The organism is Sphaerotilus uruguayifluvii, from assembly GCF_013294065.1.
Taxonomy (GTDB): Bacteria; Pseudomonadota; Gammaproteobacteria; order Burkholderiales; family Burkholderiaceae_C; genus Sphaerotilus; species Sphaerotilus uruguayifluvii.
Genome location: NZ_JABSNM010000006.1, coordinates 100978 through 157346, shown reverse-complemented (window position 1 = coordinate 157346; position 56369 = coordinate 100978). Strand labels below are relative to the sequence as shown.

The following is a 56369-nucleotide window of genomic DNA, read 5'->3' as shown; positions in this document are numbered from 1 at the left end:
CATGTCCAGCACCAGCACGCGCTTGTCCTTCAGGCTCTCGGGCACCTCGCCGTTGACGATGCGCTGCGCCAGGCCCTCGACGATGGCGGTCTTGCCCACGCCCGGCTCGCCGATCAGCACCGGGTTGTTCTTCGAGCGGCGCTGCAGCACCTGGATGGCGCGGCGGATCTCGTCGTCGCGGCCGATCACCGGGTCGAGCTTGCCGATGCGGGCGCGCTCGGTCAGGTCGAGCGTGTACTTCTTCAGGGCCTCGCGCTGGCCCTCGGCCTCGGCAGAGTCGACGTTCTGGCCGCCGCGCACCGCGTCGACGGCGCCTTCCAGCGCCCGGCGGGTCAGGCCGCAGGCGCGCACCGCCTGGCCGTAGTCGGTCTTGGCATCGCTCAGGGCCAGCAGCACGATCTCGCTGGCCAGGAACTGGTCGCCGCGCCGGGCGGCCTCCTTCTCGGCGGCCTGCAGCAGCGCGACCAGATCGCGTCCGGGCTGGAGCTGCGCGCCGTCGACCTTGGGCAGACGGGCGAGCGCCGCGTCGGTCGCCTCTTCGAGCGCACGCAGGCTGACGCCGGCGCGCTGCAGCAGCGAGCGCGGGCCGTCGTCCTGGTTCAGCAGCGCCTGGACGAGATGGGGGGGTTCGATGTAGGCATGGTCCGCCGTGTTGGCCAGGCTCTGGGCGTCGGCCAGGGCCTGCTGCAGCAGCGTGGTGAACTTGTCGATTCGCATGGGGATGGTTCCTCCGGTTGAGCCGCACTTGGGGAGGCCGCCACGGCATTTCAAGAGCGTGCGTCGCCGGGCCGGATTGATCCTGCGCAAGGACGGCCCGTGCTAGCGTTCCGCCATGAACAGCTCCCCGCCCCTGTCCGCGATGCACGACCTGATCGCCTTCATCCTCGAGATCGACCGCCTGAAGGGCGTCACCCGCAAGACCCGGCCCGCCGGCATGGAACGGCTGGAGAACTCCGCCGAGCACAGCTGGCAGATCGCGATGATGGCCCTGGCGCTGGCGCCGCATGCGGCCGGACCCGTCGACATCGACCGCGTCGTGCGCATGCTGCTGGTGCACGACATCGGCGAGATCGACACCGGCGACACGCTGGTCTACGTCGAGGACGGCTGGGAGGAGCGCAAGGCGGCCGAGCGCGCCGCGGTGCAGCGCATCTTCGCGCTGCTGCCGCCGGAGCAGGCGGCGCCCTTCGTCGCGCTCTGGGAGGAGTTCGAGGCCGAGAGCAGCGCGGAGGCGCGCTTCGCGCACGCGATCGACCGCGCGATGCCGGTGCTGCTGAACCTGTCGGCCGAAGGGCGCAGCTGGCGCGAGAACGGCGTGAGCCACGCGCGGGTCGTGCGCCGCATCGCCGCGCCGATCCGCGATGGCTGCCCTGCGCTGTGGACCTACCTCGAGGCCCGGCTCGAGGAGGGGCGGCAGCGCGGCTTCTTCGCGCCCTGACGCCGCCCCGCCCCGCTCATCGGCAGGTCTTGCCGGTCGGCTTGTTGTCGCGGCCGACGACCACGCCCTGGGCCAGCGAGAAGTACGGATCGCAGGGCGGCGGCGCCTTCGCGGTGGTCGCGGCGACCGTCGCGGAGGGCTCCTTCTCGTCGCCGTCGATGACCGCGCGCACGAAGTAGGCGTAGCTCGTCTGCGGCTCGAGCAGCGAGTCGGCGAAGAAGGGCTGCGTCGTCTCGCTGGCTGCCGCGCCGCCCTTGCCACCGGTGCGGTAGACCTTGTAGCGGCTGGCGCCCTGGACCGGCTCCCAGCGCAGCAGCACCTGCGAGGCGGTCTCGTCGAGCACCTGCACCTCGGGGCGGCCGGCGGTGGCCGGCACCCGCGCCAGCGTGCCGGTCAGCGAGGCGTCGGCCAGCTGCTCGGCCATGCGCCAGACCGCGGCGATCTGCACGCCCTGGCTGGAGGCGAAGCTGCCGACCGGCCACTGGCCCGACATCGCGCGCGCCGGCACGTCGTCGTTGTAGCCCCACCAGTCCCAGCAGCCCATCGGGTTGAACGGCCGGCTCATGTCGTAGCTCGTCATCGCCTTGCCCAGGCTGCCCAGCGCGTCGCGGGCCGCGCCCATCGGACTGACCGCGGCGCTGAGCGCGTTGCCGCTGACCGCGTTGGTCGGCATCGCCTGCGGGTACAGCACGACGATGCGGTTCTGGTCGGCCCACTCGTTGACGCCGGCGTGGCGCGCGAAGTAGTCGCGCTGGCCGGTCACCTTGCCCATGTCGGTGGCGCTCTGCATGCAGCCGTGGAAGGCGATGTGCAGGCGGCAGGTGGTGCTGCCGTCCTCGCAGGCCTTCGGCACGTAGAGGTAGCCCTCCTCGCCCATCGCGATCTCGTCGGTGGCCTTGACCGGCGTCTTGCCGTCGATCAGCTTCAGGTAGGGCATCTGGCCGAAGGCCATGAAGCGTCCGCCCGGCGTGGCGGTGCGCGTCAGCCGGCCGTAGAACATCTGCAGCGCCGAGCCGGCCGCGTCGTACGGATCACGCTCCGGCAGCGCGCAGCTGTTGATGAAGGCGCCGCCCTCGGTCTCGCACGGGTTGCAGTGGCTGCCGGTGCAGGCCGAGCTGATCTGCGCGTGCCCCGCGTTGAGGTCGTCCTTGTGGAAGACCTGGCTGGCGGGCAGACGCGGCGTCATGCCCGAGGCGCTGCGGCCGTTCGGATGGCGGCCGGTGTACCAGCCCACCAGCGCCTGCGACACCGGCAGCTTGACGATGCCGTCGTTGTAGCCGTGGAAGACCCAGATCGCCTGGTTGCGGATGCCCTCGACCCTGTCGATGCGGCGGTTCCTGGCCATGCGCTCGACATCGCGCTGCGCCTTGCCCTGGAAGGCATAGGTGAAGGTGCCGTCCGAAGGATCGACCAGCCGGTCAGTGGCGGCCGGCTGCATCGCCGGATCGCCCTGCATGCAGCGGCTGACCGCGGCCGTCGGCGAGCCGACGTCCCCGTCGGTGGCGCACATGTAGGGCCCGCCGGCGGTGGCGGCCACGCCGCGCACCAGGCTGGACTTCACGACGCCCATCTGCACCGCCATGTACGCGCCCGACGAGATGCCCGAGACCGTCGTCTCGGCCAGGTCGATGCGCAGCCGGGGCAGCTTGCCCAGTGCCCAGGCGCTGTGGCCCGGACAGAAGCTGCCCAGGATGCCCAGCGCAAGTGCCACCCGTCCGGCCTGTCGGATGCTCATGAATCCCTCCAGAATGTTGCGCTGCAGCATAAACGCAATCCACCGGCCGGTCCCGTCGAAAGACGAAAAAAGAAACACGATGCCCTTGGTGGCATGATGCACGCTCACCATGCCCTACTCGCTCACCGACAAGCTCGTCATCGGCATCTCCTCGCGGGCGCTCTTCGATCTGGAGCACGAGAACCGGCTCTTCGATGCCCAGGGCGTCGAGGCCTTCTCCTGCTACCAGCGCGAGCACGAGGACGAGCCGCTGCGCCCCGGCACCGCCTTCCCGCTGGTCCAGGCGCTGCTGGGGCTCAACGCGCTGCTGCCGGAGCGCCGCATCGAGGTGGTGGTGATCTCGCGCAACTCGCCCGACACCGGCCTGCGCGCCTTCAACGCGATCGAGGCGCACGGCCTGGCGATCGAGCGCGCGGCCTTCACCGGCGGCGCGCACTCGCTGGTGGGCTACCTGAAGGCCTTCGACGTCGACCTCTTCCTGTCGCGCAATCCCGGCGACGTGCAGGAGGCGATCGACCACGGCGTGGCCGCGGCGCTGCTCTACGACCCGCCGGCGGACTTCCGCGCGCCGGCCGGCCAGATCCGCATCGCCTTCGACGGCGACGCGGTGCTGTTCTCGCCCGAGTCCGAGCGCATCTACAAGACGCAGGGGCTGGAGGCCTTCATCGCGCACGAGCGGCTGCACCGCCACGACGCGATGGCCGAAGGGCCCTTCGCCAAGCTGCTGATGCGGCTGTCGGCGCTGCAGCGCGAGTTCGCCGCCGGCACCTGCCCGGTGCGCATCGCCATCGTGACCGCACGCAGCAGCCCGGCGCATGCACGGGTGATCCACACGCTGCGCGACTGGGGCGTGAACGTCGACGAGGCCTTCTTCCTGGGCGGCGCCCCGAAGGAGACGGTGCTGGCCGCCTTCGGCGCGCAGATGTTCTTCGACGACCAGGACAGCCATGTGCGCCCGGCCTCCGGGCATGTGCCGGCGGGCATCGTGCCCTATGCGGGCGGGCGGCTGCTGCCGCAAGGCGAAGCAGCGCCGCTCGCGGACGGCGCTCAGCCTCCGGCGCGCTGACGCAGCAGCCGATCCAGGGACAGGCCGATCTGGGCCGACAGCGCGCGGCGGCCCTTCTCGCTCAGGTGGATGGCATCCGGAAGATAGAGGTCGCGACTCCGATTGAAATCGGTGGCCACCGGATCGAAGTCGATGATGCGGTAGGAATCTGCCGGGAGACTCTCCTGGAGATTCTTCGCCAGAGCACTGCGGTACATGGGAATCACGTCGATCTGGTCATGGTGATAGACCATGCGCATCATCCTGCGCCGGACCCGGCCGAGAGGATCGGAGGACCGGGCCTGCTCGATCCCGTATTCCGGCAGCTCGACCACCAGGGGAAAGATGCCGCGGCGGCTCAATGCCTCGACGATCAGCCGCACATGGTGCGAATAATGGTCGGCACCGATATACCCCTGGGAATCGTTGACGCCCGCCAGCACCACGGCCGCATGGAACGGCGCACCGAACAGCACGTCCTGACTGGAATGAGGGTCCGACTGCGGGGCGAACATGTCGCGATAGATCAGCTGCGAGCGCGCGCCGGGATGTCCGTGACTGGTGATCCGGACATTCCAGCCGCGGTCATGCAGATCCTTCTCGACGAAGTCGTCGAGTTTCCTCCCTGAGGCCCAGCTGTCTCCGATGATGGCGATGCGCACATTCCTGTCGACCACGGCCGGGGCATTCCGTAAAGGCAACCGGTCCGGCGGTGCAGAGAAACTCCTTGAATAGGTCCACAAGGAACCGCACAGGCAGATCATGGCCATGATGGCGATCATGGCCAGACGTTGAAAAGATCTCACGAAACGACACCGCAGGATGATTGATTTCATCGATCCGGAGCCGGCCCGGATCCCCCCTTGTCGCACGCGGAACTTGTTCACACGCCGGCTTTCGCCCTGGCGTGCGCTGCTCCTGTCAGGCGACGTGCACGATTATTGCAGCCGCCACAGATGCTTCACGTATCACAATTCACGCCAAAGCGATACGCTGAAGAACCCCACCAAAGTCAGGGCAAATCATCGGAACAGGGATTGAAAACCATCCCGTTCCCATGTCACTTCACCGGAATCGGCTTGCCCACCGGCACCGCGGTGATGCTGTTCTTCGGCGAGCCCTCGATCAGCTTGTCGGAGTAGGTCATGTAGACCAGCGACTGGCGCCTGGCGTCGACGATGCGCACGATGCGCAGCTTCTTGAACAGGATCGACAGGCGCTCGCTGAAGACCTCGTCCTGCTGCGGCAGCGGGCCCTTGATGCGGATCTCGGACACCTGGCGGCAGGCGATCGAGGCGTCCGACTTGTCGGTGGCCAGACCGACCGCGCCGCTGATGCCGCCGGCCTTGGCGCGCGACACATAGCAGGTCACGCCCTCGACCAGCGGATCGTCATAGGCCTCGACGACGATCTTGTGGTCGGGGCCGATCAGCTTGAAGACGGTCGAGACCTCGCCGAGCACCTCGGCGCGGGCGGCCGTCGCCAGCGTGGTCGCGGCCAGCGCGCAGGCACGCAGCATCGGGGAAATCCGGCGGAATCGGGAAAGGGTCGGGTTCATCGTGTCGGCCGCACGCGGCGGCAGGGTGACGGAAGCGTCGATTGTGCCGCCCGCGCATGTCCGCGCCCTGATCAGGGCGCCGGAGCGCGCGCCTCGGCCGGGCGCAGCAGCCACGACTCGGCATCGAGCACCGCGTGCAGGCCGAGCGAGGCCGCCAGATGCCGAGCCGCCTCGGCGTCGACGCGGGATCGCGACGCCCGTGGCAGCTCCGGCGCCAGCTGCGCGGCATCCAGCGGCGCCAGCGGCTGCAGCTCCAGCCGCACCGCCGACGCATCGAAGCCGATCCTCAGCCGGCTGCCAGCGGCCAGATGGTCCTGCGCATGGCAGAGCATCGCCAGCGTGCCCAGCAGCAGCGGCCCCAGCGGCACGCTGGCCCCGGCATCGCGCTCGACCCCGGTCGAATCGATGACGATGCCCGCCAGCCGCAGCGGCTGTTCCATCAGCCCGATCGCCAGCGCGACGATCGAGCCGGCCGGCATCTGCTCGTCGGCCATGCCGTCCCAGCGGCGCAGCTCGCGCAGGCCGCGCGTCAGCTCGATCAGGTGCGACTCGAGCTGCTGCACCCGGCGCAGGCCGTCCTGCGGCGACAGGTCCTCGCGCTCCAGGCGCCGGCGCATCACCGCCAGCTCCATGCGCGCCACCGAGATCGGCCCGAGCAGGTCGTGGCGCAGCGTCGGCAGCACGCGCATCAGGATCTCGTGGCGCACGCCCGCGGCCAGCCAGTCGGCCGCGACCAGGGTGACGGCGGGATTCATGCGCCCCCCCCGTCCCGGACGACATCCTGCAGCAGCGCCAGCAGCAGCGCCAGATCGGCCGGCTTGGCCAGACAGGCGTCGAACGGCCCGGTGCGCGCCACCTGCTCCGGGTCGTCGCCCGACAGCGCGATCAGCCGCGCCCGCGCGCCGCCGGGCAGCGCACGCAGCCTCCGCGCCAGCTCGCCGCCGGCGAGATCGGGCAGCCGGGAATCGATCAATGCCGCATCGGCCGGCCGGCTCGCCCAGCACTGCAGCGCCTGCGCACCGTCGTGCGCGCACTGCACCTCGAAGCCCTCGAACTCGAGCCACTCGCCGAGCAGCTCGGCCGCATCGACGTGGTCATCGACCACCAGCACACGACGAAAGGAAATCCCTGAGGAAGGCAGGACAGGCAGCATGCGCACAAGCAGGTCAGCAGAAAAACGGGAACGACGTGAAATTCGTGAATTGCGTCATTCTCGACGCTGCGCGGGCGCCTGCCCATCAGGACACGGCGTTGTCCTACAGCCCTGCAGCCGGGCGGACACGGTGCCGCTCAGCCGCCCCGCACCGCCAGCGCCTTGGCGATGCGTTGCCGCGACACCGTCGGCTTCGGCACCCGGCCGCGCAGCTTCGGGTGCTCGAACCAGGCGCGCACGTCCTGGTCCAGGCCGATGCCGTGCATGTAGTTGTAGAGCGCCTTCTTCAGCCCGACGCCCAGCGCGTCGTGGTCGGTGCCGGTGGGATCATGGAAGCCCACATCGTTCTTCGCGAAGCCGCCGGCGGGCAGCGGCAGCAGCGTGATGCCGTACTCCTCGGGATTCAGACCGACCGGCGAATGCACCGTGCAGGCGAAGCGGTGGAAGAAGCCGCTCTGGATGCAGCCGTGCTCGAAGAGCTGGCGCACGTATTCCAGCGCGTCGACCGTGTCCTGCACCGTCTGCGTCGGGAAGCCGTACATCAGGTAGGCGTGCACCAGGATGCCGGCGTCGCTGAAGCCCTTGGTCACGCGCGCGACCTGCTCGACCGACACGCCCTTCTTCATCAGCGCCAGCAGCCGGTCGGAGGCCACCTCCAGCCCGCCCGACATCGCGATGCAGCCGCTCTCGGCCAGCAGCTCGGCCAGCTCCGGCGTGAAGGTCTTCTCGAAGCGGATGTTGCCCCACCACGAGATCTGCACGCCGCGCTTGATGAGCTCCAGCGCCAGCGCCTTGAGCGCCTTCGGCGGCGCGGCCTCGTCGACGAAGTGGAAGCCGGTCTGGCCGGTCTCATTGACGATGCGCTCGATGCGATCGACCAGCTCGGTGGCCGAAGCCCCCTCGTAGCGCGAGATGTAGTCCAGCGAGACGTCGCAGAACGAACACTTCTTCCAGTAGCAGCCGTGCGCCACGGTGAGCTTGTTCCAGCGCCCGTCGCTCCAGAGCCGGTTCATCGGGTTGAGCATGTCGAGCAGCGACAGATACTTCTGCAGCGGCAGCCCGTCCCAGGTCGGCGTGCCGACCTCGGCGAAGGCGATGTCGGGCTCGGGAAAGCTGATGAAGCGCACCCGCGCCGCCTCGCCCTCGCCTTCGCGCACGAAGGCGCGCACCAGCCGCTCGCGCGAGCGCTTGCCCTGCAGGTGGTCGATCAGCGCCAGCAGCGGGCGCTCGCCCGCATCCAGCGTGATGATGTCGACGTAGTCGAAGAGGCGCGGCTCGGCCAGCTCGCGCAGCTCGGTGTTGACGAAGCCGCCGCCCAGCGCGATGCACAGCGGCTCTTCCCCAGCAGCGACGCGCTCGGCCGCCCAGGCGCGCGCCGTCTCGGCGATGCGCAGCGCCGCGTAGACCGCGCCCGGAAACGGCACCGACAGCAGCAGCAGGCGCGGCTGGTGGCGCTCCAGCGCGGCGCGGGTCAGCTCGGCGAGCAGCTCGTCGATCAGGTTGGGCGGCGCGGCCAGCGCCTGGGCCAGCGGGTCGAAGCTGGGCTGGCTGGTGGCGAGCTTCTCGGCGTAGCGCACGAACTCGAAGCGCGGGTCGACCGCATCGCGCAGCACATCGGCCAGATCGTTCAGGTAGAGCGTGGCCAGGTGGCGCGCCTTGTCCTGCAGGCCCAGAGCGCCGAAGGCCCAGGCCAGCGGATCGCCGCCGTCGTCGTCGCCATAGGCATCGATCGGCGCGAAGCGCGCACCCTCGGGCAGGAACATGCGGCTGTTGATGCGGTGCGCCAGCGTGGGATCTCGCCCCTGCAGGAAGGCGATGACGCGCTCGATCGTCGCCTCGTAGGCGTCGAAGGCCTCCAGGAAGTGCGCGACCTGCGGCGTGGGGCCGCGCTTCGGCGCCGGTGCCGCCTCGATGCGGCGGCGGATCTCGCGCAGGCCCTCGCGGCTGAGCAGGCGCAGCACCAGCGCCAGCGCCAGATCCTCCTGCACCGCATCGAAGCCGCGCGAGCGCAGGAAGCCGGTCAGGTAGGCGGTGGACGGGTACGGGGTGTTGAGCTGCGTCATCGGCGGGATGACGGACAGCACGCGCAGCGGCGCGGGATCAGCGACAGAGGTCATGGCACCGGCGGGGTTCGGGCAGCGAGGCGCGACCGCCAGGGGCCGCGGAGGGCGCGATTGTGCCAGTGCAGGCAGCACCAAGCAGGGCAAGGCTTGCGCAAGCATGATGTCGACGACCCGCAACACCAATTCGATAGCCAAATCCTATCATCGTGAAGAATTTCACATCCAACTGTCCTGCCCGGCATCAATTGAGAAACGAATATCAGAATTTCCGCTTTTCGGTTATCATGATTACCGAATCAAAAAAAGGTGCGCCTGACATCAGATCGCGCAGCACCAGAGATTCATCAGGGAGAATTCACATGATGATCATCAAGGCCTGCGGCGCACTGCCCATCCATTGGCCAAACGCCACCATGGCAGACGCAATCACGGCACCATCTGCAGCCAGAGCCAGCCGTTTGTCGTCATTGGCGATATAAATCCAAGAAAACATCTTATTCGTGGCACACCATCGCCGCGAAGATTCCCGCCAAGCCTCGGCAATCCAGGATTCTTCCTAACAGGTCGCCCGGAAATATATTCTCATCCAACAGCGGACGAGAGACCCCTCATTTCCGGGGGGGCGGTCGGATATTCAATTATCTCGGAACTCAATCTAATCATGCAACATGGATTCATGATGCGGGGCTTGGCCCTGCTCGTCTTGAGCGCAAGCCTGCTGCTGCAGGGCTGCGCTCAGCCACCAGTCACTGCACCGACCCGACCGGGACTGGATAACACGCCGGACCTGGGCCGGTTCGACCGGTTCGATCTGGTCGCGCAGGCCGCCAGCACCGGGCAGACACCGACACGACTCCAGGGCACACTGGCCTTCAGTCGCAGCGGTGCAGCCTTCGAGACCCGAGATGAGCAGGGTCGTCCGGCGGGGCGGCTGTTCGTGCAGCCCGATGCCTGCCATGACGCTCCCGGCGAAGACTGTCAGCGCCGCTTCGTGGTCACCGGACGCCTCAGCAGCGGCGACACCGGAGTGAGCTGCTACGTGCCTGTCCGCAATGACACCGCGATCGGCTATGCAGGGCAAGCGCTGACCGGCATCTGCCAGGACCGGCACGGCCGCCTGTTCTCGCTGACGCTGTTCAGCCGATGAGCCCTCGCAGCAGAAAACGGATCATGATGACTTCACCCTCCATCACTCGACTGATGGGCGCCAGCCTGCTGGTGATGACACTCGGTGGCTGCCTGCCCGACTCGCTGCAGGACGCAGCGGCACTGCGCACGCTGGCGACCCAGTCGCTCGACCAGCGCAACTTCGCCGATGCGGTCTCGCGGGCTCGGCGCCTGGTCGAGAAGACTCCGCAGGATGTCGAGGCGCACTACCTGCTGGCCCAGGCCCTGGCGCAGTCCGGCGAGCGTACTGCGGCGCTGGTCGCACTCGAGCAGGCGATTCGCCAGGGACTGCGCGACGCCGGCCGCATCGAAGCCGAGCCACGCCTGGAGCCGCTGCGCGACATGAATGCCTACGAGGACATGATGTCGATGCAGTTCCCGGAACGCCAGTCGGTCTCGGTGCGGGCAGGCAGCGTGCGCGCCTCGGTCAGCTCAGGCGCCACGACGACAAGTCAGCGCGCGGGCGAAGCCGTCTCCATCGAGCAGCGCGGCGGCAAGCAGGTGGTGCGTGCCGGCGATCTGGTCGTCGAGCTGCCTCCGGACCGCTGATCGCGGGCGGCTGCCCCCTGTTTTTTCCCCGGTCGACCCGAGGCGCCACCACCCAGGCGGTGTGCGTCGATCCCCCGGCGTGCCCGCCACAGGCACGGCCCGGCCTCGATTCTTGTCACCTTTTTGAATCCATCACGATGCAAACCCGTCTCCTGCGCGCCGGCACCCTGTCGCTGGCCCTGACCGCCCTGTTCGCGCCCACCGGCAGCGCCCTGGCCCAGAACACCGTCTTCGGCGAAGGCCGCGCGCCGATCGTCGCCGGCGAGGCGGCCTCGATCCGTCAGGCGGCCCGTCAGGAAGCCATGCGCGATGCGGTCATCAAGGCCATCAAGGACGCCACCGCGCTGGACGCCAGCGACCCGCGCTTCGCGCCGATCGTCAGCGAGGTGGCCAAGCAGCTGCGCGACGTGCAGGTGCGCGAGGAGCGCCGCGAGGGTCAGGACTTCGTGACGCGGGTCGAGGCCCTGGTCGATCGCCGGCAGATCAAGAACGCGATCCGCGGCACCGATCTGGACAAGCTCAATGACCGAAGCTTCTCGATCCTGATGCTGGTCGACGAGTTCGTGACCTCCTCGCGCGATCTGAACCTGCCGCTGCGCGAGCTCGAGGAGTTCAGCTATGACGCCGGATCGTCCTACCGAGACAAGTCGCTGAAGGCCAGCTCGGCCTCGGACAGCAGCCGCGTCGCGGTCGCGGGCTCTTCGAGCGTGAATGCGGCCACCGCCAGCTCCAGCCGGATGGCGGGCAGCTCCAGCACCGCGGTGGCGGCTCAGGGCCGCGACGGCTATGGCGGCTCGGGCTCGATGGCCGGCGCCCAGCAGACCAGCGTGTCGGGCCAGCGCAGCGATGCGGCCGCCTACAGCGCGAAGCAGAACTACGCCGGCGCCGCCTCGAGCCAGTCCTCGCGCGCCAGCATCGACCGCAAGGACATCGACGAGCGCAACCACGAGAAGATGTCCTACCGCAAGCTGGTCGAGTATCAGGACAGCTCGAAGCCGACCGGCAAGTCGGCTTTCCTGGCGGCCTTCAGCGGCAACCTGCGCGACTACGACATGCGCCTGCAGGACTCGGCCAACACCCGCAGCCGCTTCTTCGGCGACCGGGCGATCAGCCTGTCGATGCTGGAGAACGGCGCGGAGATGACCAAGTTCTCCGAATTCGCGCGCACCAAGTCGAATGCGGACTTCCTGATGCTGGGCAACGCCACCGTCGTCGGCGGCGAGCGCAATGCCGCCACCGGCCAGATCGCCTGCGGCGTCAACGCCCAGATCCGGGCCTTCGCCACCGCGGGCAACGAGCTGATCGCCGCCGAGTCGCTGAGCACCCAGGCCAGCGGCAGCAACATCGAGGAATGTGCAGCGCTCGCCTCGAAGAAGGTCGCCGACCTGATGGCTCCGATCTTCGCCGGCCGAGCCCTGGGCTACTGGGCCGATCGCGCCGCCCGCGGCCGCCAGTTCACCGTCGAGCTGCGCGGCAGCGCACTGCCGCTGCCGATGCGGCTGTCGTTCGCCAAGGCGCTGCGCGACATCCAGGGCGCCACCGACGTCGAGAAGAAGGAAGACGGCGACACCGGCGTCAAGCTGACCCTGACGCTCAAGGGCAAGGTCGATGCGATGGAGCAGGTCTACGGCGCGGTCAGCGCGCAGCCGGCCTTCGCCAGCCGCACGCTCGACGGCAAGGTCGAGGGCGAGCAGATCATCCTGTGCCTGGACCGCTGCAGCGCGCCGGCCGCCACGGCCGCCGCACCGGCAGCGAAGGGTCGCAAGTGATGCCCGCCGCACGCAGCCTGCCTTCGATGCATCCGCTGGCCTGGGCCGGAGCCGCCGTCCTGTCGGGGCTGATGCTGCTGGCCTCGCCGGTCCAGGCGGCCGGTCAGGACGCCCGTGTCTTCCCGCTGAAGGCCTTCTTCCACGACGACAAGAGCGATTCGACGCTGGATCCGGCCTTTCGCGATCTGGTGCGCTCGCTCGGCACGCAGAACCTCGCGGCCGAAGCCCACCGCCAGATGACGGCGGCGTTCGGCGACCGCATCGGAGCCCTGGACCGCAACACGGCCGGGCGAACCTTTGTCGCCTCGCTGCAGGTCAGCCGTGCCACCAGCTACGCGGTCGACAAGGGCACCGGCAACCGCGACGTTCTCGCGACGGTCACCGCCAGCCTGTACTTCACCAACGTGCGCACCGGCGAAATCCTGAAGACGCTGTCGGAGACGACCGTCAGCCAGGAAGTCGTGGCAGGCGCGGGCGAGGTGGCCGGTGCGACACGGCGCCAGTTCGAGCGCTCGCTGCGCTCGGTGATCGAGCAGCTGGTCAAGCGCGCTGGCACCGAATTCCGTCCGAGCACGGTCGACGTGCGCATCACCGACCAGAGCGGCTCGCTGCTGGTGCTCGACACCGGCTACCGGCGCGGCATCCAGGTCGGCGACCAGCTCTCCGACGCCAGCGGCCAGCTGATCGAGGTGATGTACGCCAGCGCGGACCATGCGGTGGCGCAACGCGTGCTCGCCGATCAGGTCCAGCCGGGAGCCACCTTCCAGAAGTACCTTGCCCACGGCGCCGACGGCAAGGTGCGCCCGCGCACCGTGGTCTATGTCGAATCGGTGCCGCAGGGCTACCGCAAGGAGCATGTCGCCCAGCTGTTTTCCGAGCTGGTCGGCGACAAGGCACCGCTGAGCATCGTGCTGGTCAGCCCCGGCTTCTCGAACCTGCTGACCACCGTCACCCAGCAGGCCGCGCTGGCGCGCGAGGACAGCGCACGCCGCCGCCCTCCCGAGTACATCATCCGTCTGACACTGGCCGAGCCGATCGCCTACGAGGCCAGGACCAATCTGGAGTACCAAGTTCAGCGCCACTACGAGACGCTGGCCTTCGCCGAGCTGATCGACACGCAGGGACGGGTGGTGTTCTCGGTCGATGGCAAGGACACGATCGACGATGCCATCTCGCACGGCATCGGCCCCGGCATGAGCGAGCGGCGCGAGGTCAGCGCCAAGAACGCGCTGGTCAGACTGGCCGAGCGCTTCGCCACGCTGGCCGAGCCCAAGGCGGAGCGTCTGCCGGTCATGCAGGGCGACACCGGTCTGGCCGTCGACACCCGCGGCAAGGCCCAGGCGCCGCAGCAGAAGGGCGTGGTCCTGGCACCCGCCCGGGTACGCCTGAGCGTCGACGGCCGGCCCCAGGACACGTGGCTGCCGGTGTCGGAGGCGCAGATCGACAACAGCATCGAGACGGCCCGCCCGCCGCTGCTGGCTGGCCTGCCGCTGCGCTCGCCGGAGCAGCCGCTGGCCGCCGGCCAGCAGTTCGAGATCCAGCGCATAGGCACCGCGCCGAAGTCCTCGGCACGCTTCAGCCTGTGCCCGGGCGAGCCGGAAAACCGCGGCGACATGAAGACGCCCTCGCTGACCGCGCTGGCCACGCACGCGCTGGGCAGCCAGATGCCGGGGATGTTCTACATGCCCGCGATGACAGGCCGGATCGACCAGCTGATCTCTCCGGTCAACAACTTCACCGGAACACTGGCCTGGAAGCTGCCGAGGCAGATCGACACCTGCATCAAAACCCTCGAGAAGGTCACCCGTGCGGAGCCCCTGTGCAGCAAGAACGTCTGCGAAATCCCGATGAAGACCGCCTACATGCTCGACGCCCAGGCCTCGGGCAAGTCCGTGGGCAGCCAGGCCCTGCAGATCGGTTTCAGCAGCACAGGCTTCTATGCCTCCACTCCTGCGGCCCAGCAGACGCTGCTGATGGAAGCGGACGTGGTCGACGAGGCCGCCAAGCTGCTGCAGAAGATGGCCGGCGAGTTGAAGCTGACCCCATGAACACGGCGGGCCGGCGCCTCTTCCGGCCGACTCTTTTCCCTGTTTTTTTCTTCCACCCCACGCGAAACATCATGAACCGTCATTCTTCTTCTCGCATTTCTCTGGCTTCGGCGCTTCTGGCCCTGGCCGCGCTGGCCACGGCGCCCTCGGCGCAGGCCTTCGGCGTCGGGGACCTGCTCGGCGCGGCCAAGCCGGCCGCCACCACCGGTGCGCTCGATCCGGACGGCTTCCTGAAGGCCGCGGCCAACGCCGAAAAGCTGATGGGCAACTCGCTGACGCTGCTGGTGCGCTCGCTCGCGTCGAAGGAGGCCGCAGCCAGCTACGAGTCCGCGATGAAGGCCGCGCTGTCGCAGACCGACGCCAAGGAAGCCCAGAGTCAGGTCAACGCTGCACAGGCCAGCGCCGCAGCAGCCCTCAACGAACAGATCAAGGGCAGCCAGCTCAAGGCCGCAGCAAGCACGATGAGCAGCGAGCAGCGCACGCAGCTCGGCGCCGCCGCCTTCAACTTCTCGCTGGCGATGCTTCAGGACAAGGCGCTGATCGACCAGTCCAAGGGACTGGTCTCGGGAATGAGCACGAATCCGACGCTGCTGGGCAAGCTGGGCAGCATCAAGGATGCGGCATCGAGCCTGAGCACCCAGGTCGAGGTCGGCGCGAAGATCGCCGGTCTGATGCCCGACATCTTCGGGACGGTCGGCGTCAAGGCCCCCGCCTCGAAGGACGACAAGCCCAAGGCCATGGAGGATGCATTCGCCGCCTTCGCCTCCCCCAACAAGTAAGGCGAAGGCCTCACCCCCCGCGCACCGGCAGCCGGACCCGCACGCAGGTCCCCCGCCCCGGCGCGTCGAGCAGGTGGACCCGGCCACCGTGGGCCTCGACGATGTCGCGCACGATGGCCAGACCGAGGCCGGCGCCGTCCTCGCGGCACTGGCCCTCGCCGCCCTGCCAGCCGCGCTCGAACAGGCGCGCGCGGTGCGCCGGGTCGATGCCGGGGCCGTTGTCGCTGACGTCGATGTGCAGCGCAGCGGCGTCGCCCGGGGCACGGCCCGGCGAGCCGGCCACCTCGACCCGGATGCGGCTGCCTTCCGGGCAGTACTTGACCGCGTTGCCGATCAGGTTGGTCAGCACGCGCAGCATGCGGCCGTAGTCGACCTGCACCGCCATCACCTCCAGCGCCCCCACCGACAGGTCGTGCCGGCGCCGCTCGGCGATCGGCTGCATCATCAGCACCGCATCGCGCGCCAGCTGCGCCGCGCACAGGCGCTCCAGCCGCAGCGAGGCCGCCCCGCCGGTGCGCGCGGCGCTGACCAGCTCGTCGGCCAGGCGCTGCATCGCGTCGAGCGAATGGCGCATGCGCTCGAGCGTGCGCCGCGGCGGCTCCTCGCCGGCGCCGGCCCGGCCGATCATCTCGAGGCCCATCGACAGCACCTGCAGCGGCGCACGCAGGTCGTGCGCGACCGTCGCGACCAGCTCCTCGCGCTCCCGTGCCAGCACGCGCGTGCGCTCCAGCGCCTCGCGCAGGTCCAGCTCGCGCTGCAGCGAGGCGGCCAGCTGCACCAGCACCTCGACCTCGTTGGGTCCCCAGAAGCGCGGTTTCATGTCGATCGCGCACAGGCTCCCGATCACCCGCCCCTGGCGGCGCAGCGGCACGCCCGCATAGGCGCGCACGCCCAGCGTCCGCACCGTCGGCACCGCGGCGAACACCGGATCGAGCAGCGTGTCGTCGATCACCAGCGGCGCATCGCGCAGCAGCGTGTGGTGGCAGAAGGTGCGCCCGCTCAGCTCGCGGGTCTCGGCCAGCTCGCCGCAGAAGCCGTGCTGGCTCTTGTAGAAGTCGCGGTCGGCGGCCATGACCGACACGAAGGCGGCCGGCACGCCCAGCAGCGAGGCGGCCAGCGCGGTCAGCGAATCGAAGACGGCCTCGGGAGACGAGTCGAGCAGGCGGCTGTCGTGCACGGCCTGCAGCCGGCGCGCGTCGTTCAGCGCGGCATGGATCCGGGCGGTCAGCGCGGCGGGCTCGCCGGCCACGACAGGGACGGCGGCGCCGACGGCAGCGGAAAGGTCAGGCTCGGAGCGGCTCATCGGCACGGGCCCGGACGGGAGGCCGGGCAAAGGACTCGGGATGGTGCCGACTGTATACGAGACATGAATTATTTTGCGAACCGAGCCATGGCGTCGATCTTTTGTCTAATCAATGTCAACGCCAGAAGTCGACACGGACCTGACAAAGAGCCGACACCAAGGGCCGACGTTCAGGCGTCGACCAGCTGCCGCACGACCAGTGCCTTGACCGGCGGCAGGCGCTCGGCCAGATGCAGCGTGGCCTGGCGGGCCAGCCGTGCGGCCGGGCGGTCGTCGGTGAACAGGCGCACGATGGCGTTGGTGCCGTGGAAGATCCAGCGCGCGGTGTGGCGGTGCTCGCGGTCGTAGGCCTCGAGCGCACGCGCATCGGCCGGATCGACCCGGCCGCCGCGGGCCCGGCGCGCGATCTGGCGGGCCAGCGTCTCGGCGCTGTAGAGCCCGAGGTTGAAGCCGTGCGCGGTCACCGGATGCATGCCGACCGCGGCGTCGCCCACCAGCACGACACGCTGCGACACCAGCCGCGGCGCCCAGGTCGCCACCAGCGGGTACAGATGCCGGCGGGACTCCTCGCCGGGGCCGGGCTGGATGCGGCCGAGCTGGCCGTCCAGCCAGGGCTCGACGGTGGCGGCATAGTCGGCCGCCGGCAGCGCCATCCAGCGCTGCGCCAGCTCGCTCGGCGCGGTCACGACGAAGGACGAGCAGTGAGGCGGCAGCGCGCCGGCCTGCCCGCCCTCGCCAGGATCGGACGCATCGGCCAGCGGCAGCACCGCCAGCGTGTGGCCGTGGTGGAAGGCCTCGTGCGCGACCTGCCGGTGCGGCTGCTCGTGGCGCATGCGGCAGACGATGGCGCTGCGGCCGAAGTCGTGCAGGTCGGCGACCAGTCCGGCCATGCGCCGCACCGCCGACAGCCGCCCGTCGGCCGCCACCAGCAGCGAGGCGCGCAGCACCCGGGCCTGGCCCTGCGGACCGACCAGGCGCACCGTCACGCCGTCGTCGTCGCGCTGCATCGACTCCAGCCGATGGCCGGCCAGCACCCGGACGCCGGGCAGCGCCGCGCAGCCCTCCCACAGCACCCGGCGCAGCGCGTTCTGCGACACCAGCGTGCCCAGGTGCATGTCGGCGCCGATCGGCGCCGGGGCCGCCTCGCCCAGCGCACGCGCGGCCAGATCGGGCAGCCAGGGCAGCGCCTGCGGCAGCCAGCCCGGCCGCGGCAAGGCCGGCAGCGGCGGCAGGCCGACACGCGCATGCGAGGCGTCCAGCCGCAGCGCGGCCTGCGCGCCACCGGTGCTGACCGAGGCGGCCTGCAGCGGCGCGCGCGCCTGCGCGGGCAGCCGCTCCCACAGGCCCCACTGGCGCAGCAGCGCCTCGGTGCGGTGCGTCAGCGCCAGCTCGCGGCCGTCGGGCGGCGGATCGGCCAGCTGGGCGGCGTCCTGGGGATCGGCCAGCACGACGCGCAGGCCCAGCGGCGCCAGCGCCAGCGCGGTCGACAGCCCGGTCGGCCCGGCGCCCGCGATCAGCACGTCGACGCGCTCGGCGGTGTCATTCGGATTCATCTTGGTCTCGGCTCGGTGGGGGATCTGCCCTGCGGCAACCGCGCGATGGTGCCGAGCCGGCCCCGGAAAGGGCTTGTCCAGGGTCAAGGGCGTCTCGGACCGACTCGCCGCGAGCGCTTGCCGTGACCGCGAGGGTGAACAAGAATCCGAAAATGGAAATTATGAGCACACCACAGGACAACCCCCGTCAGGTCATCAGCACCGCCTGGGGCGGCATGCTGGCCCTGCTGATCGTGATGCTGCTGCTGGATCCGCTGCGCAAGGCAATGGGCGGCGACTACGCAGGCCTGAGCCTGCTGCTGCAACAGGATCCGGGAGAACAGGGCCTGCGCATCCTGATCGGGATGATCTGTCTGAATGCGCTGGTCCAGGTGCTTGTGCATGTGCGCTCGTGCCGCACGGCCCGGGTGACGGCCCTGGTCCTCAGCGCACTCTACGGCCTGTTCTTCGTGGCCCACCACATCATCCACCTACGAGCAGGAGAACAGCCCGGCCTGCAGACCGGGCTGGACATGACGCACCACCTGCTGGCGGGACTGGCCGTCTGGGGGGCATGGCGCTGGATGAAGCAGGCCTGAGCCGCGCTCAGGCGCCCGCGTCGACACCGAGCCGGTAGCCGATGCCGCGCACCGTGCGGATCAGGTCGCCGGCGTCCGCCTCGCCGAGCTCGCGGCGCAGGCGCCGGATGTTCTGGTCGACGGTGCGCAGGTCGACCGCGGCGCCCTCGCCCCAGACGCGCGTGCGCAGCACCTCGCGTGTCAGCACCCGCCCGGCCTGCTCGACCAGGCACTGCAGCAGGCGCAGCTCCACCGGCGAGAGCTCGAGCTCGACGCGCAGGCCCTGACGCTGCACGGTGATCAGGTGGCGGTCGAGGTCGATCTCGAGCGGGCCGCAGCGCTGCAGCCGCGAGGGCGCCGCCGCCCCCGTGCCGTCCCGGGAGACCGGGGCGGACGCATGGCGCACCGCGCCGGCCCCGGCCGGCAGCTCGGGCAGCCGGTTCAGGTGCGCGACCAGATCGCGCGGCGCGTAGGGCTTGTGCAGGCACAGCGACACGTTCGGGACATGGGTGCAGCACGCGGGCGCGCCCGAGGTCACGACGATGCGCACCTGCTCGGGAAGCTGCGCGCAGAAGGCCAGATCGGCGCTGTCGGCGCTGTCGGGATCGAGCAGCAGCACGTCGGGCAGCACCTCGCCGGCCAGCCGGCGCGCCTCGCCGGCACTGGCGGCGCCGACCGGAAAGAAGCCGGCCTCCTTCAGGTGCTGCGCCAGCAGCTCGCGGATCACCGGCTCGGCCACGAGGGTCAGCACGGTGCGGCGAACCGGAGCGGGTGCGGGTCGGGCGGCATCGGACATGGCAGACGGACTCCGGAAAAATCGATCGGAGCCGCGATGCTCACGCCCGCGCGTGACAACCGTTTGACAGTCGCGTGATCGGCGCGGACGGTTTCAGCCGATCGTCACGATCCAGTCGGCCCGGTCGCGGGTCGCGGCGATGCGTCGCGCGTTGGGCTCGTCGGTCGACTCGGCCCAGGCCTCGGCCTCGGCCGGCGTGCGGCCGAAGCGGACGTGGCGCTCGACCAGGCGGCGCCGGCGCAGCGCGTCGTCGACGCCGACATACCAGGCCTCGTCCAGCAGCGCGCGCACCGGCGCCCAGCCGTCCTCGTCCATCAGCAGGTAGTTGCCCTCGGCGATGACCAGCCGCACCGAGTCGGGCACGCCGATCGCGCCGGCCACCGGCTCCTCGATCTCGCGACGGAAGACCGGCGCGTAGACCGTCTCGCCCGCGACCGGCGCACGCAGCCGGCGCAGCAGCGCCACGAAGCCGGCGCTGTCGAAGGTGTCGGGCGCGCCCTTGCGCCCGGCGCGGCCCAGGCGCTCGAGCTCGGCCTGCGCCAGATGGAAGCCGTCCATCGGCACCAGGCAGGCCAGGCCGGGATGGTGGCGCTCGCAGTGGCGCAGCAGCGCCTCGGCCAGCGTGGACTTGCCCGCGCCGGGCGGGCCGACCAGGCCGAGCAGCCGCCGGCGGGCGCGACCCTCGGCGGCCGGCGTGTCATCGGCCAGACCGGCCAGCAGCGCCTCGAGGCGCTCGAGCGCACCCGCAGGCAGCGCAGGCGCGGCGGCATCAGGAACGGAGGGCGTCGGCAGCATGGGGGAATTCAGTCTCCGAGATCGAGCGCGGTGGTCTTCTTGACGGTGCGCACCACCAGCATCGAGTTCGAGCGCACCACGCCGGGCAGACGCGTCAGCACCTCCGAATGGAAGCGCTCCAGGTCGGCCGCGTCGCGGAAGGTGAAGCGGATCAGGTAGTCGTTGCTGCCGGCGACGTAGAAGCAGTCGAGGATGGCCGGCTCCAGCCGCACCGCCTCCTCGAAGCGCCGGAGCGCCTCGACGCTGGTGCGCTCGACGTTGACGATGGTGTAGGAGGTGCCGGCCTGGCCGACCGCCTTCGGGTCGAGCAGCGCCACATAGCGGGCGATGACGCCCGACTCCTCCAGCCGCCGCACCCGGCGCAGGCAGGCCGATGGCGACAGATGCACCCGCTGCGCCAGCTCGACGTTGGTCGGCCGGGCGTCATGCTGCAGCTCGCGCAGGATCGCGCGGTCGATCGCATCGAGTTGCACCGGATCAGGACTTGTCGGCATGGAATTGTGCAGTGTCACGCAGATTCGCAATTCCATAGCGTAGCAGGGGCCGAGGTCGACGTGAATGGCAACCCTGTTGCGCGGCGCCCTGCATAGACTGGAAGCCCTCTTCCCGGCTGTTCCCGACCTCTCCAACCCTGCCCGCCCCGCCCATGACGACCGCCCGCGACCCGCGCCTCGACGCCTACTGGATGCCCTTCACCGCCAACCGCCAGTTCAAGCAGGCCCCGCGCCAGCTCGTCCGCGCGGAGGGCATGCACTACTGGACCGACGACGGCCGCCAGGTGCTCGACGGCGTGGCGGGCCTGTGGTGCGTCAACGCCGGCCACGGCCGGCCCCGCATCGTGCGCGCCATCCAGGAGCAGGCCGCCGAGCTGGACTACGCGCCGCCCTTCCAGATGGGCCACCCGAAGGCCTTCGAGCTGGCCGGGCGGCTCGCCGAGCTGGCCCCGGCCGGGCTGGACCGCGTCTTCTTCACCAACTCCGGCTCGGAGTCGGTCGAGACGGCGCTGAAGATCGCGCTGGCCTGGCAGCGCCTGCGCGGCCAGGGCTCGCGCACCCGGCTGATCGGCCGCGAGCGCGGCTATCACGGCGTCAACTTCGGCGGCATGTCGGTCGGCGGCATCGTCGGCAACCGCAAGATGTTCGGCACGCTGCTGGGCGGCGTCGACCACCTGCGCCACACCCACGACCCGGCCCGCAACGCCTTCACCGTCGGCCAGCCGGCCCACGGCGCCGAGCTGGCCGACGACCTCGAGCGCCTGGTCGCGCTGCACGACGCCTCGACCATCGCCGCGGTCATCGTCGAGCCGGTCGCCGGCTCCACCGGCGTGCTGATCCCGCCGCAGGGCTATCTGCAGCGCCTGCGCGAGATCTGCGACCGCCACGGCATCGTGCTGATCTTCGACGAGGTCATCACCGGCTTCGGCCGCACCGGCCAGCCCTTCGCGGCGCAGACCTACGGCGTGACGCCCGACATCATCACCACCGCCAAGGGCGTGACCAACGGCTGCGTGCCGATGGGCGCGGTCTTCGTGCGCCGCGGCATCCATGACGACTTCATGCAGGGCCCGGAGCACCTGATCGAGTTCGCGCACGGCTACACCTACTCGGCGCACCCGCTGGCCTGCGCCGCCGGCCTCGCCACGCTCGACACCTACGCCGAGGAGGGCCTGCTGACCCGCGCGGCCGCGCTGGAGGGCCAGTTCGCCGAGGCGCTGCACGGCCTGCGCGGCCTGCCGCACGTGATCGACATCCGCAACACCGGCCTGGTCGGCGGCATCGAGCTGGCCTCGCGCCCGGGCGATCCGGGCCGGCGCGCCTTCGACGTCTTCCTGGACTGCTTCGCGCAGGGCGTGCTGATCCGCACCACCGGCGACACCATCGCGCTGTCGCCGCCGCTGATCATCTCGCCCGAGCAGATCGGCCGCCTCGTCGAGGCCATCGCCACCGCGCTGCGCCGGGTGGCCTGAGCGGGAACGCGGGCGTGACGCGACGTGTCGTGACGCGCGTCGCGCCCGCGACACCGCACCGTGACAGGTTTCACGCGCTGCAGCACAATCAGGTCGAACCCGGCAGCCGCCGGACCGGGAGCACCGACGCCAACGCATGCTGCTGCAGACCGACCACGCCCTGGCCCGCCAGTCCTGGTACGCGCAGACCGCGACGCGCCGGCAGGACCATCCGCCGCTGCAGGGCGAGGTCCGCGCCGAGGTGGCGATCGTCGGCGGCGGGCTGGCCGGGCTGTCGGCCGCGCTCGAGCTGGCGCAGCGCGGGCGCCAGGTGGTGCTGCTGGAGGCGCTGCAGCTCGGCTGGGCGGCGTCCGGGCGCAACGGCGGCCAGGCGCTGGCCGGCCTGGCCTGCGACATGGGCGAGATCGAGGCGCAGATCGGCCTGGCCGACGCGCGCCGCATCTGGGCGATGACGGTGGAGGCGCTGACGCTGATCCACGCGCGGCGCGACCGCTACCGCATCGCCTGCGACTGGCAGTCCGGCGCGCTGACGGTGGCCACCAGCGCCCGCAAGGCCGCCAGCCTGCGCCGCGAGACCGAGCGGCTGGCGCAGGCCTACGGCCACGCGGGCCAGTGGCTCGCCGGTGGCGACCTGGCGCTGCACATCCGCAGCCCGCGCTACCGCGGCGGCTGCTACGACCGGCGCGGCGGCCACCTGCATCCGCTGAAATACACGCTCGGCCTGGCCGACGCGGCCTGGCGCGAGGGCGCACGCCTGCACGAGCGCAGCCCGGTGCGCCGCATCGAGCGCCACCGCAGCGTCACGCTGCTGCGCACGCCGCAGGGCCAGGTGGTCGCCGACCAGGTGCTGCTGGCCGGCAACGTGCACCTGCCGACGATGCCCGGGCTGGGCGGCCTGCCGGCGGGCATCGGCTCGCGCATCATGCCGGTGGGCACCTATGTCGCGGTGACCGAGCCGCTCGACGCCGGCGAGATGGACGGGCTGCTGCCGACCCGCGCGGCCGTCTGCGACAGCAACTTCGCGCTCGACTACTTCCGCCCGACCGCCGACCAGCGCCTGCTCTTCGGCGGCAAGGTCAGCTACAGCACCGTGACGCCGCCGAACCTGGCGCGCAGCCTGCGCTCGCGCATCGCGCAGGTCTTCCCGCGGCTGGCCTACCGGCCGCTGACCCATGTCTGGGGCGGCTTCGTCGACATCACGATGAACCGTGCACCGGATTTCAGCCGCCTGCCCCCGGATGGTGCGGCCGGCGCACCGATCTACCTGCTGCAGGGCTTCTCCGGCCACGGCCTGGCGCTGACCGGCCTGGCCGGCAAGCTGGTGGCCGAGGCGATCTGCGAGGACGCCAGCCGCTTCGACCTGTTCGCGCGGCTGCAGCACCGCCCCTTTCCGGGCGGCGAGCGCCTGCGCACGCCGACGCTGGTGCTGGGCATGCTGTGGCACCGTGCGCGCGACCTGCTCGGATGAGGTGCGCATGAGCCTGCAGACCCGACCGCCCTGCCGCCGCCATGCCCTTCGGGGGAACCCGCTGGACGCACCGGGATGGTGCTGGCACACTCCCTGCATCACTTCGGTGTCTTCCTGTCCGAACCCCGTCAGTAAGCCCATTGCCGTCGGCTCAACAAGCTGGCTGCAGCAAGCCCAATGAACAGCTTCCTCCCGTCCCGCCGGCCCCCCGTGGTGCTGGTCCCGGCCTGCAACCGGATGCTCGGACAGCATCCCTTCCACGTCGCAGGCCAGAAATACGTCGATGCGGTCCGCCTGGCCGGCGCGCTGCCGCTGGTGGTGCCGTCCGTCTCGCCCGACGAGATCGACACGCTGCTCGACCTCGCCGACGGCGTGCTGCTGACCGGCTCGCCGTCGAACGTTCACCCCAGCCGCTTCGGCGAGGCGGTGCACGACCCCTCGCTGCCGCTCGATCCGGTGCGCGACGACTGGACGCTGGCGCTGATTCCCCGGCTCGTCGAGCGCGGCATGCCGCTGCTGGCGATCTGCCGCGGCTTCCAGGAGGTCAACGTCGCGCTCGGCGGCTCGCTGCACCAGGCGGTGCAGGAGGTGCCCGGCCTGGCCGACCACCGCGCCCGGGGCGAGGATCCGGCCGAGGTCCAGTACGGTCCGGCGCACCCGGTGCACCTCGTGCCCGGCGGCCTGATCGCCGCCACGCTCGGCGGCGCCGACGACATCACCGTCAACAGCGTGCACGGCCAGGGCGTGAACCGGCTGGCCGCGGGCCTGCGCGTCGAGGCTCGGGCGCCCGACGGCCTGGTCGAGGCCTTCTCGATCGGGCCGGCCGCCTTCCAGCTCGCGGTGCAGTGGCATCCGGAGTGGCAGGCCGCCGCGAATCCGGTGTCGATGGCCCTGCTGCGCGCCTTCGGCGCCGCCTGCCAGGACTACCGCGACCTGCACCGCCCCCCCAGTCGCTGACGTCGCGACTCCTTCCGACCGAGCGCCCACGCCGCCGCATGCCACCCCGTCCGGGTCGGCCGTGCCGGATGCGCTCGCCGCCGCGGCGCCGCGCGCCAGCCCGCGGAACCTGACCGAGACGACGATGAACACCGACCGAAACCACTTCTCCTTCAGCGATCTCGAACAGTGGCTCGACGAGCACCGCGTCACCGAGATCGAATGCCTGGTGCCCGACCTGACCGGCGTGGCACGCGGCAAGATCCTGCCGCGGCAGAAGTTCACCGAGGACCGCGGCATGCGCCTGCCCGAGGCGGTCGTCGCGATGGGCGTGACCGGCGAGTTCCCGACCCAGGGCCCCTACTACGACGTCATCAGCCCGACAGACCACGACATGCACCTGCGCCCGGACCCGCGCACCGTGCGCATCGTGCCGTGGGCGAGCGACCCGACCGCGCAGGTGGTGCACGACTGCTACGACAAGGCCGGCAACATCGTGCCCTTCGCGCCGCGCTCGGTGCTGCGCCGGGTCTGCGACCTCTACGCCGCCGAGGGCTGGAACCCGATCGTCGCGCCGGAGCTGGAGTTCTACCTGGTGGCGCGCAACACCGATCCGGACATGCCGCTCAAGCCCCCGATCGGCCGCTCGGGCCGCGCCGAGACCAGCCGCCAGGCCTACTCGATCGACGCCGTGAACGAGTTCGACCCGCTGTTCGAGGACGTCTACTCCTACTGCGAGCAGATGGAGCTCAATGTCGACACGCTGATCCACGAGATCGGCGCCGGCCAGATGGAGATCAACTTCTTCCACGACCACCCGCTCGGGCTGGCCGACGAGGTGTTCTTCTTCAAGCGCACGGTGCGGGAAGCGGCGATGCGCCACAACATGTTCGCCACCTTCATGGCCAAGCCGATCGCCGGCGAGCCGGGCAGCGCGATGCACATCCACCAGAGCATCACCGACGCCGAGGGACGCAACATCTTCAGCAACGCCGACGGCAGCGCCAGCGACATGTTCCGCTGGTACATCGGCGGGCTGCAGAAGTACATCCCGGCGGCGATGGCGCTGTTCGCGCCCTACGTCAACAGCTACCGCCGCCTGGCGCGCTTCACCGCCGCGCCGATCAACATCCAGTGGGGCACCGACAACCGCACGGTGGGCATCCGCTCGCCGGTGGCCTCGCCCGCGGCACGGCGCATCGAGAACCGCGTCATCGGCGCCGACGCCAACCCCTATGTCGCGCTGGCGGCGACGCTGGCCTGCGGCTACCTGGGCATGAAGAACCGCATCGAGCCCACGCCCGAGTGCAAGGGCGACGCCTACCTCGGCGACTACCAGCTGCCGCGCAGCCTGGGCGAGGCGCTCGAGATGCTGCGCCAGGAAAAAGCGCTGGCCGAGGTGCTCGGCGAGGCCTTCGTCACCGTCTACACCGAAGTCAAGGAGATCGAGTACGCCGAGTTCATGAAAGTGATCTCGCCGTGGGAGCGCGAGCACCTGCTGCTGCACGTCTGAGCGCCCGGCCCCGACACACCCACCCGTTTCACCCACCCGTCGTCCCGCCCCTCATCCGTCATGCCCGCGAAGGCGGGCACCCACGCAGGCCCCCACCCGCGCACGGCGTGGCTCCCCGCCTTCGCGGGGATGACGGCAGCGCGCCAGGGATGACGGCGACACGCCACTCAGGACACCGACCATGACCACGACCACCCGCACCACCGCCGACTGGCAGGCCCTGGACGCCGCCCACTTCCTGCACCCCTTCACCGACTTCCAGGCCCTGGCGAAGAAGGGCTCGCGCATCATCGAGCGCGGCGAGAACGTCTACCTCTGGGACACCGACGGCCACAGGCTCTTCGACGCGATGAGCGGCCTGTGGTGCGTCAACGTCGGCTACGGCCAGCAGGCGCTGATCGACGCCGCCACCGCGCAGATGACGAAGCTGCCCTTCTACAACAGCTTCTTCCAGACCACGACGCCGCCGGCCGTCGAGCTGGCCGAGCTGCTGGCCGAGGTGACGCCGCCGCAGTTCAAGCACGTCTTCTTCGCCGGCTCGGGCTCCGAGGGCAACGACACCGTGATCCGCATGGTGCGCCGCTACTGGGATCTCAAGGGCCAGCCCGAGCGCCAGGTCATCCTCAGCCGCTGGAACGGCTATCACGGCTCGACGATGGCGGGCGCGTCGCTGGGCGGCATGAAGTACATGCACGCGCAGGGCGGCCTGCCGATTCCCGGCATCGACCACATCGACCAGCCGCACTGGCTGGAGCATGGCGCCGGCATGACGCGCGACGAGTTCGGCCTGAAGGCGGCCGGCTGGCTGGAGCAGAAGATCCTGGAGGTCGGCCCCGACAAGGTGGCCGCCTTCATCGGCGAGCCGGTGCAGGGCGCCGGCGGCGTGATCGTGCCGCCCGCGACCTACTGGCCCGAGATCCAGCGCATCTGCGACCAGTACGGCATCCTGCTGGTCAGCGACGAGGTGATCACCGGTTTCGGCCGCACCGGCAACTGGTTCGGCTGCGAGACGATGGGCACCCGGCCCGACCTGATGACGTTCGCCAAGGGCGTGACCTCGGGCTACGTGCCGCTGGGCGGCGTGATGGTGGGCGAGCGCGTCGCCAAGGTGCTGATCGAGCAGGGCGGCGAGTTCGAGCACGGCTACACCTACAGCGGCCACCCGGTGGCCTGCGCGGTGGCGCTGGCCAACATCCGCCTGATGCGCGAGCAGCGCCTGGTCGAGCGGGTGCGCGACGAGACCGGCCCGCGCCTGGCCGCCGTCTTCGAGTCGCTGCGAGATCACCCGCTGGTCGGCGAGACGCAGAGCTGCGGCCTGATGGCGGCGCTGCAACTGGTGCGCGCCAAGGACGGCACCGACGGCCGCGGCACGCCCTTCGACCCGGCGCTGGAAGTCGGCATGGTCTGCCGCGGCCACTGCTTCGGCAACGGCCTGGTGATGCGCGCCGTCGGCGACCGCATGATCATCGCCCCGCCGCTGGTGATGACCGTCGAGCAGGTCGACGAACTCGCCGGCCTGATCCGCCTCTGCCTGGATCTGACGCTGGCGGATCTGCAGGCGCGTGGGTGGGTGTGACGCTGGCAACTGACCGGCCGGCGTTTATTCTGCGAGGATAAAACACAGGCACTGCAGGCGGCCCCCTGCAGTGCAGGTTTTGGTGGTCAATTTAGGATGAAGTTATGCAGCATGCAGCGATCAAATGCCAACGACGACAAGGACTTGGGCATTTTATTGACACCAGGTTAGATGTAAATGGCCGCGTTAGGCGGCATGGCCGTGACACCTAAATTAGGTTATGTTTCAGGAGACATCGCGTGTCCGAAGGAAATTCTCTGATCAACTTGGGCGATCTATCTAAGCCAGCAATTGTACTGATCGAAAAGGTCAGCGCGGCCGTTGGGGCGATCTATGAACCCTATCATGTCAAGCGAATGGCTCGCGCCGAAGCAGAGGCCAAAAAAATCAATGTCATTGCAAAAATCGAATTGACTGAGATCGAGCAAAGAGCAATCGATCGTTTTGTCCATCAGGAAGCCAGGAAGCAAGCGAACATCGAGCAGATCACGGCACAAGCAGCTGCGTCACTTCCAGAAGATGCAAAAGTAGAAAATCTCGAAGAAGACTGGGTTGCTCATTTCTTCAAACATTGCGACACCGTTTCAGACAAGGAAATGCAATCTCTTTGGGCGCGTTTGCTGTCCGGAGAAGCAACACAGCCCGGCACATTCTCAAAAAGAACTGTTGATTTCATATCGACCATCGACAAGAAGGACGCAGCCCTGTTCACTACGTTCTGTCAGTTTGTGTGGATGATGGGCGAACCAATTCCGCTCATCTATGAATCTACCGATGAAATCTACACAAAGCATGGCATTACATTTGAAACATTGAAGCACCTTGATGCTATCGGCCTAATCTCACTCGAGTCCTTGAGCGGCTACGTGAAAACCGGCTTTGCGAAGTATGCTCATGTCTCCTACTATGGTCACCCCACTCTGATCGAGTTTGACAGCGATTCCAACAATAAACTTGAAATCGGACACACCCTACTAACCAGCACCGGCAAAGAATTGGTATCAATCTGTGGCTCATCGAGGAACGATGACTTTTACAACCACGTCATCCGCAAATGGTTTGAGTGCGGCTTGGTTCTATCTTCTGCAGTCATTAATCGCCAATAAAACCTAACGTCATCTGAATTTCATACATATATCTCCGACTCCCATGGCGTCAATCCAAAAACGAACCACGCGCCGCGCCGAATAAATATTCAAAGCCCAGCCAGCACCCCAACAAATAACCCCGCCAACCCAAAAGCGCACGGAGCCCCCATGACCACCTCCCCCACCTGGCACGACCGTGCCGCCGCACTAGCGCTGGATGGCCGCGCCTTCATCAACGGGCAGCGCGTGGCCAGCGCCAGCGGCGAGACGTTTGACAAGCATTCGCCGATCGACGGGCGGCGGCTGGGCGCGATTGCGCGCGGGCAGGCGGCGGATGTCGATGCGGCAGTATTGGCCGCCCGCGCGGCCTTCGACGACGGGCGCTGGGCGCGCCAGCCGCCGGCCGCGCGCAAGAAGGTGCTGCAGCGGTTTGCCGAGGCGATCCTGGCGCACCGGGACGAACTCGCGCTGCTCGAAACCCTCGACATGGGCAAGCCGATCCGATTCGCCCGCAGCGTGGACGTGCCGGCCACCGCGCGCACCATCGCCTGGTATGCCGAGGCGATCGACAAGGTATATGACGAGATCGCGCCGACCGGGCCGAACGCGCTGGCGATGATCACGCGCGAGCCGATGGGCGTGATCGGCTGCATCGTGCCGTGGAACTACCCGATGATCATGGCGGCCTGGAAGCTCGGGCCCGCGCTGGCCACCGGCAATTCGGTCGTCATGAAACCGAGCGAGAAATCGCCGCTGACGGCGCTGCGCCTGGCCGAGATCGCGGTGGAGGCCGGGCTGCCGCCGGGCGTGTTCAACGTCGTGCCCGGCTACGGCCACGAGGCCGGCGAGGCGCTGGCGCTGCACATGGAGGTGGACGCGATCGGCTTCACCGGCTCGACCCGCACCGGCCGGCGCATGCTCGACTACGCCGGGCGCTCCAACCTCAAGCGCGTCTACAACGAGCTGGGCGGCAAGTCGGCCTTTCTGGTCTTCCCCGACCACAAGGATCCGGCGCGTGCGGCGCGCACCGTGGCCGGGAGCCTGTTCTTCAACCAGGGCGAGTCGTGCAACGCGCCCTCGCGGGTGCTGGTGCACGAATCAATAGCCGACGACTTCGTCGCCGAGGTGCGCGCGCAGATGCCCGACTGGCAGCCGGCCGACCCGCTGGACGAGCGCACCACGATGGGCGCGCTGGTCGACGAGGGCCAGCTGCGCACCGTGCTGGGCTACATCGACGCCGGCCGCGCCGAGGGCGCGACCTGCCACGGCGGCGCGCAGGCCCGCAGCGAGACCGGCGGCTTCTACGTCGAGCCGACCGTCTTCGACCACGCGACCAACGCCATGCGCATCGCCCGCGAGGAGATCTTCGGCCCGGTGATGTCGGTGATACGCTTCGGAACCGAGGAGGACGCCGTGCGCATCGCCAACGACTCGCCCTACGGCCTGCAGGCCAGCGTCTGGTCGCACGACCTGGACCGCGCGCACCGCGTGGCACGCGCCTTGCGTGCCGGCACGGTGCATGTGAACCAGTACGACGAGGACGACATCACCGTGCCCTTCGGAGGCTTCAAGCAGAGCGGCAACGGCCGCGACAAGTCGCTGCACGCGCTCGAGAAGTACACCGAGCTGAAGACCACCTGGCTGCGCATCGACGGCGCCTGAGCCGCGTGACGAAAGTCCATGCGCTCGCGCCATAATCCCCGCCGCGATCAGGGTCTGCATGCAGTCCGTCACGCCCGGCCGGCGTTCCGGGGCCCCGGGACCGGCCCGTCCCCTTCCTTCCACTTCCTGTCTGGAGAGTTCATGAAGCTGTTCAAGTCGCGGCCCGCCCGGGCCCTCAACCTCGTGGTCGCCGCGGTGGCGGTGCTGTGCTCGGCCGGTGTCCGGGCCGAGGAGGAGAAGGTCCTGAACATCTACAACTGGGCCGACTACATCGCCCCGGACACGATCAAGAACTTCGAGAAGGAAACGGGCATCAAGGTCCGCTACGACAACTTCGACTCGAACGAGGCGCTGCACGCCAAGCTGATCGCCGGCAAGACCGGCTACGACATCGTCGTGCCCGGCTCGAACTGGGCCAAGCAGCAGATCGAGGCCGGCCTGCTGCTGAAGCTCGACAAGAGCAAGATCCCGAACCTGGCCAACCTCGACCCGGCCATCCAGGCGCAGCTCGCCAAGATGGACCCGGGCAACGACCACATCGTCGACTGGCTGTGGGGCTACACCACGGTGGGCATCAACACCGACAAGGTCAAGGCCGCGCTGGGCGACAAGCCGATGCCCGACAACGTCTGGGACCTGGTGTTCAACCCGGACTACGTCAGCAAGCTCAAGGGCTGCGGCGTCGCCTTCCTCGACACGCCCTCGGAGATCCTGCCGCTGGCGCTGAACTACATCGGCAAGGAGCCGCACAGCAAGAACGCCGACGACTACAAGGCCGTGGCCGAGATGCTGAAGAAGATCCGTCCGTCGGTGACGCGCTTCGTGGGCTCGGGCTCGGACTACATCGACCAGATGGCCAAGGGCCAGCTCTGCGCGGTGGTGGGCTGGTCGGGCGACATCATGATCGCCAAGGACAAGTCGGCCAAGGCCAAGAAGCCGCAGAACCTGCAGGTGCTGCTGCCGAAGAACGGCGGTCTGCTGTTCTTCGACACCATGGCCATCCCGGCGGACGCCAAGCACCCCGAGAACGCCCACAAGTGGATCAACTACATCCTCAAGCCCGAGGTGCACGCGTCGCTGACCAACACGGTCTTCTACGCCAACCCGAACAAGGCCTCGCTGAAGTTCGTCAAGCCCGAGATCGCCAAGGATCCGTCGGTCTTCCCGGACGAGGCGGCGCTGGGCAAGATGATCCCGCCGGGCGTGCCTGACCAGGCCACCCGCAAGCTGATCACCCGCACCTTCACCAACTTCAAGGCGGGTCGCTGAGCGGGTCGCTGACGCCCCGGCCCGACCCGCACCGACTGCTCCAGAAAGAGGAAACAGACTCATGGCCAAGCCCCAGGCGGACGGCGCCTTCCTGCGGATCGACTCCGTGGTGAAGGAGTTCGGCGACTTCCGCGCGGTCGACCAGGTCAGCCTGGACATCGCCAAGGGAGAGATCTTCGCGCTGCTCGGCTCGTCGGGCTGCGGCAAGTCGACCCTGCTGCGCATGCTCGCCGGCTTCGAGACGCCGACCTCGGGGCGCATCATCCTCAACGGCCAGGACCTCGCGGGCAAGCCGCCCTACGAGCGTCCGGTCAACATGATGTTCCAGTCCTATGCGCTGTTTCCCCACATGACGGTGTGGGACAACATCGCCTTCGGCCTGCGGCGCGACGGCCTGCCCAAGGCCGAGGTCGCGCAGCGGGTCGAGGAGATGCTGCGCCTGGTGCAGCTGGCCAAGCTGGCGCAGCGCAAGCCGCACCAGCTCTCCGGCGGCCAGCAGCAGCGCGTGGCGCTGGCGCGCAGCCTGGCCAAGCGCCCGCAGCTGCTGCTGCTCGACGAGCCGCTGGGCGCGCTCGACAAGAAGCTGCGCGAGGCCACGCAGATCGAGCTGGTCAACATCATCGAGCAGGTGGGCGTGACCTGCGTGATGGTGACGCACGACCAGGAGGAGGCCATGACGATGGCCTCGCGCATCGCGGTGATGAGCGAGGGCCGCTTCCTGCAGGTCGGCAGCCCGGCCGACATCTACGAGACGCCGACGACGCGCTTCGTCGCCGACTTCATCGGCAACGTCAACCTGACCGACGGCCGCATCGTCGTCGACGAGGCCGACCATGTGCAGATCGAGTGCCCGGACTTCATGCACCACATCGGCCACGGCGTGACCGGCTACCTCGGCCAGGAAGTCACGGTGGCGGTGCGCCCGGAGAAGATCTCGCTGAGCCTCGACAAGCCCGAGGGCCGCTTCAACCAGGTGCCCGGCACGGTCAAGGAGATGTCCTACTTCGGCGACACCACGCTCTACCACCTGGAGCTGGCCAGCGGCGCGCGGCTGAAGGTGACGGTCGAGAACGACAGCCGCGACCGCAGCAAGGCCCCCACCTGGGGCGACCGGGTCTGGGCGCACTGGCAGCCCAGCGCGCAGGTCGTGCTGACGCAGTGAGGAGCGCCTGACGATGGCCCACCGCCCCCCCACCCTGTCCGAGCGGGTGCGCGCGCTGCTGCGCGGGCGCACGCTCGTCATCGGCACGCCCTTCGTCTGGCTGCTGGTGTTCTTCCTGCTCCCGTTCCTGATCGTGCTGCGCATCAGCTTCGCGGAGATGGACGGCGCGATGGTGAGCGACCTGTTCACCTTCGCCAACGACGAGCTCTACATGAAGCTCAAGCTCCAGAACTACCTGAGCATCCTGTCGGATGACCTGTACTGGAGCACCTACCTGCAGTCGCTGCTGTACGCCGGCGCGACGACCGCGATCTGCCTGGCGATCGGCTACCCGTTCGCCTACTTCATGGCGCGCGCGCCCTCCACCGTGCAGCCGCTGCTGCTGATGGGCGTGATGCTGCCGTTCTGGACCAGCTTCCTGCTGCGCGTCTATGCCTGGAAGGGCCTGCTCGACGCCGACACCGGCTGGATCGGCACCCTGCTGAAGGCGGTCCACGCCGATGCGCTGCTGCTGCCGCTCGGGCTGATCTCGGCCGAGGGCCAGTTCATGTACACGCCCTTCTCGCTGCTGCTGGGCATGGTCTACACCTACCTGCCCTTCATGATCCTGCCGCTGTACGGCACGCTGTCCAAGCTGGACCTGCGCCTGCTCGAGGCGGCGCAGGACCTGGGCGCGACGCCCTGGCAGGCCTTCTGGCGCATCACCGTGCCGCTCTCCAAGGGCGGCATCATCGCCGGCGCGATGCTGGTGTTCATCCCGTGCGTGGGCGAGTACGTGATCCCCGAGCTGCTCGGCGGCCCGGAGACGCTGATGATCGGCCGGGTGCTCTGGGACGAGTTCTTCTCCAACAACGACTGGCCGATGGCCTCGAGCGTGGCCGTCACCATGGTGCTGCTGATCATCGTGCCGCTGGCGATCTTCAACCGGAACCAGAGCCAGGAGGCCCGCAAGTGATCACCACCGCTGCCGGACGCTGGACCAGCCGGATCTGGCTGGCCGCCGGATTCCTGTTCCTGTACCTGCCGATCATCGCGCTGGTGGTCTACAGCTTCACCGACTCGCCGGTGCCCAATGTCTGGGCCGGCTTCTCGCTGCGCTGGTACGAGAAGCTCGTCGGCGACGAGGAGATCCGCAGCGGCCTGTTCCTGTCGCTGCGCATCGCCGCGGCCACCGCCACCGGCGCGGTGGTGCTGGGCACGCTGGCGGCGCTGACGCTCGAGCGCCACCCGCGCTTCGTCGGCCGCACGCTGTTCTCCGGCATGATCAACGCGCCGCTGGTGATGCCCGAGGTGATCGTCGGCCTGTCGCTGCTGCTGATGCTGGTGTCGATGCAGCGCCTGTTCGGCGTGCCCGAGCGCGGCCTGGTGACGATCTGGATCGGCCACCTGCTCGTCGGCATGGCCTACGCGACCGTCGTCATCGCCGCGCGGCTGCGCGACCTGAACCCGCAGTTCGAGGAGGCCGCGCAGGACCTGGGCGCGCGCCCGCTGCAGGTCTTCTTCCTGGTGACGCTGCCGATGATCGCGCAGTCGATGCTGGCGGCCTGGCTGCTGACCTTCACGCTGTCGCTCGACGACGTGGTGATGTCGGCCTTCCTGTCGGGCCCGGGCTCGACGACGCTGCCGCTGGTGATCTTCAGCCGCGCCCGCCTGGGGCTGGACCCGACGGTCAACGCGCTGGCCACCGTCGTCATCGTGGTGGTGGCGGTCTTCGTCGTCGCGTCGAGCTACCTGATCGCGCTGCGCGAACGCCGGCTGCAGCAGGAACAGCAGGCGGCGCTGAAGGGCGGCTGATCCCGACCGAAACCCCACTGTACCGGCTGCACCACGGGGGAACTACGGAGTCGTCTGTCAGGAAACGTGAAGCAAACTGGTGACAGTCCCTATGGCGGTCCCGGACCGCACCTGTCCTGTGAACGCTCCGAACCCCGAATTCCTCCCCGGCATCCGGCCGGCGGCCCCCTCTCCGGCCCCCTCTCCAGCCTCGGCCTCGTCTGCGGCCCCCGCGATGCCTCTGGCCGGGCCGGTCCGCCAGGCCGGCTCGATCTCGCTGGTCATTCCCTGCTACAACGAATCGGCCAATCTGCGGCCGCTGATCGAGCGCGCCACCCGCATGCTCGACACGCTCGAGGGGGCGCCCGCCTGGGAGATGGTGCTCGTCGACGACGGCAGCCGCGACGACACCGCGCTGCAGCTGACGCTGTGGTCCGCGCGCGAGCCGCGGCTGCGCAGCGTGCTGCTGTCGCGCAACTTCGGCAAGGAGGCTGCGCTGACCGCGGGCCTGAAGGCCGCGCGCGGCGAGGTCGTCGTGCTGATGGACGCCGACCTGCAGCACGAGCCCGAGCTGGTGCCGACGATGCTGGCGCACTGGCGCGCCAGCGCCGACGTCGTCTACACCCGCCGCGTCGACCGCCACACCGAGCCGATGTTCAAGCGCGTCTTCACGCGGCTGTTCTACCGGCTGCTGAACGCGACCCATCCGCGGGTGCGCATTCCCGCCGACGCGGGCGACTTCCGCCTGCTCGACCGCCAGGTCGTCGACGCGCTGAGCCAGCTGCCCGAGCACGGCCGCTTCATGAAGGGCCTGTACGCCTGGGTGGGCTTCCGCAGCGTCGAGATTCCCTACACGCCGTCGGCGCGCGCCAGCGGCCGCAGCCACTACCGGCTGCGCCAGCTCGCCAGCCTGTCGCTGAGCGGCATGACCGCCTTCACCACCTGGCCGCTGCGTGCGGCCAGCGTGCTGGGCGTGACGCTGGCGCTGATGGCGCTGGGCTACGGCCTGTGGGTGACGGCCAGCTACCTGCTGTGGGGCAGCCGCATCTCGGGCTGGACGACCATCGTCGTCGGCATGATGCTGCTGTCGGGCGTGCAGCTGCTGAGCCTGGGCGTGCTGGGCGAGTACGTCGCGCGGGTGTTCGAGGAGGTCAAGGGCCGGCCGCTCTACATCGTCGCGCGCGAGCTCGGCCAGGGCATCGGATCCGGACGGACCGGCGAGCGCTCGGGAACGCCCTGAAATGCTCAGCCCGGCGCCCGGAAGGCCCAGAGCCGGCCGGCGACGAAGGTGCCGACCGCCACCAGCACCAGCACGCCCGCCAGCGTCAGGTCATAGCGCCAGCCCCCCCAGGCCAGCGCCAGCGCATAGGCCGCCTCGTTGACCGCGAAGCCGGCCAGCGAGACCAGCAGGAAGCGCGGCAGGCTGTGCCCGGCCGAGCGCCCGGGCACATCGCGGAAGGTCCAGCGGTGATGCCCGGCGAAGGACACGCCGAAGGCCACCATCCAGCCCAGCAGATTGGCCAGCAGCGGCGCCATGCCCGTGGCGCCGACCGCCAGCCGCACCACCGACCAGTGCACCGCCGCGGCCGTGCAGCCCACGACGACGAAGCGGGCCACGCGCCCGCCCTCTCTCTCTCGAACCGACATGAACACCTTTCAGGGCACCGGCACCGGCCGGCGCATCGCCGTCTGTCTCGACGACCACGGACTGCATGATGGCATCGACGCGGCCACGCTCGAGCTGGCCGCGATCGGCCGCCTCAGCGCGGTCAGCGTGATGAGCGAGGGGCCGACCTGGCCGGCCTCGGCCGACGCGCTGCGCGCGGTGCGCCAGGCGCGGGGCGGCGCGCTCGACGTCGGCCTGCATCTGAACCTGACCGAACCGCTCGGCGGCGAGCCCGGCCGGCCGCTGGGCCGGCTGATCGCGCAGGCGCTGCTCGGGCGGCTGGACCGGAAAGCGCTGGCCGACACGATCGCGCGCCAGATCGACCGCTTCGAGGACGGCTGGGGCGCCGCGCCCGACCACATCGACGGCCACCAGCATGTGCACCAGCTGCCGCAGGTGCGCGAGCTGCTGCTGGCCGAGATGCAGCGCCGCTGGGGCCGCGCGCCGGCCGGCGCGCGGCCCTGGCTGCGCGCCAGCGCCAGCCCGGGCGGCCGGGCGCTGCCCTTCCGGTTCAAGGCCGCGGTCATCTCGACGCTCGGCGCCGACGCGCTGCGCCGCCAGGCCGGCCAGGGCGGCTGGCCGGTGTCCGGCCGGCTGCTGGGCGTGCACGACTTCCAGGCCGACGGCCGCACGCTGGGCAGCCTGCTGGAGACCTGGTTCACGCTGGCGCGCGACGGCGACCTGCTGATGTGCCATCCGGGGGCCGCGCCCCGCGGCGCCAGCGCGCCCGACCCGATCGCGGCGGCGCGGGCCACCGAGCTGGCGCTGTGGCGCTCGGAGGCGCTGGGCGAGCTGCTCGAGCGGCGCTGCATCCACATCGAGCCGATGAGCCGGCTGCTGGCACGCTGAGCGCCCGGCCGGGCGCGCACGGGCACCGCGCTCTAGCGCGCGGTGCCGCAGCCGCCCGCCGGCGGCACGATCATCCAGTGCAGCGTCGAGCGCGCCGGGTTGCGCTGCCCCGGCACGTCGAAGGACCACTGGCCGCGGATCACCGCGCCCGGAGCCCACTCGTCCTGCACCGGCGGCTCGTCCAGGCGCACCGCGACATGGCCGTCACGGCGCAGCGCCTCGCGATCGAGCCAGGGCGGCGGCGGCACGCCGATGTCGAGCATCGCCGCCTGCTCGTGGCCGTAGACGCCGATCAGGCCGCTCTCGAAGTTGGGGCCGCGCACATAGCGCAGCGGACAGTCGCCGACCGCCGCCTGCCAGGCCTGCTCGACGGTGCGGGCCATCGCCTCGGCCGGATGGAACTGGTCGACCCGCGCCCGGCCCGAGCTCAGCTGCGGCAGCAGCCGCGGCGACGCATATTCGGCGAACCACAGCAGATGCAGCATCAGCGCCATCACGACCGCGCGCGGCACGTCCAGGCGCCGCCCCGCCGGCCACAGCGCGGCCAGGCCCAGCCCGAGGTACTGGAAGGTCTGGATGCCCCAGTGGTCCTGCAGCTTCAGGCCGCCCAGCAGCGACGCGATCACCACGCCGGCCACCGGCACGCCGACCAGCCCGATCAGCCAGCCCCGCCGGAAGGCCGCCGCGGCCGCCGGTGCCTCGCCCTCGGTCTGCACGGCCGCCGCGCGCAGGCGCCAGTGCAGCAGCGCCAGCAGCACCAGCGCCGGCGCCACGATGCGCAGCTGGATCACCAGGAAGGACAGCAGCGAGCGCAGCCGCTGCAGCGGCGTGAGCGACACCCCGGACTGGCTCGCGTAGGCCAGCGTCGTCCAGCCATGCTCGGCCACCCACAGCAGATGCGGCACGAACAGCGCCAGCGCCAGCACGACCGCCAGCACCGCACCGCGCCGGGCCGCCGCGCCGGCCAGCCCGCCCGACAGGCCCAGCGCCACCAGCACGCCCAGCAGCGGCAGCGCCGACTGGTACTTGGCCAGCAGCGCCAGCCCGGCCGCCAGCCCGAGCGCGACCCAGCGCCCGAGGCGCTCCGGCCGGGCAGCCGCACGCAGCGCCAGCCACACCGCCAGCGAGATGCAGGCCACCATCACCGAGTTGTGGTTGAACAGCTGCGACTTCGCCGCGAAGCCCTGCTGCAGACCCGCCAGCAGCACCGCCAGCGCGGCGCGCGGCCGGTCCAGCAGCCAGCAGCCGATGCGCCAGGTCAGCAGCAGGTTCAGCGCGATGCACAGCGCCGCCAGCAGCGTCGGCCACCAGGGATGCAGGCCGAAGGCCCGCACCGCGCTGCCCAGCAGCCAGGTCGGCAGCGGCGGATGCTTGTGATAGCCCCACTCGAGCGACTGCGCCCAGCTGAACTGCTCCAGGTGATCGCCGTACTGCGCCGTGTTGATGCCCCAGGCCACCAGGGCCCACAGCAGCACCATGCCGACGGCGAACAGCGGCGGATGCACAATCCAGTCCGCCACCGAGGCCGTCGCCCCGGATGACAGGCCGGGTCCCCAGCCGGTGCGGGTCCGCCGCTGCGGCAGCCCGGTCTCCTCGCGTTCATCCACGTCGCCTTGTCCTTACATCGTGTCACGGGCCGATCCCGAGCGGCCGTGATTGTCCACGCCTTTCGTGTCAAGAACATCCGCATACGCCCTGCTGGCCGCCAGCATGACCCTGGTCGGCAGCTACGTCGGCCTGTCGAAATGGCTGGTCGCCGTCTTTCCGGTCTTCCTGCTGGCCTGGCTGCGCTTCGGCATCGCGGCGGTGGCGATGCTGGGCTGGGTCCGCCGCCCCGCCGACGAGCCGGCGCCGACGCGGCAGGACCGCGGCCTGCTCTTCCTCGAGAGCCTGCTGGGCAACTTCCTGTTCTCGATCTGCATGCTCTACGGCGTGCAGCTCAGCACCGCGCTGGCCGCCGGCGTGATCATGGCGGCGCTGCCGGGCGCAGTGGCGCTGCTGTCGCGCCTCTTTCTCGGCGAGCGGCTGCAGCGGCGGGTGCTGGCGGGCATCGCCTGCGCGGTCGGCGGCATCGCGCTGGTCTCGCTCAGCAAGGCCGCGCCTCAGGCGCAGGCCGCCGCCGATGCCGGGATGCATGCCGCACCGCTGGCGGGCAACCTGCTGCTGGTCGCGGCGGTCTTCTGCGAGGCCAGCTATGTCGTCATCGGCAAGAAGCTCTCGGGCCGCATCGGGCCGCGACGCATCAGCGCGCTGGTCAACCTGTGGGGCCTGGCGCTGGTGACGCCGCTGGGGCTGTGGCAGGCGCTGTCCTTCGACTTCACGGCCGTCCGGGGGCCGACCTGGGCGCTGCTGGTGTTCTATGCGCTGGCCGCCAGCATGGTCACCGTCTGGCTGTGGATGAGCGGCCTGCGCCATGTGCCGGCCTCGCAGGCGGGCGTGTTCACCGTGATGCTGCCGGTGTCGGCCGCCGCGGTCGGCGTGCTGCTGCTGGGCGAGCCCTTCAGCGCGGCGCAGGCCGGCGCCTTCGCGCTGGCGCTGCTGGGCGTGGTGCTGGCCACCTGGCCCGCGCGCGCCGGCGCCTCGACAAGCACATCCGCCCGCTGAACCGGGCCGCGCGGCCCGTCGGCCCTGCCTGACGCAAGGACAAGGCACGGCAGCCCGCCAGAAAGATTGCACACAACTAGACTGCACACATCATGAATTCCGCAGCGTCCGATCCCGATCCCGCCTCCGCTCCTGTGCCCGCGCTGCCGGAGACCGCCGCCTGGCTCGAGCTCGACCGGCAGCTGTGCTTCGCGCTGTATTCGGCCTCGCTGGCGATGACGAAGCGCTACCGCCCGCTGCTCGACGCGCTGGGACTGACCTATCCGCAGTACCTGGTGATGCTGGTGCTGTGGGAGCGCGACGGCCTGGGCGTGGGCGAGCTCGGCGAGCGGCTCTCGCTCGACTCCGGCACGCTGACGCCGCTGCTGCGCCGGCTCGAGGGCGCGGGCCTGCTCGAGCGCCATCGCAGCCGCGACGACGAGCGCCGCGTCACGGTCGTGCTGAGCGCCGCCGGCCAGGCGCTGAAGGCCCGCGCGGGCGAGATCCCGCGCCGGATCGCCGCCTCCACCGGCTGCTCGCTCGACGAGCTCGCCGCGCTGCGCGACGAGCTCGCCCGGCTGCGCACCGCCCTGCTCCAGTCTCCCCCCGGCCCCCGAGCCGCCCCTTGACCGCCCCTTGACCTGTTCCCCCTGAAAGGAAAGACCATGTCCCTGCAGCAAGTCCTCTACACCGCCCGCGCCACCGCCACCGGAGGCCGCGACGGCGCTGCCACCAGCGACGACGGCCGACTGGACGTCAGGCTCTCGGTGCCCAAGGGCCTGGGCGGCGACGACGGCGCCGGCACCAATCCCGAGCAGCTCTTCGCCGCCGGCTACGCCGCCTGCTTCATGGGCGCGATGAAGTTCGTCGCCGGCCAGAAGAAGATCGCGCTGCCGGCCGGCCTGAAGATCGACTCGGAAGTCGGCATCGGCCCGATCCCGAACGGCTTCGGCATCCAGGTGACGCTCAACATCCATGTGCCCGGCGTCGAGCGCGCGGTCGCCGACGAGGTGGTGCAGGCCGCCCACATCGTCTGCCCCTACTCGAACGCGACCCGCGGCAACATCGACGTGACGCTGAACCTGGTCTGATCCCAGTCTGAGCTCGGTCGGGGCCCGGCCCGAGGCGGCCGGACCTCAGCCGCCGCGGCGCGCCAGCAGCCGCAGCAGCACCTCGATGCGCGCCTGCGCCGAGGTCAGCGCGCCGGCGTCCGGCAGCAGATCGGTCGACGAGGGCACGATGCAGCCGGCGCCGCCGCGCAGCGCGCGCAGCACCAGCACGCCGGCGGCCTGCGCCCGCAGCAGCGCCGCCATCAGGTCCTGGTGCACCGAGCCGTTGCCGGTGGCGGCCACCACCAGGCCCTGCACCCCGACCTGCACCAGCAGATCGACCAGCCGGCCGTCGGCGCCGGCATGGCTGGTGACGATCTGCACGTCCGGCCAGATGTCGGCCGCCAGCACCTTCAGGCCCAGCGGCTGCTCCACCGGCCATTCGCGCAGCCGGCGCAGCTGGCCGGCCTCGACATGCGCAAGCGGGCCGGCGTCGCCCGCGCTGAAGGCGTCGAGCCGGTACGGGTGGATCTTGCGCACCTCCGCGCCCGACCAGACCTGCCCGCCCAGCACCGCCATCACCCCGCGCGCGCCGGGCCAGCCCACCACCGTCAGCGCGTCGTCCAGGTTCTGCGGCCCGTCGGGCTGCGGCGCGCTGGCCGGACGCATCGCCGCGGCCAGCACCACCGGGCGCGACGGCGCCAGCACCCGGTGCAGCAGGTAGGCGGTCTCCTCCAGCGTGTCGGTGCCGTGGGTCACGATGATGCCGTCGACCTCCGGCCGGTCCAGATGGTGCTGCACCCGCTCGGCCAGCCGGCGCCAGATCGCGTGGCTCATGTCCTTGCTGTCGACCTGCGAGACCTGCTCGGACTCGATGCGCCAGCCCGCATCGATGCGCCGGCGCAGACCCGGCACTCCGTCGATCAGGTCCGCCACCGCCACCTGCCCGGCGCGGTAGCCGACCACGTCGGTGCTCTGCTCGGCCCGGCCGGCGATCGTGCCGCCGGTCCCCAGGATCACGATGTGGCGGCCGGTGCGCGCCGGGCGGAGGGTCGCGTCGATGCTTGTCATTTGCGGTGAACTGGACAAAAATACAGGTACTGGATGTTTTAACAGTCGAAGGGTCGCGATGACGGCCGACGCGAGGCAATCCGATGGACGAGAGCCCCAAGCTCACCCCCCGCCAGCAGCAGATCATGGCGCTGATCCTGCGAACGATCGAGACCACCGGCGCTCCGCCGACGCGTGCCGAGATCGCCACCGAATTCGGCTTCCGCTCGCACAACGCCGCCGAGGAACACCTCCGGGCCCTGGCCCGCAAGGGCGTGATCGAGCTGGTCGGCGGCACCTCGCGCGGCATCCGCCTGAAGTCTGACACATTGCGCCGGCTGCGGTCGGGCCTGCCCGAGGGCGCCGAGGTGATGGCCGACCCGACCGCCGACACGCTGACGCTGCCGCTGGTCGGCCGGGTCGCCGCCGGCAGCCCGATCCTGGCCCAGGAGCACATCGAGCGCAGCTACGCGGTCGAGCCGCACCTGTTCGCGCGCCGGCCCGACTACCTGCTGAAGGTGCGCGGCATGAGCATGCGCGACGCCGGCATCCTCGACGGCGACCTGCTGGCGGTGCAGCGCGGCAGCAGCGCGCAGAACGGCCAGATCGTCGTCGCCCGCCTCGGCGACGAGGTCACCGTCAAGCGGCTGCGCCACGGCCCGGCCGGCATCGAGCTGCATCCGGAGAACCCGGACTTCCCGGTGATCCACGTCGACCGCGGCGACCCGGACTTCACGATCGAGGGCCTGGCGGTCGGCCTGATCCGCAACACCCCGATGCTGTAGCGCCCCCGCGGCATCCCCCGTCCCGACCCGGACTCTCGGGTCCCCTGTCGCGCCATGCGGCCCCCGGCCGGATGGGCGGGCCTGCGCTCGCCCGGCCCCGGCCTTGTCAGGAGTCAGGAGGTTCCGATGTTTCCCATGCTCGCCCGCTGGCTGCGCCGTGCCCCGCGCAGCCCCTTGCCCCTGGAGTCCCTGGACATCGATCTCGATGCGGTGGCCGCGATGGCCGACCGGCCCCTGCCGGCACCGGCGGCACCGCGGCCGGACACCTTCCGGCTCGGTCCGGTGCCGCTGCCGCCCGCCCCCGCCCAGGGCATCGTGCTGTCGTGCAGCCTGCCGACCTCGGTGCGCCAGGCCCGGGAGCAGCCGGCCGCCCCCGGCCGCACGGAGCGCGACGGCCGGAGCGCCGACGACGGACGCATCCACCTGCAGATCGACCCGCACGACCCGCGCCGGGTGCGCATCAGCGGCAGCATGCGCGAGGTCTGCGCCGCGCTCGATGCGCTGATCGCAGTGCAGTGACGCCGGCAGGATGAAAAGGCAAAAGGGCCGGCAAGGCCGGCCCTCGGAGTCGCAGGCGGAGCGCCGGCGACCGGTCAGCCCATGTGCAGGCCGCCGTTGCAGGAGAAGTCGGCGCCGGTGGTGAAGCCGGAGTCCTCGCCCGCCAGCCAGCCGACGATCGAGCCGATTTCCTCCGGCGTGCCCAGGCGCTTGACGGGAATCGTCGAGACGATCTTGTCGAGCACGTCCGGACGGATCGCGCGGACCATGTCGGTGCCGATGTAGCCCGGGCTCACGGTGTTGACGGTCACGCCCTTGGCGGCCAGTTCCTGCGCCAGGGCCATCGTGAAGCCGTGCATGCCGGCCTTGGCCGCCGAGTAGTTGGTCTGGCCGGCCTGGCCCTTCTCGCCGTTGACCGAGGAGATCTGGATGATGCGACCGAAACCGCGCTCGACCATGTCGCCGACCACCTGCTTGGTGACGTTGAACATCGAGGTCAGGTTGGTGCTGATGACCGCGTCCCAGTCCTCGCGGGTCATCTTCAGGAACATGCGGTCCTTGGTGATGCCGGCGTTGTTGACCAGCACGTCGATCGGGCCGTGCTCGGCCTTGGCCTTGGCGAAGGCCTCGACGGTCGAGTCCCAGTCGGCGACGTTGCCGACCGAGGCGTAGAAGGTGTAGCCCGCGGCAGCCTGCTCGTCGAGCCACTTCTGGAAGTCACGCGTCGGGCCGCAGCCGGCGATGACCTTGAAGCCGTCCTTGTGCAGACGACGGCAGATCGAGGTGCCGATGCCACCCATGCCGCCGGTGACGTATGCGATTTTCTGTGCCATGTCTGTCTCTCCTTGGGGTTCGATCCCGCCCCCGATGGGCGGGACTCGGGTCAACGTGCGACCCTGACCCCACTCGGATTCCGCTTCCGGCCCGGGTGGGATCGATTCCATGATGGTAACGACGCCGATGTTCTTGTCTGTTTCAATCCGTGGGACCGTGGCGCCGCAGGTCTGGCGACCGGCAGCACGAGGCCGCCGGTCCCCTGGATCAGCGCTCGACGGTCAGCGCGACGCCCATGCCGCCGCCGATGCACAGCGAGGCGATGCCCTTCTTCGCATCGCGGCGCTGCATCTCGTGCAGCAGCGTGACCAGGATGCGGCAGCCGGAGGCGCCGATCGGGTGGCCGATGGCGATCGCGCCGCCGTTGACGTTGACCTTCGACAGGTCCCAGCCCATTTCCTGGTGGACCGCGCAGGCCTGGGCCGCGAAGGCCTCGTTGATCTCGAGCAGGTCGAGGTCGGCGGCGGACCAGCCGGCGCGCTCGAGCGCGCGGCGGGCGGCGGGCACCGGGCCCATGCCCATGAAGGCCGGATCCAGGCCGGCGCTGGCGTAGGAGGCGATGCGCGCCATCGGCTTCAGGCCCAGCGCGTCGGCCTTGGCGGCCGACATCAGCATCACGGCGGCAGCGCCGTCGTTGATGCCCGAGGCGTTGCCCGCGGTGACCGAGCCCGCCTTGTCGAAGGCCGGACGCAGGCCGCCCAGCACATCCAGGCTGGTCTTGCGGTTGATGAACTCGTCCTTGGCGAAGACGACCGGATCGCCCTTCTTCTGCGGGATCGAGACCGGCACGATCTCGTCGTCGAAGCGGCCGGCGTCCTGGGCGGCGGCGGCCTTCTGCTGCGAGGCCAGCGCCAGCGCGTCCTGCATCTCGCGGGTGATGCCGTACTTCTTGGCGACGTTCTCGGCGGTGATGCCCATGTGGTACTGGTTGTACACGTCCCACAGGCCGTCGTTGATCATGGTGTCGACCAGCTTCCAGTCGCCCATGCGCTGGCCGTCGCGCGAGTTCGGCAGCACATGCGGGCTGGCGCTCATGTTCTCCTGGCCGCCGGCGATGACGATCTCGGAGTCGCCGTCACGGATGGCCTGGGCCGCCAGCATCACCGCCTTCAGGCCCGAACCGCAGACCTTGTTGATGGTCATCGCCGGCACGCCCTGCGGCAGGCCGGACTTGATGACGGACTGACGAGCGGGGTTCTGGCCGGCACCTGCGGTCAGAACCTGACCGAGGATGACCTCGCCGATCTGCTCGCCGGACAGGCCCGTGCGCTGCAGCAGCGAACGGATGACCGTGGCGCCCAGCTCGGGAGCCGCGGTCTTTGCCAGCGTGCCTCCGAACTTGCCCACGGCGGTGCGTGCCGCTGCAACGATCACGATGTCGGTCATGCGTTTTCTCCTGATTCAGTGTCCAGTGGGTCCTTTGCGGACCGCGGTTGAAAGACGGGCACGCCGCGTCGTCAGACCTTCTGCTTGACGTAGCGCCCCGGAGCCGGCTCGATGACCTTGTGCTGGCGGTTGCCATAGGCCTTCGGCGCGGCCTTCTTCTTGCCGGCGTGCTGCGCCAGCCAGTCGGCCCAGTCCGGCCACCAGCTGCCCGGCACCGAGGTGGCGCCCTTGAGCCAGTCGTCGGCCGAGGCCGGCAGTTCGTCGTTCGTCCAGAAGTTGCGCTTCTTCTTCGCCGGCGGATTGACCACGCCGGCGATGTGACCGGAAGCCCCCAGCACGAAGCGCCGCGGGCCCTTGAACAGCTTCGTGCTCTGGTAGGCGGCGTCCCACGGCACGATGTGGTCCTCGCGCGAGGCGTAGAGATAGACCGGCGCCTCGATCCGGCCGATGTCGACCTTCTCGCCGCAGACGGTCAGCGCGCCCGGCACCTTGAGCTTGTCCTCGAGGTAGGTGTGGCGCAGGTACCAGCAGTACATGCTGCCGGGCAGGTTGGTGCTGTCGGAGTTCCAGTACAGCAGGTCGAAGGGCGGCGGCGTCTCGCCCTTCAGGTAGTTGCCGACCACATAGTTCCAGACCAGGTCGTTCGGGCGCAGGAAGCTGAAGGTGGCCGCCAGCTCCTTGCCGCGCAGCATGCCCGGACCCTGCGGCGCGTCCGCGCCGATGGTCATCTCGCGCAGCCGCACCGAGGTCTCGTCGACGAAGATGTCGAGAATGCCGGTGTTGCTGAAGTCCAGCAGCGTGGTCAGCAGCGTGACGCTGGCCGCCGGCTGCTCGCCGCGCGCGGCCAGCACCGCCAGCGCGGTCGTCAGGATGGTGCCGCCGACGCAGAAGCCCAGCGTGTCGATCGTGTCGCTGCCGCCGATCTCCTGGACCACGCGGATGGCCTGGATGACCGCCTTCTCGATGTAGTCGTCCCAGGTGAACGCGGCCATGTCGTCGCCGGGGTTGCGCCAGCTGACGACGAAGAGGCGGTGGCCCTGCTCGACGGTGTAGCGGATGACGGAGTTGTCCGGCTGCAGGTCGAGGATGTAGTACTTGTTGATGCACGGCGGCACGAACAGCATCGGGCGCTCGTGCACCTGCGCGGTCAGCGGCTTGTACTCGATGAGCTGGAACAGCTCGTTCTCGAACACGACCGCGCCCTCGCTGGTGGCGACGTTGCGGCCGACCTCGAAGACCGACTCGTCGGTCTGCGAGACATGACCCTGGCGGATGTCGTTGACCAGCTGCTGCACGCCCTGGGCGATGCTCTCGCCGCGGGTTTCCAGCGCCTTCTTCTGCGCCTCGGGATTCAGCGCCAGATAATTGGACGGGGCGCTGGCGTCGATCCATTGCTGGACCGCGAAGCGGATGCGTGTACGGGTTTTCTCGTCCCCCTGCACCGCATCGGCCAATTGCATCAGCGTGCGCGCGTTGAGCAGGTAGCTGGCGGCGGCGAAACCGGCCATCGGGCTGTCGGCCCAGTCCGGCGCGGCGAAGCGGCGGTCCTTGGGCAGCTCCACCTTGCCACCGGACTGCAGGCCGGCATTCCACAGCTCGGCAGCCTCGCGCAGGTATTCACCCTGGATGCGGGCCAGCTCCTGCGGCGGGATCTGCATGCGCGAGAGCGTGAGCAGGTTCTCGCCAACACTCTGGCCCATGCCCTGCAGCTTCTCGCCGGTCCGCCCGAAGGCGGACAAGTCGGGCAGGTTGAACGTCGACGGGTCGAAAGGGTTCATTCATCTCCTCCGAAGGCATGGTATCTGCGTTCGGAGGCATTATGCACGGCCATTTCATACGCCACCCTTTCTACGGCACCGCAGGAAATCCCCATGTACCTGATCGCGATCGCATGGCTTTATGTCAGCTTGATGGCGGCAGCCGCCGAGGTCATCCATCCCCAGGGCACGATACTGGGCGCCATCTTCACATTCCTGCTCTACGGGGCGCTGCCGCTCTCGATCGTCATGTACCTTCTCGGAACGTCCGCGCGGCGGCGCGAACGCCACAGGCTGGAACAGGCCGAACGCGAGGCGCTTGATGCCGATCAAGCGGAAACCCTCGGCACCGCGGATACATCCCCTCACGAAGGGCACATCGAGAATCCCAAGACACCTCAAGGTACCGGGAAATAGTCGGATTCAAGCAACAGCCCGATACCGCACCCCGGGTTCAGATCGGGCCGGAACCGGAACGAATCCACACCAGCGCCGCCATGCGGCCGGTGCGCGCGCTGTGCCGGTAGGAGAAATAGCGGGCCGGATCGTTGCGCGTGCACCACGGCAGGCTGCTGTCGTTGCCGCTCGGCGCCAGCACCCCGGCGCGACGCAGGCGCTCGCGGCCCAGCGCAGCCAGATCCAGCATCGAGCGCCCCTGGCCGCCCGGCGAAGGCTGGTGAAAGGCGCTGCGCTCAGCCGCCGCCGTGCCGAGAAAGGCCGCCACCACTTCCGGGCCGACCTCGAAATGCGTCGGACCGATGCAGGGGCCGAGCCAGCACTCGATCTCGTCCGGTGCGGCGCCCGCCAGATGGCACACCCGCGCGAGTGTGGCCTCCAGCACGCCGGCGGCCAGCCCGCGCCAGCCCGCATGGGCCGCGCCGACCGCACGCCCCTGCCGGTCGGCGAACAGCACCGGCAGGCAGTCGGCCACCTGGATCTCGCAGGCACGGTCCGACGCGGCGGTCGCGCAGCCGTCGGCGCGCACGCGCTCGGCCGGCGGCACCTCCTCGGCGCCCGACGGCAGCGTCTCCAGCGTGCAGACCTCGGCGCCGTGGACCTGCGCCAGCAGCACGCTGGGGCGGCCGATCGCCGCATGCAGCCGCGCGCGGTTCTCGCGCACCGCCCGAGGATCGTCGCCGACCTCGTCGCGCAGGTTCAGGCTGTCCCAGGGCGCCTGGCTCACGCCGCCGGCGCGGGTGGTCATCACCGCGCCGACGCGCGGGCTGGAGAAGACCGGGCGCAGCCAGTCGGCCGGCCAGGCCGCGTCGCTCGCAGGCGGCACCGGCTCAGGCCTCGGCATCGGGGCAGGACGAGGGCTGGGCGGCCTGGAAGGCCGGGCGTGCCATGCAGGCCTCGAAGACGCGCATCACCGTCGGCACATGGTCGAGACGGCAGTGGAAGCGCTGCGCGTTGAAGATCTGCGGCACCAGCACGCAGTCGGCCATCGTGGGCGTGTCGCCGTGGCAGAAGGTGCCGGTGGCGGCGTCGTCGGCCAGACGGCGCTCGACGACCTCCAGCCCGCTCTCGACCCAGTGGCGATACCAGGCGTTCTTCGCGTCCTCGCTGGCGCCGAGCTCCTTGACCAGATAGCGCAGCACCCGCAGGTTGTTCAGCGGATGGATCTCGCAGGCGATGTCCAGCGCCAGCGAGCGCACCCGCGCGCGGCCCAGCGGATCGCGCGGCAGCAGCGCCGGCTCGGGATGGGTCTCGTCGAGGTACTCGATGATGGCCAGCGACTGCGTCAGCGTCGCCTCGCCGTCCTGCAGCAGCGGCACCAGACGCTGCGGGGAGATCGCCGCATAGGGCGCGTCGAGCTGCTCGTTGCGCACCAGATGCACGCCGCGGTAGTCATAGGGCAGGCCCTTGAGCGCCAGCGCGATGCGCACGCGAAACGATGCGGACGAACGGAAATAGCTGTACAGGTCCATGGCTTGCAGGTCTCCTCGGTCAGCGAGCGCGATCGCTCCGATCGGGCATGAACGACTCCTCGCTGTTCGTGTCCATTGTTTCAGATCATGCCATGCGAAGCGCACTACACTGCCCGGATGCCATCGACGCGCCGTATCAAGCACTGCCGCGAATGCGGCTCCCCGGTCGACTACCGCATCCCCGCGGATGACAACCGCGAACGCGCCACCTGCTCCGCCTGCGCGACCATCCACTACGAGAACCCGCTCAACGTCGTCGGCACCGTGCCCTTCTGGGAGGACCGGGTGCTGCTGTGCCGGCGCAACATCGAGCCGCGCCACGGCTTCTGGACGCTGCCGGCGGGCTTCATGGAGCTCGGCGAGACCACCGCCGAGGGCGCCCTGCGCGAGACCCACGAGGAGGCCGGCGCGCGCATCGAGATGCTGGGCCTGTTCTCGGTGCTCAACGTCGTGCGGGTCGGCCAGGTGCACTTCTTCTACCGCGCCCGGCTGCTCGACACCCGCTTCGATCCAGGCCCGGAGACGATCGAGGCGCGGCTGTTCCGCCAGGACGAGATTCCCTGGGACGAGCTCGCCTTCCGCACCGTGCGGCTGACGCTGGAGCGCTATTTCGCTGATCGGGAGCAAGGTCAATACGGCCTGCACTGCGCCGATATCGCCTGAAGCCCGGACCGACCCCGTCATCCATGAATCCGACCCGACCTGGCGCGCCCGGCGCGCCACCGGCCGCGGCTGCTGCCGCCGCCGTCCCCCCCGCCGCCGAGCGGCTGCGCGAGGACCTGATCCATCCCGACCCGCTGCTCGACAGCCTGCTCGAGGTCTGCCGGCTGCACGGCGTGGCGACCTCGCGCGCGGCGCTGTCGGCCGGGCTGCCGCTGCAGGACGGCCGCCTGACGCTGGCGCTGGCCGAGCGGGCCGCGCAGCGCGCGGGCATGTTCGCCAAGCTGCAGCGCGTGCGCGCCGACCGCATCGACGCCGCGACGCTGCCGGCGATCCTGATCCTGCGCGGCTCCGGCGCGTGCGTGCTGCTGGGCTGGACCGAGGAGGGCGACGCGCGCGTGCTGCTGCCCGAGACCGGCCAGGGTGCGGTGGTGATGCCGCGCAAGGACCTGGCGCGGCGCCACGGCGGCGTGGTGCTGTTCGTGCGGCCGCACTTCCGCTTCGACGAGCGCACGCCCGAGGTGCGCCGCACCCGTGCCGGCCACTGGTTCTGGAGCGCGATCGCCAGCCAGCGCGGCGTCTACCGCGACGTGCTGTGGGCGGCCTTCCTGATCAATCTGTTCGCGCTGGCCTTTCCCGTCTTCACGATGAACGTCTATGACCGGGTGGTGCCCAACCACGCGATCGAGACGCTGTGGGTGATGGCGCTGGGGCTGCTGCTGGTGCTGATGGCCGACTTCTACATCCGCACGCTGCGCAGCCACTTCGTCGACGAGGCCAGCGCGCGCATCGACGTGCAGCTGTCGTCCTCGCTGATGGAGCGGGTGCTGGGCATGCGGCTGGAGAACCGGCCGCAGTCGGTGGGCTCCTTCGCGGCCAACCTGCGCGGCTTCGAGTCGGTGCGCGACTTCATCGCCTCGTCGACGGTGACGGCGATGATCGACCTGCCCTTCGCGCTGATCTTCCTCGCGGTGATGGCGTGGATCTCGCCGTGGATGATCGTGCCGGTGGTGCTGGCCTTCGCGCTGATCCTGGTGATCGGCTTCGTGCTGCAGCACCGGCTGCACGAGCTGTCGGAGTCGACCTACCAGGCCAGCGCGCAGCGCAACGCCACGCTGGTGGAGGCGCTGACCGGCATCGAGACGATCAAGACCCAGGCCGCCGAGGGCGTGGTGCAGTCGCGCTGGGAGCGGGTCAACCTCTTCCTGGCCCGCACCAACGTGCGCATGCGCGCGCTCTCCAGCACCGCCAGCTACGGCACCAACTGGCTCAGCCAGATCGTCACGATGACGATCGTGCTGATCGGCGTGCACCTGATCGCGCAGCGCGAGCTGACGATGGGCGCGCTGATCGCCTGCACCACGCTGGCCAGCCGCGCGCTGGCGCCGGCCGGACAGATCGTCGGCCTCCTGATGCAGTACCAGGGCGCGCGCACCGCGCTGGAGTCGCTCGACCGCATCATGGCCCAGCCGGTCGAGCGCGAGCCCGGCGCCGCCTTCCTGCACCGGCGCGAGATCCGCGGCGACATCGAGCTGCGCGACGTGCGCTTCGCCTATCCCGGCCGCGACGATCCGGTGCTCGACGGCGTCAGCCTGAAGATCGCGCGCGGCGAGCGCGTGGCGCTGATCGGCCGGGTCGGCTCGGGCAAGACCACGATCCAGAAGCTGATGCTGGGCCTGTACCAGCCCACCGGCGGCGCGGTGCTGCTCGACGGCATCGACCTGCGCCAGCTCGACCCGGCCGACGTGCGCCGCAACCTCGGCTATGTCTCGCAGGACGTGACGCTGTTCTACGGCTCGCTGCGCGAGAACATCACGCTGGGCCTGCCCTACGCCGACGAGAACGCGGTGCTGGGCGCGGCCGACACCGCCTGCCTGCTCGACTTCGTCAACCGCCATCCCAAGGGCTTCGACATGCCGGTGGGCGAACGCGGCGAGCTGCTCTCGGGCGGCCAGCGCCAGAGCGTCGGCCTGGCGCGCGCGGTGCTGCACAACGCGCCGCTGCTGCTGCTCGACGAGCCCACCAGCGCGATGGACTTCTCCACCGAGGCCCAGGTGACGCGCAAGGTCACCGAATTCGCGCAGGGCAAGACCGTGGTGCTGGTCACGCACCGCACCTCGATGCTGGCGCTGGTCGACCGCGTGGTCGTCATCGACCAGGGCCGGGTGGTCGCCGACGGTCCGCGCGACCGCATCCTGGAGGCCCTGCAGGCGGGCCGCATCGCGAGGGCCGCCTGAGCGGGAGCGCACACGAGATGAACGAGACACTGATGAAGGGCGGGCGCGGCCTGGTGGGCGCGCTGGAGGCGGTGCGGGTGCGGCTCGAGCCGCTGACGCGCCGCATGTTCGGCCGCACCGCGCTCGAAGAGGGCCAGACCCCGGCCGGCCTGCTCGACTTCGAGCGCGAGGCCGAGGACCTGATGTCGCGCGAGCGCACCGCGCGGGCGCAGCGCATCGTGCGCGCGGCGGTGGTGGTGGTCTGCGGCCTGGTGGTCTGGGCCGCCTTCGCGGAAATCGACGAGGTCACCAAGGGCGACGGCCGGGTCATCCCCTCGCGCCAGCTGCAGGTCGTGCAGTCGCTCGACGGCGGCGTCGTCTCCGAGATCCTGGTCAAGGAAGGCCAGCAGGTCGAGGCCGGCCAGCTGCTGCTGAAGATCGACGAGACGCGCGCGACCTCGGGCGTCAACGAGAGCGCCGCGCAGGCCTTCGCGCTGAAGGTCAAGCAGGCGCGGCTGAAGGCGCTGGCCGAGGGCGGCCAGTTCCGCCCGCCCGCCGGCAGCGGCAGCACCGACGAGACGCACATCGTCGAGGAGGAGCGCAACCTCTACCAGTCCAAGGTCTACGAGCTGCAGTCGATGCTCTCGGTGGTGCAGCAGCAGGCCGAGCAGCGCCAGCAGGAAGTCTCCGAGGCCCAGGCCCGGCGCGCCTCGGCCCAGCGCTCGATCGACATCTCGATGCAGGAGCTCAAGCGCACACGGCCGCTGCTGGCCTCCGGTGCGGTCTCCGAGGTCGAGATCCTGCGCCTGGAGCGCGACATCAGCCGCTTCCGCGGCGACGCCGAGCAGGCCACGGCGCAGATCGGCCGCGCCCAGGCCGCCATCGGCGAGGCCCGGCGCAAGTCCCAGGAGACCGAGCTGACCTTCCGCAACGAGGCCCGGCGCGAGCTCTCCGACGTGCTGGGCAAGCTCAACGCGCTCAACCAGGGTGCGGTCGCGCTGGCCGACAAGGTCGACAAGGCACAGGTCAAGTCGCCGGTGCGCGGACGCGTGCAGCGGCTGCTGGCCAACACCGTCGGCGGCGTGGTGCAGCCCGGCAAGGACATCGTCGAGATCGTGCCGCTGGACGACGCGCTGGTGCTCGAGGCCAAGGTGCAGCCGCGCGACATCGCCTTCATCCACCCGAACCAGAACGCGACCGTCAAGTTCACCGCCTACGACTTCTCCATCTACGGCGGCCTCGACGCCCGGGTCGACAACATCAGCCCGGACACCCAGGTCGACGAGAAGGGCAACGCCTTCTACGTCGTGAAGGTGCGCACCGCGCAGCCCAGCTTCGGCGACGACAAGCCGATCATCCCGGGCATGACCGCCGAGGTCGACATCCTGACCGGCAGGAAGACGGTGCTGTCCTACCTGCTCAAGCCGGTCCTCAAGGCCAAGGCCTACGCGCTGCGCGAGCGCTGAAGAGCGCGGCCCGAGGCCGCTCCGCCCTCCCGCCAGGCCCCTCGAACGAGGGGCTTTCTTCTGCCCGCAACACGAGACCCGCCCGGGTGTCTCGCCGGCGATCGCGCAAATCGTTATCCTGTTCACGAACCATCGTCTGGTGACGCTGATCACGGATCGGTACCGATTTCCAGCGTTAGCGCGACCGGAAATGAACTATTCTGGCGAGATCGCCACGACGTACTGAAAGACCCCTCATGGCTGCCAAGACCCCTTCCGCCGCCCCCGTCACGCCCGCCGCTCCGGCCGCTGCCGCCTCGCTGAAGTCCGCGCTGCTGGCCGCCAAGGCCGGCCTGCTGCAGAGCCTGCAGAAGCTCACGCTCGAGCAGAACTATGTCCCGGCACGGCTGCCCGAGGGCAAGGTCGTCGGCATCTGGGGCGAGGCGATCATCCGGCTGCCCGACGGCGAGGTGCGCGAGCTGCGCATCGGCGACATGGTCAAGAAGGGCTACGTCATCATGACCTCGCAGGACGGCATCGTTCAGCTCGAGGTCGACGGCAGCCGCTACGCCCGCCTGCCCGAGCGCGAGATGCTCGAGCCGACCGGCGCCGGCCTGACCGGCGGCGAGGACGGCTCGCTCAACGACAGCCTGCGGGTGGCGCGCATCGCCGAGGTCGTCGGCGCCAGCGAATACGACTTCAGCACCACCAGCGCGACGCCCTACGTGCCCTTCGGCGACCTGGGCAACACCGGCATGTCGCTGTCGGTGAGCTCGCCCTCGGTCAGCGAGTCGGCCGGCTTCATCGTCTTCACCGTGTCGCTGGGCCGCGCCACGACGCTGCCGACCACGGTCGACCTGACGCTGGCCGACGGCTCGGCCAGCGGTCGCGGCGTCGACTACGGCACGACCGGCGCCGGCAACCTGCAGGTCTCGCTCGACGGCGGCCAGACCTGGGTCGACGCGGCCAGCGTGACGCTGCCGGCCGGCACCACCGGCCTGCTGGTGCGCACGCCGGTCATCCAGGACACGCTGCGCGAGGGCAACGAGACGCTGACGCTGACGGTGACCGCGCAGCCCGGCGGCGACATCGGCATCTCGCCCGCCACCGGCACCGGCACCATCGTCGACGACGAGCCGCTGCCGCAGATCCAGCCGGTGCCCGACCAGACCGTCAACGAGGGCGCCGGCACCGTCACCTTCACGATCACGCTGTCGTCGCCGTCGCAGCAGACGGTCAGCGTCGACTACCGCACCGTCTCCGGCACCGCCACCGCCGGCGAGGACTTCACCGCGGTGGCCGGCACGCTGACCTTCGCGCCGGGCGAGACGACGAAGACGATCACCGTCCCGATCGTCGACGACCGCACCTTCGAGGGCGCCGAGACCTTCACGCTCGAGCTGAGCAACCCGGTCAACACGACGATCGCCGATCCGACCGCGCTGGTGACGATCCGCGACGAGGGCAGCGGCAGCGTGCCGCCGGGCGTCACCCCGACCGACGACACGCCGCATGTCGGCAGCGTCTCCAGCCCGACCACCGCCGAGGGCGGCAACCTCGACTTCAACGTCACGCTGACGCACCCGTCGACGACGCCGACCGTCGTGACCGTGACCCCGCGCTCGGACACCGCGACGCTGGGCACCGACACCGGGCCGCTGGAAGTCTCCTTCGACGGCGGCAAGACCTTCGTGCCGGTCACCGGCCCGACCGTGACGGTTCCGGCCGGCAGCGACAGCTTCATCATCCGCGTGCCGACCGTCGACGACACGGTCAGCGAGCCGACCGAGACGATCCGTCTGGACGTGCAGGCGCCGGCCGACACCTCGCCGACCACGGGCACCGGCACGATCACCGACAACGACGGCCCGCCCAGCGTGTCGGTCAGCGGCCCGGCCCAGGTCGACGAAGCCTCCGGCACCGCGACCTACACCATCACGCTGTCGAACCCGAGCAGCCAGACCGTCACCGTGCATGTCGCGACGCGTGACGGCAGCGCCACCGCCGGCAGCGACTACACCGCCGTCGATCGGACCCTGACCTTCGCCGCCGGCGAGACCAGCAAGACGATCAGCGTCGCCATCACGAACGACAGCGTCTTCGAGGGCAAGGAGACCTTCTCGGTCGTGCTCGACACGCCGACGCAGGCGGTGCTGGGCACCTCCACGGTCACCACCACCATCTTCGACGACGGCACGCTCGGCGGCGAGGACGACCGGCCGAAGCTGAGCATCGACGACGTCGTCGTCAACGAGGGCTCCGGCACCGCGACCTTCACGGTCACGCTGACCGGCGCCACCACCCAGACCACCACCGTCGCCTTCAAGACACAGGACGGCACCGCCACCGCGGGCGCGGACTACACCGCCGTCGCCGGCACGGTGACCTTCGCGCCGGGCGAGACCACCAAGACCATCGTCGTCCCGATCCTGAACGACACCGTCTACGAGGGCGCCGAGACCTTCAACGTCATCCTGTCGACCCCGACCAACGCCGTCATCGCCGACGGCTCCGGCCTGGGCACCATCAAGGACGACGGCACCGGCAAGGTCGAGCCCGGCCCCGGCGGCACCACGCCCACTCCGGACGACGACCGCCCGCACGTCGCCTCCATCACCAACGCCAGCGCTCCGGAAGGCTCACCGCTCGACTTCACCGTCACGCTGAGCAACGCCTCCACCACCGCCACCGCCGTCACCCTCACCCCGGTCAGCGGCTCCGCCACCGTCGGCACCGACACCGGTCCGATGCAGTACTCCGTCGACGGCGGCAAGACCTACGCCGACGTGCCCGCCTCCGGCATCGTCTCGGTCCCGGCCGGCTCCACCAGCTTCCTGGTGCGCATCCCCACCGTCGACGACAAGGTCTACGAAGGCGACGAGACCCTGACGCTGAAGGCCGCCACCGCCGTCGACACCGCGCCCGTCTCCGGCACCGGCACC

At 70.0% G+C, this 56369-nt stretch carries 52 protein-coding genes (1 of these 52 running past the window's edge); 31 read left to right on the top strand and 21 right to left on the bottom strand.

Annotated features, from left to right (window positions below; translation table 11 throughout):
* Window positions 1–717, bottom strand: the 5' end (the start) of a protein-coding gene (gene clpB / locus HNQ01_RS08870; protein ID WP_173805012.1) for an ATP-dependent chaperone ClpB. The gene continues 1875 nt to the left of window position 1, outside the view; the window shows 717 of its 2592 coding nt (coding positions 1–717); the start codon lies at window positions 715–717; its stop codon lies beyond the left edge, outside the window.
* Between the two features lie 115 nt (window positions 718–832).
* Here clpB and HNQ01_RS08865 point away from each other — a divergent pair, with 115 nt between their 5' ends.
* Complete coding sequence (locus tag HNQ01_RS08865) at window positions 833–1438, top strand: HD domain-containing protein (RefSeq protein WP_217427458.1); 606 nt, start codon at window positions 833–835, stop codon at window positions 1436–1438.
* A 16-nt stretch (window positions 1439–1454) separates the two neighbouring features.
* On the opposite strand, the gene HNQ01_RS08860 is transcribed toward HNQ01_RS08865, so the two are convergent.
* The gene (locus tag HNQ01_RS08860) at window positions 1455–3173 is read right to left on the bottom strand and encodes a hypothetical protein (RefSeq protein ID WP_173805011.1); all 1719 of its coding nucleotides are present in this window, start codon (window positions 3171–3173) and stop codon (window positions 1455–1457) included.
* A 109-nt stretch (window positions 3174–3282) separates the two neighbouring features.
* Here HNQ01_RS08860 and HNQ01_RS08855 point away from each other — a divergent pair, with 109 nt between their 5' ends.
* Window positions 3283–4239 (top strand): 5'-nucleotidase, encoded by a 957-nt coding sequence (locus HNQ01_RS08855; RefSeq protein ID WP_173805010.1) that lies wholly within the window; start codon window positions 3283–3285, stop codon window positions 4237–4239.
* On the opposite strand, the gene HNQ01_RS08850 is transcribed toward HNQ01_RS08855, so the two are convergent.
* From HNQ01_RS08850 to HNQ01_RS08825, 6 genes are all read right to left on the bottom strand, one after another.
* Complete coding sequence (locus HNQ01_RS08850) at window positions 4221–5000, bottom strand: SGNH/GDSL hydrolase family protein (protein ID WP_173805009.1); 780 nt, start codon at window positions 4998–5000, stop codon at window positions 4221–4223. The genes HNQ01_RS08855 and HNQ01_RS08850 overlap by 19 nt on opposite strands.
* Window positions 5001–5278: 278 nt before the next feature.
* Window positions 5279–5737: a CreA family protein gene (locus HNQ01_RS08845; protein ID WP_286180621.1), complete on the bottom strand. Its 459-nt coding sequence runs from the start codon at window positions 5735–5737 to the stop codon at window positions 5279–5281.
* A gap of 110 nt (window positions 5738–5847) precedes the next feature.
* Window positions 5848–6531, bottom strand: a complete 684-nt coding sequence (locus HNQ01_RS08840) for a hypothetical protein (protein WP_173805007.1) — start codon at window positions 6529–6531, stop codon at window positions 5848–5850.
* Window positions 6528–6929: a response regulator gene (locus HNQ01_RS08835; RefSeq protein WP_173805006.1), complete on the bottom strand. Its 402-nt coding sequence runs from the start codon at window positions 6927–6929 to the stop codon at window positions 6528–6530. Before HNQ01_RS08835 ends, HNQ01_RS08840 begins: the two co-directional genes overlap by 4 nt.
* A gap of 137 nt (window positions 6930–7066) precedes the next feature.
* Entirely contained in the window at window positions 7067–9046 is a 1980-nt protein-coding gene (locus HNQ01_RS08830) for a B12-binding domain-containing radical SAM protein (protein ID WP_173805005.1), read from the bottom strand.
* A gap of 301 nt (window positions 9047–9347) precedes the next feature.
* Entirely contained in the window at window positions 9348–9485 is a 138-nt protein-coding gene (locus HNQ01_RS08825) for a hypothetical protein (protein WP_173805004.1), read from the bottom strand.
* Window positions 9486–9680: 195 nt separating this feature from the next.
* Here HNQ01_RS08825 and HNQ01_RS08820 point away from each other — a divergent pair, with 195 nt between their 5' ends.
* From HNQ01_RS08820 to HNQ01_RS08800, 5 genes are all read left to right on the top strand, one after another.
* On the top strand, window positions 9681–10139 hold the full coding sequence (locus HNQ01_RS08820; protein WP_173805003.1) for a hypothetical protein: 459 nt from the start codon (window positions 9681–9683) through the stop codon (window positions 10137–10139).
* Window positions 10140–10165: 26 nt separating this feature from the next.
* Window positions 10166–10708 (top strand): tetratricopeptide repeat protein, encoded by a 543-nt coding sequence (locus tag HNQ01_RS22670; protein WP_173805002.1) that lies wholly within the window; start codon window positions 10166–10168, stop codon window positions 10706–10708.
* 137 nt (window positions 10709–10845) lie between these two features.
* Window positions 10846–12477, top strand: a complete 1632-nt coding sequence (locus tag HNQ01_RS08810; RefSeq protein ID WP_173805001.1) for a hypothetical protein — start codon at window positions 10846–10848, stop codon at window positions 12475–12477.
* A complete protein-coding gene (locus HNQ01_RS08805; RefSeq protein WP_173805000.1) occupies window positions 12477–14525 on the top strand; it encodes a hypothetical protein in 2049 nt (682 codons plus the stop codon). Before HNQ01_RS08810 ends, HNQ01_RS08805 begins: the two co-directional genes overlap by 1 nt.
* A 71-nt stretch (window positions 14526–14596) precedes the next feature.
* On the top strand, window positions 14597–15304 hold the full coding sequence (locus HNQ01_RS08800) for a hypothetical protein (protein ID WP_173804999.1): 708 nt from the start codon (window positions 14597–14599) through the stop codon (window positions 15302–15304).
* A gap of 10 nt (window positions 15305–15314) precedes the next feature.
* On the opposite strand, the gene HNQ01_RS08795 is transcribed toward HNQ01_RS08800, so the two are convergent.
* Window positions 15315–16607 (bottom strand): GAF domain-containing sensor histidine kinase, encoded by a 1293-nt coding sequence (locus tag HNQ01_RS08795; RefSeq protein ID WP_173804998.1) that lies wholly within the window; start codon window positions 16605–16607, stop codon window positions 15315–15317.
* A 170-nt stretch (window positions 16608–16777) separates the two neighbouring features.
* Window positions 16778–18160 (bottom strand): FAD-dependent monooxygenase, encoded by a 1383-nt coding sequence (locus HNQ01_RS08790; RefSeq protein ID WP_173804997.1) that lies wholly within the window; start codon window positions 18158–18160, stop codon window positions 16778–16780.
* 134 nt (window positions 18161–18294) lie between these two features.
* On the opposite strand from HNQ01_RS08790, the gene HNQ01_RS08785 reads away from it, so the two are divergent.
* Complete coding sequence (locus HNQ01_RS08785; RefSeq protein WP_173804996.1) at window positions 18295–18738, top strand: hypothetical protein; 444 nt, start codon at window positions 18295–18297, stop codon at window positions 18736–18738.
* A gap of 7 nt (window positions 18739–18745) precedes the next feature.
* Here the strand turns inward: HNQ01_RS08785 and HNQ01_RS08780 are convergent, their stop codons facing one another.
* From HNQ01_RS08780 to HNQ01_RS08770, 3 genes are all read right to left on the bottom strand, one after another.
* Window positions 18746–19513: a winged helix-turn-helix transcriptional regulator gene (locus HNQ01_RS08780; protein ID WP_173804995.1), complete on the bottom strand. Its 768-nt coding sequence runs from the start codon at window positions 19511–19513 to the stop codon at window positions 18746–18748.
* A 93-nt stretch (window positions 19514–19606) separates the two neighbouring features.
* Window positions 19607–20308, bottom strand: coding sequence for a nucleoside/nucleotide kinase family protein (locus HNQ01_RS08775; protein WP_173804994.1), 702 nt, complete (start codon window positions 20306–20308; stop codon window positions 19607–19609).
* An 8-nt stretch (window positions 20309–20316) separates the two neighbouring features.
* Window positions 20317–20802 carry an Lrp/AsnC family transcriptional regulator gene (locus HNQ01_RS08770; protein ID WP_173804993.1) on the bottom strand — a complete coding sequence of 162 codons (486 nt, stop codon included), beginning with the start codon at window positions 20800–20802 and terminating at the stop codon, window positions 20317–20319.
* 152 nt (window positions 20803–20954) lie between these two features.
* Here HNQ01_RS08770 and aptA point away from each other — a divergent pair, with 152 nt between their 5' ends.
* The 12 genes from aptA (at window position 20955) to HNQ01_RS08710 (ending at window position 35961) form a co-directional block, all read left to right on the top strand.
* Window positions 20955–22274 (top strand): omega-aminotransferase AptA, encoded by a 1320-nt coding sequence (aptA, locus tag HNQ01_RS08765; RefSeq protein ID WP_173804992.1) that lies wholly within the window; start codon window positions 20955–20957, stop codon window positions 22272–22274.
* 136 nt (window positions 22275–22410) lie between these two features.
* Window positions 22411–23742, top strand: coding sequence for an NAD(P)/FAD-dependent oxidoreductase (locus tag HNQ01_RS08760; protein ID WP_173804991.1), 1332 nt, complete (start codon window positions 22411–22413; stop codon window positions 23740–23742).
* A 177-nt stretch (window positions 23743–23919) separates the two neighbouring features.
* On the top strand, window positions 23920–24699 hold the full coding sequence (locus HNQ01_RS08755) for a gamma-glutamyl-gamma-aminobutyrate hydrolase family protein (protein WP_173804990.1): 780 nt from the start codon (window positions 23920–23922) through the stop codon (window positions 24697–24699).
* Window positions 24700–24823: 124 nt separating this feature from the next.
* A complete protein-coding gene (locus HNQ01_RS08750) occupies window positions 24824–26191 on the top strand; it encodes a glutamine synthetase family protein (protein ID WP_173804989.1) in 1368 nt (455 codons plus the stop codon).
* Window positions 26192–26372: 181 nt separating this feature from the next.
* Window positions 26373–27767: an aspartate aminotransferase family protein gene (locus tag HNQ01_RS08745; protein ID WP_173804988.1), complete on the top strand. Its 1395-nt coding sequence runs from the start codon at window positions 26373–26375 to the stop codon at window positions 27765–27767.
* Between the two features lie 239 nt (window positions 27768–28006).
* Window positions 28007–28873, top strand: a complete 867-nt coding sequence (locus tag HNQ01_RS08740; RefSeq protein ID WP_173804987.1) for a DUF2806 domain-containing protein — start codon at window positions 28007–28009, stop codon at window positions 28871–28873.
* Window positions 28874–29023: 150 nt separating this feature from the next.
* Entirely contained in the window at window positions 29024–30517 is a 1494-nt protein-coding gene (locus tag HNQ01_RS08735) for an aldehyde dehydrogenase (protein WP_173804986.1), read from the top strand.
* Window positions 30518–30658: 141 nt separating this feature from the next.
* The gene (locus HNQ01_RS08730; protein WP_173804985.1) at window positions 30659–31786 is read left to right on the top strand and encodes a polyamine ABC transporter substrate-binding protein; all 1128 of its coding nucleotides are present in this window, start codon (window positions 30659–30661) and stop codon (window positions 31784–31786) included.
* A gap of 61 nt (window positions 31787–31847) precedes the next feature.
* Window positions 31848–32948 (top strand): ABC transporter ATP-binding protein, encoded by a 1101-nt coding sequence (locus HNQ01_RS08725; RefSeq protein ID WP_173804984.1) that lies wholly within the window; start codon window positions 31848–31850, stop codon window positions 32946–32948.
* Window positions 32949–32961: 13 nt separating this feature from the next.
* Window positions 32962–33903, top strand: a complete 942-nt coding sequence (locus HNQ01_RS08720; RefSeq protein ID WP_173804983.1) for an ABC transporter permease — start codon at window positions 32962–32964, stop codon at window positions 33901–33903.
* Window positions 33900–34742, top strand: coding sequence for an ABC transporter permease subunit (locus tag HNQ01_RS08715; RefSeq protein ID WP_173804982.1), 843 nt, complete (start codon window positions 33900–33902; stop codon window positions 34740–34742). Before HNQ01_RS08720 ends, HNQ01_RS08715 begins: the two co-directional genes overlap by 4 nt.
* A 214-nt stretch (window positions 34743–34956) precedes the next feature.
* Window positions 34957–35961: a glycosyltransferase family 2 protein gene (locus tag HNQ01_RS08710; RefSeq protein ID WP_286180620.1), complete on the top strand. Its 1005-nt coding sequence runs from the start codon at window positions 34957–34959 to the stop codon at window positions 35959–35961.
* 5 nt (window positions 35962–35966) lie between these two features.
* Here the strand turns inward: HNQ01_RS08710 and HNQ01_RS08705 are convergent, their stop codons facing one another.
* On the bottom strand, window positions 35967–36338 hold the full coding sequence (locus HNQ01_RS08705) for a GtrA family protein (RefSeq protein WP_353621670.1): 372 nt from the start codon (window positions 36336–36338) through the stop codon (window positions 35967–35969).
* A 28-nt stretch (window positions 36339–36366) separates the two neighbouring features.
* On the opposite strand from HNQ01_RS08705, the gene HNQ01_RS08700 reads away from it, so the two are divergent.
* Window positions 36367–37236, top strand: coding sequence for a ChbG/HpnK family deacetylase (locus HNQ01_RS08700; RefSeq protein ID WP_173804979.1), 870 nt, complete (start codon window positions 36367–36369; stop codon window positions 37234–37236).
* Between the two features lie 32 nt (window positions 37237–37268).
* On the opposite strand, the gene HNQ01_RS08695 is transcribed toward HNQ01_RS08700, so the two are convergent.
* Window positions 37269–38843 carry an ArnT family glycosyltransferase gene (locus tag HNQ01_RS08695; protein ID WP_173804978.1) on the bottom strand — a complete coding sequence of 525 codons (1575 nt, stop codon included), beginning with the start codon at window positions 38841–38843 and terminating at the stop codon, window positions 37269–37271.
* A gap of 103 nt (window positions 38844–38946) precedes the next feature.
* Between HNQ01_RS08695 and HNQ01_RS08690 the strand changes: the two genes are divergently transcribed.
* From HNQ01_RS08690 to HNQ01_RS08680, 3 genes are all read left to right on the top strand, one after another.
* Window positions 38947–39840: a DMT family transporter gene (locus HNQ01_RS08690; RefSeq protein ID WP_434801492.1), complete on the top strand. Its 894-nt coding sequence runs from the start codon at window positions 38947–38949 to the stop codon at window positions 39838–39840.
* A 92-nt stretch (window positions 39841–39932) separates the two neighbouring features.
* Window positions 39933–40448: a MarR family winged helix-turn-helix transcriptional regulator gene (locus tag HNQ01_RS08685; RefSeq protein ID WP_173804976.1), complete on the top strand. Its 516-nt coding sequence runs from the start codon at window positions 39933–39935 to the stop codon at window positions 40446–40448.
* Between the two features lie 36 nt (window positions 40449–40484).
* Complete coding sequence (locus HNQ01_RS08680) at window positions 40485–40910, top strand: organic hydroperoxide resistance protein (RefSeq protein ID WP_173804975.1); 426 nt, start codon at window positions 40485–40487, stop codon at window positions 40908–40910.
* Between the two features lie 45 nt (window positions 40911–40955).
* On the opposite strand, the gene HNQ01_RS08675 is transcribed toward HNQ01_RS08680, so the two are convergent.
* On the bottom strand, window positions 40956–41939 hold the full coding sequence (locus HNQ01_RS08675) for an asparaginase (protein ID WP_173804974.1): 984 nt from the start codon (window positions 41937–41939) through the stop codon (window positions 40956–40958).
* Between the two features lie 83 nt (window positions 41940–42022).
* On the opposite strand from HNQ01_RS08675, the gene lexA reads away from it, so the two are divergent.
* On the top strand, window positions 42023–42703 hold the full coding sequence (gene lexA / locus HNQ01_RS08670) for a transcriptional repressor LexA (protein ID WP_173804973.1): 681 nt from the start codon (window positions 42023–42025) through the stop codon (window positions 42701–42703).
* 126 nt (window positions 42704–42829) lie between these two features.
* Window positions 42830–43222 carry a hypothetical protein gene (locus HNQ01_RS08665; protein WP_173804972.1) on the top strand — a complete coding sequence of 131 codons (393 nt, stop codon included), beginning with the start codon at window positions 42830–42832 and terminating at the stop codon, window positions 43220–43222.
* A gap of 74 nt (window positions 43223–43296) precedes the next feature.
* Here HNQ01_RS08665 and phbB read toward each other — a convergent pair whose 3' ends face one another.
* The 3 genes from phbB to phaC form a co-directional block, all read right to left on the bottom strand.
* A complete protein-coding gene (gene phbB, locus HNQ01_RS08660) occupies window positions 43297–44034 on the bottom strand; it encodes an acetoacetyl-CoA reductase (protein ID WP_173804971.1) in 738 nt (245 codons plus the stop codon).
* A gap of 208 nt (window positions 44035–44242) precedes the next feature.
* The gene (locus HNQ01_RS08655; protein WP_173804970.1) at window positions 44243–45421 is read right to left on the bottom strand and encodes an acetyl-CoA C-acetyltransferase; all 1179 of its coding nucleotides are present in this window, start codon (window positions 45419–45421) and stop codon (window positions 44243–44245) included.
* A 71-nt stretch (window positions 45422–45492) separates the two neighbouring features.
* Window positions 45493–47121: a class I poly(R)-hydroxyalkanoic acid synthase gene (gene phaC / locus HNQ01_RS08650; protein WP_286180632.1), complete on the bottom strand. Its 1629-nt coding sequence runs from the start codon at window positions 47119–47121 to the stop codon at window positions 45493–45495.
* A gap of 171 nt (window positions 47122–47292) precedes the next feature.
* On the opposite strand from phaC, the gene HNQ01_RS08645 reads away from it, so the two are divergent.
* Window positions 47293–47595 carry a hypothetical protein gene (locus HNQ01_RS08645; RefSeq protein WP_173804968.1) on the top strand — a complete coding sequence of 101 codons (303 nt, stop codon included), beginning with the start codon at window positions 47293–47295 and terminating at the stop codon, window positions 47593–47595.
* Window positions 47596–47632: 37 nt separating this feature from the next.
* Here HNQ01_RS08645 and pgeF read toward each other — a convergent pair whose 3' ends face one another.
* Together pgeF and maiA are read right to left on the bottom strand one after the other, a co-directional pair.
* Window positions 47633–48460 (bottom strand): peptidoglycan editing factor PgeF, encoded by an 828-nt coding sequence (gene pgeF, locus HNQ01_RS08640; RefSeq protein ID WP_353621669.1) that lies wholly within the window; start codon window positions 48458–48460, stop codon window positions 47633–47635.
* 4 nt (window positions 48461–48464) lie between these two features.
* Window positions 48465–49106, bottom strand: a complete 642-nt coding sequence (gene maiA / locus HNQ01_RS08635; protein WP_173804966.1) for a maleylacetoacetate isomerase — start codon at window positions 49104–49106, stop codon at window positions 48465–48467.
* 117 nt (window positions 49107–49223) lie between these two features.
* On the opposite strand from maiA, the gene HNQ01_RS08630 reads away from it, so the two are divergent.
* From HNQ01_RS08630 to HNQ01_RS08615, 4 genes are all read left to right on the top strand, one after another.
* On the top strand, window positions 49224–49769 hold the full coding sequence (locus HNQ01_RS08630) for an NUDIX hydrolase (RefSeq protein WP_173804965.1): 546 nt from the start codon (window positions 49224–49226) through the stop codon (window positions 49767–49769).
* A 23-nt stretch (window positions 49770–49792) separates the two neighbouring features.
* Complete coding sequence (locus tag HNQ01_RS08625; protein WP_173804964.1) at window positions 49793–52003, top strand: type I secretion system permease/ATPase; 2211 nt, start codon at window positions 49793–49795, stop codon at window positions 52001–52003.
* 17 nt (window positions 52004–52020) lie between these two features.
* Window positions 52021–53448, top strand: coding sequence for an HlyD family type I secretion periplasmic adaptor subunit (locus HNQ01_RS08620; RefSeq protein ID WP_173804963.1), 1428 nt, complete (start codon window positions 52021–52023; stop codon window positions 53446–53448).
* 236 nt (window positions 53449–53684) lie between these two features.
* Window positions 53685–56369, top strand: a 2685-nt coding sequence (locus HNQ01_RS08615; protein ID WP_217427456.1) for a Calx-beta domain-containing protein, incomplete at its 3' end; no start/stop codon positions are given.

Excerpts from the sequence above, each read along its gene's own strand:
- HNQ01_RS08865 (WP_217427458.1), top strand. The coding sequence starts at position 833 with ATGAACAGCTCCCCGCCCCTGTCCGCGATGCACGACCTGATCGCCTTC.
- HNQ01_RS08860 (WP_173805011.1), bottom strand. The coding sequence starts at position 3,173 with ATGAGCATCCGACAGGCCGGACGGGTGGCACTTGCGCTGGGCATCCTG.
- HNQ01_RS08855 (WP_173805010.1), top strand. The coding sequence starts at position 3,283 with ATGCCCTACTCGCTCACCGACAAGCTCGTCATCGGCATCTCCTCGCGG.
- HNQ01_RS08850 (WP_173805009.1), bottom strand. The coding sequence starts at position 5,000 with ATGATCGCCATCATGGCCATGATCTGCCTGTGCGGTTCCTTGTGGACC.
- HNQ01_RS08845 (WP_286180621.1), bottom strand. The coding sequence starts at position 5,737 with ATGCTGCGTGCCTGCGCGCTGGCCGCGACCACGCTGGCGACGGCCGCC.
- HNQ01_RS08840 (WP_173805007.1), bottom strand. The coding sequence starts at position 6,531 with ATGAATCCCGCCGTCACCCTGGTCGCGGCCGACTGGCTGGCCGCGGGC.
- HNQ01_RS08835 (WP_173805006.1), bottom strand. The coding sequence starts at position 6,929 with ATGCTGCCTGTCCTGCCTTCCTCAGGGATTTCCTTTCGTCGTGTGCTG.
- HNQ01_RS08830 (WP_173805005.1), bottom strand. The coding sequence starts at position 9,046 with ATGACCTCTGTCGCTGATCCCGCGCCGCTGCGCGTGCTGTCCGTCATC.
- HNQ01_RS08825 (WP_173805004.1), bottom strand. The coding sequence starts at position 9,485 with ATGTTTTCTTGGATTTATATCGCCAATGACGACAAACGGCTGGCTCTG.
- HNQ01_RS22670 (WP_173805002.1), top strand. The coding sequence starts at position 10,166 with ATGACTTCACCCTCCATCACTCGACTGATGGGCGCCAGCCTGCTGGTG.
- HNQ01_RS08810 (WP_173805001.1), top strand. The coding sequence starts at position 10,846 with ATGCAAACCCGTCTCCTGCGCGCCGGCACCCTGTCGCTGGCCCTGACC.
- HNQ01_RS08805 (WP_173805000.1), top strand. The coding sequence starts at position 12,477 with ATGCCCGCCGCACGCAGCCTGCCTTCGATGCATCCGCTGGCCTGGGCC.
- HNQ01_RS08800 (WP_173804999.1), top strand. The coding sequence starts at position 14,597 with ATGAACCGTCATTCTTCTTCTCGCATTTCTCTGGCTTCGGCGCTTCTG.
- HNQ01_RS08795 (WP_173804998.1), bottom strand. The coding sequence starts at position 16,607 with ATGAGCCGCTCCGAGCCTGACCTTTCCGCTGCCGTCGGCGCCGCCGTC.
- HNQ01_RS08790 (WP_173804997.1), bottom strand. The coding sequence starts at position 18,160 with ATGAATCCGAATGACACCGCCGAGCGCGTCGACGTGCTGATCGCGGGC.
- HNQ01_RS08780 (WP_173804995.1), bottom strand. The coding sequence starts at position 19,513 with ATGTCCGATGCCGCCCGACCCGCACCCGCTCCGGTTCGCCGCACCGTG.
- HNQ01_RS08775 (WP_173804994.1), bottom strand. The coding sequence starts at position 20,308 with ATGCTGCCGACGCCCTCCGTTCCTGATGCCGCCGCGCCTGCGCTGCCT.
- HNQ01_RS08770 (WP_173804993.1), bottom strand. The coding sequence starts at position 20,802 with ATGCCGACAAGTCCTGATCCGGTGCAACTCGATGCGATCGACCGCGCG.
- aptA (WP_173804992.1), top strand. The coding sequence starts at position 20,955 with ATGACGACCGCCCGCGACCCGCGCCTCGACGCCTACTGGATGCCCTTC.
- HNQ01_RS08760 (WP_173804991.1), top strand. The coding sequence starts at position 22,411 with ATGCTGCTGCAGACCGACCACGCCCTGGCCCGCCAGTCCTGGTACGCG.
- HNQ01_RS08755 (WP_173804990.1), top strand. The coding sequence starts at position 23,920 with ATGAACAGCTTCCTCCCGTCCCGCCGGCCCCCCGTGGTGCTGGTCCCG.
- HNQ01_RS08750 (WP_173804989.1), top strand. The coding sequence starts at position 24,824 with ATGAACACCGACCGAAACCACTTCTCCTTCAGCGATCTCGAACAGTGG.
- HNQ01_RS08745 (WP_173804988.1), top strand. The coding sequence starts at position 26,373 with ATGACCACGACCACCCGCACCACCGCCGACTGGCAGGCCCTGGACGCC.
- HNQ01_RS08735 (WP_173804986.1), top strand. The coding sequence starts at position 29,024 with ATGACCACCTCCCCCACCTGGCACGACCGTGCCGCCGCACTAGCGCTG.
- HNQ01_RS08730 (WP_173804985.1), top strand. The coding sequence starts at position 30,659 with ATGAAGCTGTTCAAGTCGCGGCCCGCCCGGGCCCTCAACCTCGTGGTC.
- HNQ01_RS08725 (WP_173804984.1), top strand. The coding sequence starts at position 31,848 with ATGGCCAAGCCCCAGGCGGACGGCGCCTTCCTGCGGATCGACTCCGTG.
- HNQ01_RS08720 (WP_173804983.1), top strand. The coding sequence starts at position 32,962 with ATGGCCCACCGCCCCCCCACCCTGTCCGAGCGGGTGCGCGCGCTGCTG.
- HNQ01_RS08710 (WP_286180620.1), top strand. The coding sequence starts at position 34,957 with ATGCCTCTGGCCGGGCCGGTCCGCCAGGCCGGCTCGATCTCGCTGGTC.
- HNQ01_RS08700 (WP_173804979.1), top strand. The coding sequence starts at position 36,367 with ATGAACACCTTTCAGGGCACCGGCACCGGCCGGCGCATCGCCGTCTGT.
- HNQ01_RS08690 (WP_434801492.1), top strand. The coding sequence starts at position 38,947 with ATGACCCTGGTCGGCAGCTACGTCGGCCTGTCGAAATGGCTGGTCGCC.
- HNQ01_RS08685 (WP_173804976.1), top strand. The coding sequence starts at position 39,933 with ATGAATTCCGCAGCGTCCGATCCCGATCCCGCCTCCGCTCCTGTGCCC.
- HNQ01_RS08680 (WP_173804975.1), top strand. The coding sequence starts at position 40,485 with ATGTCCCTGCAGCAAGTCCTCTACACCGCCCGCGCCACCGCCACCGGA.
- HNQ01_RS08675 (WP_173804974.1), bottom strand. The coding sequence starts at position 41,939 with ATGACAAGCATCGACGCGACCCTCCGCCCGGCGCGCACCGGCCGCCAC.
- lexA (WP_173804973.1), top strand. The coding sequence starts at position 42,023 with ATGGACGAGAGCCCCAAGCTCACCCCCCGCCAGCAGCAGATCATGGCG.
- HNQ01_RS08665 (WP_173804972.1), top strand. The coding sequence starts at position 42,830 with ATGTTTCCCATGCTCGCCCGCTGGCTGCGCCGTGCCCCGCGCAGCCCC.
- phbB (WP_173804971.1), bottom strand. The coding sequence starts at position 44,034 with ATGGCACAGAAAATCGCATACGTCACCGGCGGCATGGGTGGCATCGGC.
- HNQ01_RS08655 (WP_173804970.1), bottom strand. The coding sequence starts at position 45,421 with ATGACCGACATCGTGATCGTTGCAGCGGCACGCACCGCCGTGGGCAAG.
- phaC (WP_286180632.1), bottom strand. The coding sequence starts at position 47,121 with ATGGGCCAGAGTGTTGGCGAGAACCTGCTCACGCTCTCGCGCATGCAG.
- HNQ01_RS08645 (WP_173804968.1), top strand. The coding sequence starts at position 47,293 with ATGTACCTGATCGCGATCGCATGGCTTTATGTCAGCTTGATGGCGGCA.
- maiA (WP_173804966.1), bottom strand. The coding sequence starts at position 49,106 with ATGGACCTGTACAGCTATTTCCGTTCGTCCGCATCGTTTCGCGTGCGC.
- HNQ01_RS08630 (WP_173804965.1), top strand. The coding sequence starts at position 49,224 with ATGCCATCGACGCGCCGTATCAAGCACTGCCGCGAATGCGGCTCCCCG.
- HNQ01_RS08625 (WP_173804964.1), top strand. The coding sequence starts at position 49,793 with ATGAATCCGACCCGACCTGGCGCGCCCGGCGCGCCACCGGCCGCGGCT.
- HNQ01_RS08620 (WP_173804963.1), top strand. The coding sequence starts at position 52,021 with ATGAACGAGACACTGATGAAGGGCGGGCGCGGCCTGGTGGGCGCGCTG.